This window comes from Pontixanthobacter sp. (genome assembly GCF_049682855.1).
Taxonomy (GTDB): Bacteria; Pseudomonadota; Alphaproteobacteria; order Sphingomonadales; family Sphingomonadaceae; genus Pontixanthobacter.
The window spans coordinates 342,016-389,175 of record NZ_JBAUIK010000008.1; the positions used below are offsets into that span (position 1 = coordinate 342,016).

Sequence of the window (47,160 nt, forward strand, 5' to 3'; positions counted from 1 at the left end):
GGCCTTCACCGTGGCGCGCAGGGCTGGTTCGTATTTGGTCAGTGCCTGACTGATGCCGTGGCGTACCGCGCCGGCCTGGCCCGACAGCCCGCCACCGCGAACGGTTGCGATGATGTCATACTGTCCTTCACGCTCGGTAATGGTGAACGGCTGGTCAATTACCAGACGCAATGTCGGGCGTGCGAAATACACTTCCTGATCGCGGCCGTTCACGGTGATCTTGCCGGTACCCGGCTTCAGCCACACGCGGGCGGTCGCATCCTTACGGCGGCCAGTCGCATAGGCGCGGCCATATTGATCAAGCTCTTGCTCACGCAGCGGCATGGAGGGCGTTGCAGGCGCCGCAGCCACCTCGCCATTCTCGGCAGCAACAGCGGCATCAGCGGCCGGTGCATTACCGGCAATATCTTTCAGATCCGCGAGATCGGAAACGGTGTTATTCTCATCAGCCATTATGCAGACGCCTTGTTCTTACGGTTCATCGCAGCAACATCGAGCACTTCAGGCTGCTGGCCTTCATGCGGGTGCTCGGTGCCATTATACAGGTGCAGTGATCGCATCTGCGCACGGCCCAATGGACCACGCGGGATCATCCGCTGAATTGCTTTTTCCATCACGCGCTCAGGAAAACGGCCTTCGAGTATTTTTGCAGGGGATGTTTCCTTGATGCCGCCGGGATGACCGGTATGCTTGTAATAGACTTTGCCGGTCATCTTGTTGCCGGTGAATTTCACCTTGTCGGCATTGATGATAATGACATGGTCGCCGCAATCGACATGCGGGGTGTAGCTGGGCTTGTGCTTGCCGCGCAGAATATTCGCAACAATAGCAGCCAGGCGTCCAACAACGAGCCCGTCGGCATCGATAATATGCCATTTCTTTTCGACCTCAGCCGGTTTGGCCGACTGTGTCATTTTGCTGAGAGCCTTCATGGGCTGTGTCCATTCCTGTGATTTGCCAAACCTGCCAGACTGGCGGGAAATGATTTTCAAATATGAAATATGTTGCGAATCGTGATTTCACGTTTCGCAGATGCGGCGCGTTTGTTCGTTAAGTACATGCAAGTCAAGTAATTCTGCGGTTTAGACAGGAGGTAAAATAATACCTCCTCTATCTGGCCAGGGCATGGGCCGTTATAGCGGGTTTTGCATTTTGGCGGTGAGAGCTGTTAGGAGTATTGCCGCACTCGGCTGATAAAGGCCTGATTTTCCAATTCAAAATTCTTCCACGCCGCCAAAATGTGAGGGCTAACTTGCCTCACCATATTCCGGGGTATTCCGGCAAGCACGGGTATTGAGTGCGGCAACTTTGCGGCAACATGTATTAGGTGGATTGGGCAAGAATCTCATCGAAGGACTGTTTTTGCATCCACTCCTTCAGCTTGTTCAAAAACGCTTCTTCTTTGATATAGCCTGCTGCGATTTCCATATAAGGGAGGCCTGTCCTCAAAAACTCGCTTTCAATATTGTGCTCAATTGCACGGATCAGTGCAAAATGCCCGTATGCAAGACACGTAGTCACCACCCAACGCTTTTCGTTAGCAGCGGGGCCGGTGAGGCCTGAAATCCAATATTCCGCCAAACGATAGGCTACCATTCGACTTGCCACATGAAGTAGCGATTCATTTACTCGCTCCGCTATTATCTGCTCAAATTTTAGGAGTGTCGACTTGGGGACTGCGCCCCGTTTGCGCCATGTCGAAACGTTAGATTGAGTGGTGCCTAGCGCCGATGCCAATTCAGTATCAGTTGCGACTAAAGCGCGCAGCTTCATTTCGTTGATGACATCCTCAACTTCTCCAACAAAATCTATCATCGCTTGCATAATGCGATTATTTGCGATATCGCAAATTATCAACCGAGTTGAAGTTAGGCATATGGCATTAAGTTCCAACATTGTGCGGAGCATCCGCACGGGCTTCATTTTACAGGGCACAACCTTCAAGGCTTGGTGCCGTTCTAATAGGATTGATCCGGGATATGCATATCACGTTGCCGCTGGTCACACAAATGGTCCAAAGGCGAAATTATTGAAAATCAGAATAATTACAGCCGCCAAAAGCGATGTGCAAAAATGAGCAAAGCCAGTCCAGAATGGTTAACGGTGGAGCAACTCGCCGAACTGTCGGGCCGTTCTGCTCGGACAATACGCTATCATCTAAAAAAGATTGCAGATGGAGGATGCTCAACAATCTTCCCTTCCGCTGCAATTCGAATAGCGCCCAGCCCAGGCGGGAATTCTGGCTCACAATATCAAATTGCGCTGGCCAGTCTACCCCCAACACTCAAGCTGCAATCAAGCTCTGTGCCCAAAGCACTACCTATAAGCCCATCGGAAAGGGCTGCAATCGACCATCATCCGAAAATCGCCACAAGCGCAGAAACAGCGCGAGCTCTAGCGCTCTATGAGCTAATCAAAACTGCTATTGGTAACGAGCTTAGCCCTGCTCAGCGCGGTGTGGCGACGCGGCAAATTGTCAAAAATACCGGCAAGCCTCTGCGAACGATCCAAAGACACATCAAGAATTACAACCTCCACGGCATAGAAGGACTTATGCGCAAACTCCCTTCAACGGCTGGGGAGCCTAGATGTGCGATCTCAATGCGCTTCGACAAAGCATTCATTGAGGCCGGACATTCTGCGCAATTGCTTCCCGAGCTAGGGTCGTTCGTTGACCAAACAATCAAAGGCCTGTGGAAGTCGCGTGCGGCAGACGCCGGGGAAAATGACATAGGCTCATTAGCAAATTTCCTCCTGTTTGAGCACTGCGAAGAATTGAACACACCAATGCCGCTTACTCTATGTAAAGTGGGTAGGAGGCGCATTCGCAAGTGGAAAAGCTATAAGATAGTCAACACGCGAAACAACGACGCCAAAGCCTTTCGAAATGCATTGCCGCACATCCATCGCGATTGGACTGCGCTTGCGCCAATGGATATGGTAGTTGCAGACGTAAAGCACCTTGATGTCATGGTTACGCGAGATGATGGCCGCAAAGCCTATCCTAAGCTCATTGGATTTATGGACGGCGGGACCGGTCGTATTTTTCCCTATCTGGTATTGTGCCCACAGCGCCGGAGCATAAATCAAAAACTGGTGATCGAAGCATTTATCGCAATGTGTAATGATCCGCAGTGGGGCTTGCCGCGCCAACTCTATCTCGACAATGGTTCCGAGTTTGGCGGGCTTGACAAGATCATTCCCGCCATTGCCTTGTTCAACGGTGTCCAAGGGCGCGAAATCGTGCGGGCACAGCCTTACAATGCACAGGCAAAGCCTATTGAGCCGCTATTTGCGAGACTGGACCGGTACTGCTTTTCATCTCTACGAGGCTACACCGGCGGTGATCGGACCAACAAAAAAACGCAAAATGATGGCCGAGAGCCGGACGCATTCGAAGGAAGCTGGGAACAGTTCGAGCAGACCGTTGGCGGATTGATCGCATATTATCACCAGCGAGCTGTGGGTGGTCAATGGGCAGGCCAATCACCCAACAGAGTCCTTCAAAACAAAATTGCTGCCGGTTGGCGGCCAACGCTACCGCAGCCACTCGCGCTTGAAATAGCTTTTTGCGAACGAAAATACTTGAAGCTCAACAAATCAGGGATAGGGCTTAATGGTATCAAATACTGGCACCCTCAATTCACCGACTTACCCGGTCGATCCGAAATTGAAGTATTGTTACCTTGGCGGGAGGGCGTCGATCCAATAGCAATCTTGCCAGAACACGGTCCAGTGCGCCTAACCGAAGACTTTCCCTATCCCGCCAACGATATTTCAGGCGCTCAGGACGCCGGACGCCGCAAGCAAGCATATAAGCGTAGCGTGGCAAAGCTTGATCAAGATGCTGACACAATAGACCCTGTTGACGTTAAGCTCCGCATGGCCCGCCGTGCAGAGCGCATCGATATTCCGGGAAATCCTCGCTTTTTAGATCAGGGCGCGAGTGTCAGCGATCTTGGCCTCAAACGTCATTTTGCGCAGAAACCCACCATCAAAGAAAATGACCAAGACGATCACAAACGTGAGCTCGACAAACGCCGAACCGAACGGCTCGAAAAGGTGCTTCAACATGGCAGATAGTAAAACCTCTAGACTACATGAAATAAACGAAACTTGGGGCAATGCTAACGGCGGCGATTCAAGCGCCTTTAGATATCTTGAAACCAGCGTCTTGAGGCGACTGGTAGCGAGAATGCAAATTAATCACGAACGTCGCCGAGCATCGTTTTTTGTCGGCCCTCCCGGTATCGGTAAATCTACCGCCACCGAGGCGTTTCGCTCTGCCAATGCTGAAAATGTCTTTTTGACCCGCATCACAAAACGAGGTGCCAGCGGCCCGCAGGCGCTGCAACAACTGCTTCTAGCCTTACGGTCAAGATCGCCGCATTCGTCTCGCTATGTAGCGAGCGGTATTTGCGAATTGCAGCGTTGTATCGAAGTCGAAATAGAGCGAATAGGTGGCGGGTTACCGCGATCTGAAAGTGCAGAAAGCTTTCCGCTCTTAACAATCGTGTTTGATGAGGCACAGCGACTGACAAATGGTGCGATTGATGCCCTCAGAGACTATAACGAACCGCACTATCATTGCCGAGGGACATTCCCAATCGGCATGATCTTTGTCGGCAACAATGAGCTCTCACTTCAGGCCTCAAAACAAGGGGAAAGTATTCTTGATGAGGGTATGCAGGATCGCCTGCTCTACCGTGAGCGCCTTTCTTACGAAGATGTCGAAATGGCAGATGTTGAGCAATTTGTGAAATCCAAAGGTGTCAACGACCCGCGCGCAATTGATGCCGTAGTAAAATTCTTCTTTGCTAAAAATGGGCAACAGCGCAGTTTTCGTCGGATTGCGGACCTTGTTGATGAACTAAAAGATGAAGCGCTTGGTCAACCCATATCCAAAGATATGGTGCGAGCCGTCATTGGTGCGTGTTAGCCTCCAAAACTCACGAAAAATAGACATGGGAGATGTACGAATGCAAATGAAAGCCACGGGGAAATCTTTGGTCCTACCGCGTCATGTATATGCGCATGCCGCACGCTTCGCGCTCAAAGAAAACGCAAGTTTTCTTAGTGAAAATGGTCACGACATTGTACACTTATTGGTCACAGACAACAGTATGGCACCTACGTTGCAATGCGGCGATTGTGCCACAGTAATAAAAAGTGAAACTGTTCACAGAATGCAGGACCGTATTTGGGCGGTGCAGATTGCAGGAAGACTCTTAATCCGGCGTATCCATTATACATGCAAATTCGGACACGAAGTAACCCTGACGGCCGATAATGTACAGTTTGACAATTACTCTGTGAGAGACGGTGAGGCGGTCTTGATTGGACGTGTGGCATCAGTGGCAAGGCCTGTTTAATGTTGCGTAACCGATGCCCGCGCGAATTTGCGCAACGGCACAACCGCGAAATACGGCTTTTGCAGCGCTCATTTAGGCCGATACGTACATTTTTCCCAGAAGTCGCATCGACCACCCTCTTAGAGCCTCTTAAATCGATTTTTGAGGCTGTTTTACTGCATATCCTCGCTAGGGTGGCACATGCCTTCTAGGATTAGCCGGAAAAAGCAGCTGGCGAGAATTCAGAATGTTCGGCGGCGCTACCGTAATTGCGTAGCTGCAGGCGATCTAACGAAAGGCGCGGGCAAGGCCCTGGATGCTGCGCTGGGGCAGGCCGAAAGATACGCCCATCGTTTGAAGCTCGAGGAACAACTAATTAAATTGAGCGCAGAAGGCTCTTCAGTCTCGGCTATCGCTAAGAAGTTAAAACTGTCAGAGGGGTATGTTGTTCAGCTACGGGCGAAGCTGGGTCTCGGAAACTCGTCAGCTAAAAAGACGGTCAAGGATATCCGAATGCTCAATGCAATGGGTTTACGAGATCAGGCCATTGCCCAGAAGCTTGGCATGTCCCGCGCACACGTTTGTGTCTTGCGAAATCGCCATGGCATCCTTCCGGTTCGTTAAAAATGATGGCGCATGTAACCCCTAGTGAGCGCGCGATAGCTGAACTGGCCAACGAGGTAGGACTGGAAGTGGCTACCGCACTCGCCCAGAAATTTGGGGGCACAAGACTATATGTCCCGCGCAACATTGGGGAGCATCACCCTATTTATGCTGCTTTGGGAAAAGAAACCGCGTCACTGATATCCGATCTGGTAGGAGGTGGTTCAATCGATATTCCGAAAATGGCTGCTAACCGGGCTCGCGTATACGAACTGCGTTCGCAAGGGGCGTTGACAATCCGGCAAATTGCGTTGGATACGGATTTTTCAGAACGTCACGTTTATCGATTACTTCGGGAAAAGTTGGACGAGGCGCAGGGGTCATTTTTTGATTAACCCCATCACGGGCAAGTTTTTGACCGAAGGTATTGGCTGACATATGTCAGCTTAAATAAGCCATTAGTTTCTCACATAATTGCCGCAGTGCTTCGAGGTATATCTTGATGGATATCTCGAGCACAAAAAACAGTGCTGCACCTGATATCCATCGCACCTTGGAAACTCAGGTGCAGCACTCACAACCTAAGGCGTACTGAATATGGCACTCAAGGAACTAGTCGATGGGTTGGCGGGCGCGATTTCAAAGGCCCGCGCACGCCTGGACGAAGTGAACCAGCGGATTTCGGAGCTGGAAACCGATCAGCACAATATACTACTGACCCCTCCGCACACAGATGATATCGTTGCCGCGTTTAAAAGGGGATTAACCGACGCGGGCCAAGATTTTGAGCGCCGCCTCGCGTGGTACTTAAATGATGAGAATGCTACTGGCGTAAATGCCAGTAACGCGCTTAATGATAAAACCGCCCACCTTCTCTCGGTAGCAAAGCTTAAACCATCTTGGAAAAGCCTGATCCCGCCGTCTAAACTAGGTATCGACGCACCCAATCTCGACTTTGCCGCTATTACCTACTTTTTACGCGATCAAATCGCGGCGGAGATACCGTCGTTGGTTGCCAAACTTTGTCCGGCTGCTGATGGTGGCCTGAAGAGCGATGAGCGTGAGAAGCTGTTGTCAGAGTTGTCTGAAAAGCTGAAAGCCATGCATGCTGAGAGGGATGAACTTACCCGGACCTTAGATGCGGCCCGCATTGCGACTGGCGGCTCCAGTGAGTGACGAAATTGCCTTTTGCCAAGCTATAGCTTTAACTGAAGTCAGTGAGGAAAATCCTAATTGGTTGCACTTGCTGCCTAAAGGCGAAATCCAAACGAAAGATGGGCGCGGGCCTTATCGTTACGCCAGTGCTCAGGCAATAATCTCGGCGTCATTATCGAGCGCTGGCGATAAATTAGTGCTTTGCGAAAACCACGCCAGCGATCTGGCTGCACCCAAAGGAAACCCTTCGCCTGCACGTGGATGGATTGTTGAATTGCAACAACGCGCGAACGGTATTTGGGGGCGGGTGGAATGGACGCCGACAGGGTTACTCTTAATGCAAAAGAGAGAATATCGCGGTGTTTCTCCGGTAATAAAATGCAAAAAGAGCGGAGAAATCGTGGCCATATTGCGCGCTACATTGACCAATACTCCGAATTTAGAGGGACTTATCACAATGCATTCACAAGATACCGACACGCAATTTCGAGCGTTAATAATTCAGGCGCTTGGACTTAGCCCGAGCGCTTCCGATGAAAGAATTTTGAGCTTCATTGAACAACTTCGGAGCACTGACCCGTCAATAAACTCAAATCAATCTGCGCAAATGGAAGCTGTGTTGCTGTCTCAGAAAGCCGCTGCATATCAAAAAAAGCTAGCAGGGTTTGGCCACAGTATCGATTTTGCGTCCGCCGTTTATGAAGTGCAAGCGGGCAAAGTTTAATGTCGGATTTATCGGAAAGCGATAGCCTTTCTGGCCAACTATTTTCACTATTAGGGGAGGAGGCATTTGTACGTCTCTGCCAGGCAGTTGGTGGAACACGGCTGTATGTTCCGACCAAAATCCCAGAAGGTCACGAAATCGTTGCTTCGATCGGTACTCATGCAGCCGAACTGTTAGCCCGTGAGTTTTCGCCTGACACAATCCGCATTCCTCTGGCACGAGAGCAGAGAGTACGGTTTTATCGTAAGCAAGGTCACTCTATCGTCGCCATAGCCCGAAAACTTGGAATAACCGAAAACGGTGTTGGGAGAATTATCGCGCGAATTAGCAAGCGCGAAGCGCCCCCGAGCATTACGTCCTAGACGGTTTTCCCCGAAAGAAAATGCCCGATGTACACACTTCGCTCACAGCGCCCCCATCTGAAACGTCCGAAACGTATCCGGTTATGGGCCGGATGACCAATGCATCGCCATGATAACGTAAATATAATTGCCTTTTAAGCGACCGTAAAGACCCGTCTTAGAGGTTATTTAGAGGCTTTTTATCTCGCGCTTTGTCGGTGCGGCGCACCAATCTGCATGAACTTTTCCAACCGCAAAACCGCGAAAAACCATCCAAAACCGGCTAAACCCGTAATTTGGCGCAATGCCAAACCCTATGTCCCTACGTACCGTAACAGGCGCCAGCATTAATCCGCAGTGCGTCCGATCAGATGCATACCCCACGCAGCGGCTGCGACCAGCAATGCGCCAACGCCCTGATGCGCGGTGGCAATCCACAGATTGACCCCGGTCCACACGGTTGCAATGCCCAGAATGATCTGAATACCAAAGGCAGTATGGATTGCCGCAGATGCACGGCGATCAAAGGGTCTGGTCTTGCGCGCCAGCACGATCAGCGCCCCCACGGCAATCCAGGCCCACCACCGATGCAGGAAATGCAGTAGAAACGGGTCATGCGTGACCGCCCATAACCACCCCTGCGACAGGCTGAATTCGGGGACGAACCGGTCCTGCATCAATGGCCATGTGTCCGATGCAAGGCCTGCATTGAGCCCTGCCACCCACGCGCCGAGCAGCAACTGGATGAACAAGATGATGCTCACCCACCATGCGGCAGCGGTAAAGCGGGCGGGCCGCGCATTTGCAATGGCGGATAATCGCCTGAGATCAAGCGCAGTCCATACCAGCCCTGCCAATGTAAAGAGCGCAGTCAGCAAATGGACCGACAGCCAGAAATGGCTGACATCGGTCATTTCGGCCGAGAGGCCGGAGCGAACCATATACCACCCAAACATGCCCTGCAGTCCGCCCAGTGCCAGCAAAGCGGCCAGCCGCCATCTATACCCGGTCGGGATGTAATCCTTCATCCAGAACCACGCCAGCGGCAGGGCATAAACCAGCCCGATAAAGCGCCCCAGCAGACGGTGGAACCATTCCCAGAAATAGATGAATTTGTAATCCGCCAGCGTCATCCCGGCAGGACCTGCTACGCGCTGATATTCGCCGATCTGCTGATAGGCTTCGAATTCCGTCTGCCATTGCGCCTCATTCAGCGGCGGTATGGCGCCGGTCACGGGTTTCCACTCGGTTATAGATAAGCCCGATTCGGTCAGGCGCGTGATCCCGCCGACTATCACCATAATCACAATCACGCCTGCGACCGCAAACAGCCACTTGGCCAGCAGGTCTGGGCGTCCAGCGATTCTGAGTGCCGCTGGTGAAGTTGCGGCAGAGGGCACGGCTGCGTTCATAGCACTCCCAATGATGATCCGCCGCGCGATAGGCAAGACCAATATGCGCAACAACACTTGCACCTTACAACACTTGCATCTTGCGAAATGATATAAGGTCACATAGATAGCCAGCACGATGAACAGTGCATTGCAATCGATTCGGTCGCGCTTCGACCGCGCAGGACTGGTCCTTTCCGGGCTGTGTGCGGCGCATTGTTTATTGAGCATTCTGATCGTGTCCGCGCTTGGCATTGGCGGCGATTTCCTGCTCGCGCCGGAAATCCATCGCTACGGATTGGTCATAGCCCTGATCATCGCGGCGGTTGCAATCGGGTGGGGTGCAATCCAGCATCGCCGCGCGGTCCCGTTTGTGGTCGCTATGATGGGTCTTACTTTCATGGGCGGGGCACTGGCTGTCCCGCACGGCATGTATGAGGTGGTGTTGACCGTGATTGGCGTCAGTCTCGTATCGGTTGGTCATATTCTTAACCTGCGCGCGCCCTTGCCTGATACGCATTGAACGCTATTTGGCGGGTATGACCCAGCGCAAAACATCAGACCGATCCATTACCGTAAACGGCGATATGCGCCGAACTGCTGCGGCCACTATTGCCGCGCTTGTGACAGAGCTGGCGCTTGATCCGGCAAAAGTCGCGGTGGAGCGCAATGGCGATATCGTGCCGCGCTCCACTCTGGCTGATGCACCTTTGTCCGATGGAGATACGCTGGAGATCGTGCATTTCGTCGGCGGCGGCGACCACGCGGCTGATGCCGCCGAACCCAGCGATACCGGGCCCGATGATAGCTGGCCCGATGATAGCTGGTCAGTGGCCGGGCACCGTTTCCATTCGCGGCTGATTGTCGGGACGGGCAAATATACGGATTTCGCCCAGAATGCGGCCGCATTGGAGGCATCGGGTGCGCAGATCGTGACGGTCGCGGTTCGGCGCGTCAATGTCACCGATCCAAACGCGCCGATGCTCACCGATTATATCGATCCCAAAAAAGTTACCTATCTGCCCAACACGGCGGGCTGTTTCACAGCCGATGATGCGATCAGGACTTTGCGCCTTGCGCGCGAAGCGGGCGGTTGGGATCTGGTCAAGCTGGAAGTTCTGGGCGAGGCGCGCACTTTATACCCGGATATGCGCGAGACTCTGAAAGCGACTGAAGTGCTCGCCAAGGAAGGCTTCCACCCGATGGTCTACTGCGTCGATGATCCGATTGCGGCGAAGCAATTGGAAGAGGCGGGCGCGGTCGCGATCATGCCGCTGGGTGCGCCGATCGGTTCGGGCCTTGGCATTCAAAACCGCGTGACCATCCGCCTGATTGTGGAAGGTGCAAGCGTCCCGGTACTGGTCGATGCCGGTGTCGGCACGGCATCGGATGCCGCGGTCGCGATGGAATTGGGTGTGGACGGCGTCTTGATGAACACCGCCATCGCAGAGGCGGCAGACCCGGTTCGCATGGCGCGTGCGATGAGGCTGGCAGTACAGGCTGGGCGGGATGCCTATCTCGCAGGTAGGATGGCCACCCGCAAATATGCCGATCCAAGCAGCCCCCTGGCCGGCTTGATTTAAAACGGCACGCTAACCTAAAATTAACCATGATCGGCCACTGTTTCCAGGTCACAAAGGAAACATCGATATGGCCGCTACCAGCACTGCATCACTGACAATCGCGGAAATGCGCGAATTTGCGAGTTTTGAAGCGGCCGAACAACGTTACATCCGGCGCAGCCTCGACATCGGTTTGGGCCGTCAGGATGCGTTTAAGGTGTGGGCCCGCAATGCGGCGGAAAATGCCGCCATTCGCAGCCAATATGTCGCCTATCAGGAACTCAAGACACTGCGCGAGAGCACGCCTGTGGGTACAGGCTTTGACGCGATCGAGGGTTTCATTGGCAAGCTTACCCGGGTCGCCGCCTTTGATCTGGCGCAGGAGCGGCTCGAGTGTTTTTCCTCGTTTCGATTTCTATATGAAAGGCTGCTGGGTGCCGATGCCCGTCCGTGGCTTCCCAGCGCATTTTGCGCCGCCGCTGCCTTGCCGCAGATCCGCCCTGACCGCCGCAAGATGTTGCTCCAAAGCCTCAGTGAAGCCGCCGCAACCGCGCCCGGCTGGTCCGATGCAAAACCCAGCTTCTTTCCTGAATTTATCGAGAAAGAGGCGGCTTAGGTCAGCCGGGAAAATGGCATGACAATCGGCCCATCCATCATTCGGCCAGCCTCGTCTGTTGATCCGAAACCGATATCTACCGATCCGCTCGTGTGGCTTGCTTCGGTACTGACCAGTTTCGCCGATGCGGAACAGGCATTGGGACGGCTATCGGTCGCCTTGGGGTACAGAATCGAACATGGGTCTTTGGGAAATTTGCAGAGCGTGCGCGATATTCTTTCGTCAAGCGACGATAGACGGCTCCGCAACTTTGAACGCCGCATTGCCCGCTGGCTGGGAAACCGCCCCATTCGCAATCTATTGGCGCATGCCACGGTCAAGCAGGTGTTCGATACCAGCGGCCAGCCATTTATAGTAACGCGGCATTTGCCCAGAGATTCCGCAGACGTTACTCCCGACCGGGTTTGGTCGGAAAATGAATGCGAGGCGTTCCTGCGCGATGTCAGGAAGGACAGCCAATCAATACGGCACCATGTCAGCAATCTCTTTGCGAATCCGGCTCGCTTGTCTGCTCTGAAAGCAAAATAACCCGCTGGCTTCACTTCTTATACAGAGCGTCCAGCCGCTCCTGATATCGCTCGCGGATTTTGTGGCGGCGGATTTTCAGGCTTGGGGTCATTTCCTCGTTTTCGATCGCGAAGGGTTCGTCTGCGAATTCAAACCGGCGGACTTTTTCGGTTATCGACAGCTCCTTATTTACGCGGGAAACCGCATCGCTGACCGCGCTTCGGAATGCAGGCAAATCTTGCAATGCGGCCATATCGAATCTTTCATCATTGGCGCGCGCCCAGGCCAGCGCCCATTCGGCATCGGGAACGATCAGACCAACCACATAGGGGCGCTTGTCCCCCGCCACCATTGCCTGTGCAATTTCAGGCTGTAATGTCAGCATGCCTTCAATTTTCTGCGGCGCGACATTATCGCCCTTGTCATTGACGATCATATCTTTCTTGCGATCGGTGATCTTGATCCGCCCCTGCGCGTCGATATGGCCGATATCCCCTGTGTGCAGCCAGCCGTCAATCAGTGTGCGCCGCGTCTCGGCCTCATTCTGCCAATAGCCATGCATAACCAGCTCGCCGCGGCAGAGAATTTCCCCATCCTCTGCTATTTTGATCTCGACACCTTTCATCGGCGGGCCAACCGTATCCATTGCGATACCTGCAGCCGGGCGGTTGCAGCTGATGACCGGCCCGGCTTCGGTCTGGCCGTACCCCTGTAACATCGTCAGGCCCATCGCGTCGAAAAAAATCCCGACATCGGGGTTGAGCGGTGCGCCTCCGGATACCATCGCCTTGATCCGGCCCCCGAATTTCTGCCGGATCTTGGGGCGCAGCAGCTTCTCGACCATCATATTCACCGGCTTGTCGCGAAGGCGGTTGCGCCCTTCGGCTTTGTGCTCCCCGATAGCCAGCGCGCGGTCCATCAGGTAATTTGCAACTTTGCCCTGCTGCGAAACCTGCTTCATGATACGTGTGCGCAGCACTTCGAACAGGCGCGGCACCACGACCATGATCGTCGGGCGGACTTCCTCAATATTGCTGGCGAGTTTCTCCAGCCCTTCGGAATAGAATATCTGCGCGCCCGCGCCGATGGGCAAATATTGCCCGCCAGAATGCTCATAGGCATGGCTGAGCGGCAGGAAACTGAGAAAGCGTTCCTCCTCGCCCAGACCGAAATCGGCTTCAAGAATTTCGGCGGCTCCGGCCACATTGCACAGGATGGCACCGTGATGCTGCATTACGCCGCGCGGGGCACCGCCGGTTCCGCTGGTATAGATGATACAGGCCGTCTCATTGCGGCCTATGGCGGCCATGCGCTCGTTAACGGCGGCGCGTGCCGCGCGCGGATCACCGATGACCATCGATGCCCAGCTGCGGCAGGTGAGGTCGCCCGACTGGAATGGCGGCAGATCGTCAATTGTGATCAAATGTTCCGCGATCCCTGTACGCATGATCGCCGGCAGTAACGGCGTTGCCAGTTTCGCGTTAGACACGAACACGGCTCTGGCGCCGGAATTATCGAGAATGTGCACGTGATCGCGTTCTGTATTGGTAATATAGGCGGGAACGGAAATGCATCCGGCTGCCATGATGGCCAGATCGGCAATGCACCATTCAGGGCGATTTTCTGAAACGATCATGACCCGGTCGCCGCGTTCAAGCCCGATCTTGCGCAGGTTTTCTGCCAGCAGACAGACCTTATCGGCCACGTCCTGCCATGTTTGTGTCTGCCAAGATCCGTCGCGTTTCGCGCCAAGAAAAGCCTCGGCGCCTTTCTCGTCCGCGCGCTTGAGAAAAAGTTCGACCAGATTTCTGGCGGTATCAACGTCGGATAGCTGCAAAATGCGCTCCTGCTCCCAGATTAGTTCCGCTGTAACGGCTGGTGCTGATTTAGAGTTCCTGTTTGCGGGCGGCAAGCGGCGATATCAGGCCCGAATTTAACGGCTGGCTTGAGGGCTGGCCTCTGCCGCGGGCGCGGGCGATATTTCCAGCTTACCATCCAGGCGCGGATCGCGCGCGCTGTCCCAGCCGCTCCCGCTCCAAGTGATCGCTCCGGCCTTCAAAGGCGGGCTGCGTACGATGATGTCACCATGCCCCAAAGCCGTAAATGCCGCCTTGCGTGTCTCCATCCAGGTCCCTTCTTCGATCATCACACGGTTTCCGAAGCCCATAATCAGCGGCAGGCCGAGTGATTCTCTGGCAGACATGCCGAAATCGACAATGCCGATAATGCTTCGCGCGGTCTGTACCGGGATGGTGGTGCCGCCCGCTGCACCAATCGCGGCCAGCGGGCTGCCATCGGGCGCATAAAGCACGGTCGGGGCCATCGAGCTGCGCGGCCGCTTGCCCCCTTCCACCCTGTTGGCAACCGGCCTGCCATCGCTTTCGGGTGACCGGCTGAAGTCAGTCAGCTCGTTGTTCAGATAAAACCCGCGATGCATCAGGCCGGAGCCGAACGGGCCCTCGACTGTCGAGGTATAGCTGACCATTGTCCCGCTGCTGTCGATCACCGCCAGATGCGCGGTGCCGTTTTCAGGCGGTTCATCGCCATCGGCCAACGCTGCATTTGCGCCGTCGGGGTTTCCCGGCCGGACGGAGATTTGTGCTCTTGCCGGATCAATCAGCCTGCTGCGCGCATCAAGATAGCTCCGGCTGACCAGACCCTCGACCGGAACGCCGACAAAATCGCTATCGGCCAGATAGAGCTCGCGGTCAGCATATGCGAGGCGCTGCGATTCGAGTACCAAATGCCACGTAACCGGGTTGTCAGCGCCCAGTGCTGTGATGTCGAACCGTTCAATCTGCCCCAGTATCTGCAACACCGCGACTGCGCCGGAAGATGGCGGACCCATGCCGCAAATCCGGTGCGCGCGGTAGGTTCCGCAAAGCGCGCCGCGCTCTTTCGCTTCATATCCGGCCACGTCCTGCGCGGTCATGCCATCGGCCTTCGGAGTGGCCTCTCGCACCGCTGCGGCCATGCTTTCAGCCGACGCAGAGCGGTAAAACGCATCGGGTCCGGCAGCGGCAATTTCGGTGAAAACCTGTGCCAGTTCAGGGTTTTTGATGAGAGTTCCCACGGGTTTGGGGGTATCTTTGCCAGCATAATATAAATCGCGGCCCAATGCGGTCAGTCCGGCGCGGTCATATTGACCCGACAAGGATTCATGGAGCCGGATATTCATGGCAAAACCGTCTCGCGCCAAGGCGATGGCGGGGGCGAACAGATCAGCCCAGGCGAGCGTACCGTGGTCTGCATGGGCTTTGGCGGCCAGCGCAATATTGCCCGGCACGCCAACGCTCAACCCGCTGCGCACACTGCTGCTGTAATCGCGCAGTTCGCCATCCTCGCCAAAAAACCATTCGGGCCCAGCGGCCGCAGGCGCAGTTTCGCGCCCGTCATAGCTGGTAACATCGCCCGCTGCCGTACCGCGGATCATAAACCCGCCTCCGCCAATTCCGGAGCTCTGCGGCTCTACGACGGTCAGAGCGAGCATGACCGCTATGGCTGCATCGGTTGCTGTGCCGCCTTGTGCCAGCATGGCTTCACCTGCGGCCTGGGCGCGCGGATCAGGCGCGCTGACGGCCCCTGACATGGTGCTTGCGCTGTCCGGTGTCGCGGCTGGCAAACTGGCCGAAGGGGCATCATAGGCAGATTGACAGGCAGCCAGGGCCATGCAGCTGGCCGCGACAATCACACTACGCTTTGCGATCTTTGCGATATCCATAGGGCTGCGTGCTATTCCGTTCCGACAGCCTCGGCAATGGTGGAAAATCCATCACGCGCCATAAGCCGCAATAATCCGCGCGAAATTTTGTTGGCGAGGCCGGGCCCCTCATAGACCAGAGCACTATAAAGCTGAACCAAGCTGGCGCCGGCACGGATTCGCTCCCACGCATCATCTGCGCTGCCAATTCCGCCCACACCGATCAACGGCAAGGCGCCGCCGGTCGCGGTGCGAAAGTCGCGTATCCGCTGAAGGGCCAGCGGGCGTAGCGGCGCGCCCGACAGGCCGCCTGATTGCGCGACGTGATGTGATTGTAAGGACGGCCTGCTGATGGTCGTATTCGAGACGATTAATCCGCCAAGCCCCTTCTCCATTGCAATGCGGGTAATGGCATCGATATCCCTGGGCATCAGATCGGGCGCGACTTTCAAGAAAATCGGCGGCTTTTCGGGTGTCACTGCGGCAGCACGCGCGCCGACCACCGCATCCAGCAAAGCGACCAGCGCGCTTTCATCTTGCAGCGCGCGCAGACCCGGCGTGTTGGGACTGGAAATATTGACCGCCAGATAGGTGGCGAGCGGCGCCATCAATGTGGTCATCTGCGCATAATCGGCAATCCGGTCCGGTGAATCTTTGTTTGCCCCAATATTAATTCCCACAACTCCGCCGCGCGATCGGCGCTGCGCGAGCCGCTGTGCCGCTGCTTCGCCGCCGCCATTGTTAAAGCCCATCCGGTTGATCACCGCCCGGTCCTGTGCCAGGCGAAACAGCCGCGGCTTGGGATTTCCTGCTTGCGGCAAAGGCGTGATTGACCCGACTTCGGCAAAACCAAATCCGAGGCCGAGCAACGCATCTGGCACCTCGGCGTTTTTATCAAACCCGGCGGCAATCCCTACCGGATTGGGAAAATCTATACCGGCAATGTTGATGGCCAGTTTGCCCCGCGCCGGCGGGTTGCGCGGCGGCAACGCTTTCAGGCCCGCAATGGTAAGCGAATGGGCGCGCTCCGGTTCCAGAGTGAAAAGCGCAGGTTTAATGAGGCGGAACAACATAGCTGCCCCTTATGCCGGGCAGGTTCCCCGGTGTCGATATGGATTGATCAGCAGACGGCGATTTACAGGCCAGATTCACAGGCCAGATTCACCCGGGCATTGATCACAATGAGAGATAAACATGGGTTAAACCTGTCATTTCCATTCAATAGGTTTCCTGGATCTGGCCCTATGGCGTAGCCCGCGCGCCGCAGGGATCTTGCGCTTATGCGAAGAGTTTCCGGGCGTTAAGGGCAATCCGGGCTACGGCGCTGCCCCCCCTTTTTTTTTGCCAAAACTTGCGCAGTGCATCTGGCCATGCATACCCTTTCCTGATTAGACGCTACCAATGGAATGCACGTTTTTTTCAGGAGAATGATGATGGTTCGCAAATATATGATGCTTGGCTGCGCTTCGGCAAGTTTGGCCGCCTGTTCGGGATCATATGGCGGCGATGCGGTCAGTTCCGCGCCCGCCCCTGTTGCGGCAACCAGTTCAATGGAGCAAGAAGTGGCCGAAGTCGCAGCGGCGGATATGGACATTTTTTTCGCCGATTATGACGCTGCCCAGCTCGAATTATCGCCGGTGTCAAAATCCTATCGCGGCATTCGTGACGAGGATTACAGCCGTTGGGGCGACTTCTCCGATGCGGCAGATGTTGCGAGCAATGATTTGCTGCAGACGGCCGCCCAGACAATGCGCGATAACTATGATCTCACCGAATTGTCAGAAGCTGATGCTTTATCCTATCGTCTGTTTGATGCGATGGCCAAACGCCAGGCATCGCTATTTCCGTTTCGTAAATATGATCTGATTTTCGATCAAATGCGCGGTTCGCAAAGCCAGCTTCCGGCGTTTTTGATCAACATTCATCGGGTTACCGATGTGGATGATGCGAAGGCCTATATCAGCCGGATCGAAGGGATTGGCCCCGGATTGGACACATTGACAGCCAAAGCGAAAGCACGTGCTGATGCAGGGGTGATGCCGCCGGACTGGGTGTATCCTTATGTCATCAAAGATGTGGAGAATTTGCTGGCTGCCGACAAAGAAAATGCCATTTTAAAGGACATTTATGAGAAAATTGATGGTCTGAAATTGTCTACGGGCCAATCGGCAGATTTGTTTGCTCAGGCCGAGGCGGCGTGGACGTCATCTGCTAAACCCGCTTACGAACGTCTGCTCGCTGAAATGAAGCGCCAGCAAGCCACTGCGCCAACCGATGACGGCGTATGGCGCTTTCCCGAAGGTGAAGCCTATTACAAGGCGCTGCTCGCCAATTACACCACCACCGATTTAACCGCCGATGAAATTCACACTATCGGACTGCGCGAGGTTGACCGCATTCACGGCGAAATGCGGGAAATTATGCAGACGGTTGGCTTTGAAGGCAGTCTGCAAGACTTCTTCCAGTTCACCCGCACAGATGATCGGTTTTTCTACACCAGCCGCGAAGAATACATCGCTGATGCAACGGCCAAGATTGACGCGCTCGGCGAAAAAATGCCTGAGTTTTTCGGCGTTCTGCCAACCGATCCGCTGGTGATCAAACCCGTCGAAGCATTCCGCGAACAAAGCGCGGGCAAAGCGTTTTATCAGCGCCCTGCGCCCGATGGTTCGCGGCCCGGCACCTATTATGTGAACCTGTATAATCTGCGCGATATGTCAAAAAACGAGCTGGAAGCGCTCGCCTATCATGAAGGGTTGCCCGGCCACCATTTACAGCTTTCGATCCAGACTCAATTGGGCGATGTCCCAGCGTTCCGGCGCTTTGGCGGCGTGACCGCCTATTCGGAAGGATGGGGCCTGTATTCGGAAGAATTGGGCAAGGATATGGGTTTTTATCAAGATCCCTATTCGGACTTTGGCCGGCTCGGCATGGAATTGTGGCGCGCCTGCCGCCTGGTGGTGGATACGGGCATTCACGATAAACGGTGGAGCCGGGAAAAGGCGATCCAGTACCTGACCGATAATACGCCCAACCCGGAAGGCGATATTCGCAAGGCGATTGAGCGGTACGCCGTCTATCCCGGCCAAGCGACTGCTTACATGATTGGCAAGCTCAAGATTATGGAATTGCGCAGCCGCGCGCGGTCCGAATTGGGTGAAGATTTTGACATTCGCGAATTTCACGATGTGATTTTGAAAAACGGCCCTGTGCCGCTGTCGATTATGGAAGAAAATGTCGATGCATGGATTGCGAGCGAGAAAGGCGCAGAATAGTCTGTTGTCCGCTGGATCTTGGTTGCGGTAGCCAGAACACGACTGCGTGATGCGGCTTATGCCGCGCAGCCAAGCGAACCGGATGGTTCGCGCCCGGCGTTTGAGGGCCAGACAGAGACGCTAACGACTCGCAACAAGGGCTTGGCGGTTGAAAGCCGGGGACAGCGCGCTTAGGTAAATTGGAACGAATCAATCCAATTTAAGCGGATGACTATGCGCCTATCCAACTTAGCCGATTATGCTGTGGTCACGATGACCGCCGCCGCCGGCCGTTGCGGTGGCGGACGCGTGTCTGCAGCCGATCTGGCGCAGGAAACCGGTTTGCCGGGGCCAACGGTACAAAAGATCGTCAGCAAGCTGACTGCGGCCAGCCTGCTGCGCTCTGTACGCGGGGCTGGCGGCGGGTTGCAATTGGCGCGTCCGGCAGCAGCGATCACGTTGGCCGATATTGTCGAGGCAATCGAAGGCCCGATCGCTCTGGCCGCCTGTGTCGATGGCAGCGCCCAGGAATGCGGTTTGGAACATAGCTGCGCCGTCCGCCCGCATTGGCCGATCATCAATAATGCATTGCGCGGTGCGTTGGCGGATATTTCGCTGACCCAACTGTCGCGCCTTGCCCCGGAAAAGAACCAGCAAAAACATCAGCAGGAACTAGCATGACCGACCCCACTATTATTGCTGAACACGGTACCGCCGGTGAAGACATACAGGATAAGGCTGCGCGCGACGCCGCCCGTAAGCTGGAAACCTATGAACACGGCTTCTCGTCTGACATTGAACAGGAATTTGCGCCCAAGGGTCTGAATGAAGACACCGTGCGCTTCATCAGCGAGAAAAAGGGCGAGCCGCAGTGGATGCTCGACTGGAGGCTGAAAGCCTTCGCCATGTGGAAGACGATGGACGAGCCCGACTGGGCAAAGCTCGGCTATCCGAAAATCGATTATCAGGATGCATATTATTACGCTGCGCCAACCAAGAAGCCGGTGCTGGAATCGCTCGATGATCTCGATCCTGAGATCAAGCGGGTCTATGACAAGCTGGGCATTCCAATTGCGGAGCAGGAAGTGCTGGCCGGTGTAGAGGGTGCGCGCAAGATCGCGGTTGATGCGGTGTTCGACAGTGTCTCTGTCGCGACGACATTCCGCGCCGAACTGGAAAAGGCAGGCGTAATTTTCCGCAGCATTTCGGAAGCGATCAAGGAATATCCTGACCTGGTCCGCAAGTGGCTCGGCAAAGTGGTGCCGATGCAGGATAATTATTTCGCAACGCTCAATTGCGCGGTGTTTTCGGACGGGACGTTTGTGTACATCCCGGAGGGCGTCCGTTGCCCGATGGAGCTCAGCACATATTTCCGGATCAACGCTGAAAACACCGGCCAGTTTGAACGCACGCTGATTGTCGCGGAGAAAGGCAGCTATGTGTCCTATCTTGAAGGCTGCACCGCGCCAATGCGCGATGAAAACCAGCTGCACGCCGCGGTTGTCGAGCTGGTCGCGATGGAAGATGCGGAGATTAAATACTCAACCGTCCAAAACTGGTATCCGGGAGACGCGGCAGGCAAAGGCGGGATCTATAATTTCGTCACCAAGCGCGGCCTGTGTCAGGGCGCGCGGTCCAAAGTCAGCTGGACGCAGGTGGAAACCGGCAGCGCGGTGACGTGGAAATATCCCTCCTGCGTTTTGAACGGTGAAGACAGCGTGGGCGAATTTTACTCGGTTGCGGTGACCAATAATTACCAGCAGGCCGATACCGGCACCAAGATGATCCATAATGGCAAGGGCACCCGCTCAACGATTATCTCTAAAGGCATCAGCGCGGGCAAGAGCAACAACACCTATCGCGGCCTCGTACGGATGGGCGCAAATGCCGACAATGCCCGCAATTTCACGCAGTGTGACAGTCTGCTGCTCGGCGATACATGCGGGGCGCATACCGTCCCCTATATCGAGGTGAAAAACCCCACCGCGCAGATCGAGCATGAGGCAACCACCAGCAAGATCAGCGACGATCAGTTGTTCTACGCCATGCAGCGCGGATTGGGCGAGGAAGAAGCGGTGGCACTGATCGTCAACGGTTTTGCCAAGGAAGTGATGAAGCAGCTGCCGATGGAGTTTGCGGTCGAAGCGCAGAAGCTGCTTGCGATCAGCCTGGAGGGTTCGGTCGGATAATGACAGAACGCAAAACTCTTTCCTTGGGCTCCGGCGAGGGGGCCAAATCGGACAAAACCGCTGGCTGGAATATTTCCGAAGCGCGCAAGGACAAGTTGCACGATCGTGCGCGCTTTAACCGGCGGCATCCATCGGAGGCGCATAAGCGCCTGTGGGGTTTGCTCGACAAGAAAGGCATCGGCAATTTCGCGTTCAACCGCGAGGTTGTCATGGGATCATCGCTCGTTGATTTTGCCTGCAAAACCCGCTGGCTGGTCGTAGAAATCAGCGGCGAGACTGAGGCCGACCGGACGATTGAAGAATTGTCTGACCGCAAGCTGACCGAGGTTGGCGTGCGTGTGTTGCGGTTTACCCAGGAACAGGTGATGGGCGATCTGGGGCCGATCAAAGACACCATTTTCGAAGCGTTGAACGCGCCGTTTGACAAGCCTGCCAAGGCAAAACCATCTCGCGCGCTTTCCCGCGACGACGGTGATTTTCATCGGAGCCGGTTTTGATCCGCTCGCTGGCCTGTATAGCTGCGTTTTGCATCGCAATGCCTGCGAGCGCCGCAGGCGAAGCGGCAGAACCGGCTGCGGCGCGGCTGAATGGCTGTCTGCTCGCCGGGTCCAGTGGTGCGCCGCGGACCAACTTGCGCGAGGCGGTCATTTCAGTCCGCTCCTTCTGCGCCCCGCAGATCAAACGGGTAAGAACCCAGCGGGTCGAGGCCGCCACCAAGGGGCTCTCCGAAGAGGCCGGGAAGGCGGCCGAAGACCAAGCAATCCGCGCATTGAATGACGAAATCGCTTTAGCAATTGCCAATTTTACTGGACTGACACTTTGACCATGCTCAAAATCACTAATCTTCATGCCACTATCGGCGAAACTGAAATCCTCAAAGGGCTGACGCTGGAAGTTGGCGCGGGTCAGGTGCACGCCATTATGGGCCCGAACGGTGCCGGCAAAAGCACGCTGTCCTATGTCCTGGGTGGCCGCCCGGGTTACGAAGTGACGGCTGGATCGGTGACCTTTAACGGTGCGGATTTGCTTGACATCGATCCGCATGAACGCGCGGCGGCTGGCCTGTTTCTCGGCTTCCAATATCCGGTTGAGATTCCCGGTGTCTCCAATGTGCAATTCCTGCGCGAGGCCCTGAACGCACAGCGCGGCGCGCGCGGCGAAGAACCGTTATCGGGCGGTGATTTCCTGAAACTGGCGCGCGACAAAGCCGGGCTGCTCAAACTCGACATGGAGATGCTCAAGCGGCAGGTCAATGTCGGCTTTTCGGGCGGCGAGAAAAAGCGGTCCGAAATGGTCCAGATGGGTATTCTTGACCCGAAATTTGCCGTGCTGGATGAAACCGATAGCGGCCTTGATATCGATGCGCTGCGCGTTGTGGGTGACGGCATTAACGCGATCATGCGCGCCGAGGATAAGGGCGTGCTTCTGATCACGCACTATCAACGGCTGCTCGATTATGTGAAGCCGGACAAAGTGCATGTTCTGGCGGATGGCCGGATCGTCAAGACCGGCGGGCCGGACCTGGCGCTGCGGCTTGAAAGCGAAGGCTATGACGGTGTAATGGCCGAAGCGCAGGCGGCTGCATGATGGATACCGCAACCCTACCGACGACGCGTGAAGAGGATTGGCGCTATAGCGACGCCGAGTTCCTCAGGCAGGCGGATATCGCGGTCATCAACCATTGGCGCGAAATAACCGTGCCTGCCGGAGAGACGGTGCGCGACGTCCAACATTACCGAGCGGCAGATAACCCGGAGGGCGTTATCGACCGGGTCCGTGTGCTGGTTGGCGCAGGTGGGCGGTTTGAAAGTTTTGCGGTACTGGCCGGCAATCACTATGGCCGTGTCGAGGTTGAAGTGACGCTGGAAGAAAATGCGCATTTTGAATTTGGCGGCGTGACGTTGGGCGGCGGTGACAGCGTGCAGGAATTTGTCACACGCACCAGACACGCGCATCCCGCTGCCACATCCAACCAGGTGGTCCGCGCCGTTCAATGGGGCAAGTCGGTCGGTAATTTCCTGGGCCGGATCGAAGTGGCGCGCGATGCGCAGAAAACCGATGCGGGGCAAAACTTCCGCGCGATTCTGCTCGAAAAAGGCGCCGCCGCCAATACCAAGCCGGAACTGGAAATATTCGCCGATGATGTACTGTGCGCGCACGGCGCCGCGATTGGCCAGTTGGACGAGCAGGCCAGCTATTACATGGCCGCGCGCGGCATCCCGCCACATATTGCGCGCAAGCTGTTGATCCAGGCATTCATCGGCGATGCGTTTGCTGAATTGCCTGACGCTGCGCAGCGCGAAGCGATGCTGGATCACGCGCTTAATCAGCTTGAGACGGGGGCATGGTGACGACCGCCGATACCCTTTCGCGCAAAGCGCAGTTTCCCGGCCTGGTCACGCCGGCCGGCGATGTCTGGCATTATCTGGATACCGCCGCCACCGCGCAAAAGCCGCAGGCAGTGATTGATGCAATGACCGATGCGATGGGCCGCGATTATGCGACCGTCCATCGCGGCGTATATTCACGCTCTGCCGATATGACGCTCGCTTATGAGGCTGCGCGCCGCCGCGCTGCGTCCTTTATTGGTGCCCGATCGGAAAACGAGATTGTGTTCGTACGCGGCGCGACCGAAGCGATCAATCTGGTCGCGCAAAGCTGGGGCGGGCTTACCCTGAAGGCTGGCGACCGGATTATGCTCAGCCAGCTGGAGCATCATTCCAACATCGTGCCGTGGCAGATGATTGCGCAGCAAACCGGCGCCGAAATTGATGTCTGCCCGCTGACACAGGATCACCGGATCGATCTTGATGCGCTGGAAAACATGTTGACCGAGCGGCACAGGATTGTCGCTTTGGCGCATGTTTCCAACGTGCTGGGGTCTATTCTGGGGGCGAAACGTGCTGCAAAACTGGCCCATGCAGTTGGCGCAAAACTGCTCCTGGATGGCTGCCAGGCGGCCCCGCGAATGCGGCTCGACATGGCCGAGCTTGATTGCGATTTCTATGTCCTGTCGGCGCACAAGCTGTATGGCCCGACCGGTGTCGGGGTGTTGTGGGCACGCGAAGAGCTGCTTGACGCCATGCCGCCTTACCAGGGGGGCGGCGCGATGATTGATACCGTCACTTTCGAAAAATCAACCTATGCCCCGCCGCCGCAGAGGTTTGAAGCGGGCACGCCGATGATTACCGAAGTGATCGCTCTGCATGCGGCAATCGATTATACCGAGGCGCATGATATGGAACGGCTGTTTGCGCATGAAAGCGCGCTTGCAGCCACTTTGCGCGACGAATTGCGCGCGATGAATTCGGTCCGTCTGTTCGGGCCGGATACATCCGCCGGCATCGTCTCGTTCGAAATGGACGGGGTACATCCACATGATCTGGGCACCATATTGGATGAAGAAAATGTCGCGATCCGCGCCGGCCACCACTGCGCGCAGCCGTTGATGGCCCATCTGGGTGTACCTGCCACCGCGCGCGCCAGCTTTGGCCTGTATAGTGACGAAACCGATATTGATGCGCTATTGCGCGGTATTGAACGAACCAGAAGGATTTTCGGATGAGCGAGAATCAGAAAATTGCTGTCGAGGAAGTGGCCGCAGTCAGCCCGCCCAAACGCGCGCGGGTTGAAGATGCCTCCGAAGCTGTAACAGAAACAGCATCCGAACGCATGGGTGACAAGCTGGAGCGTAAACGCGATTACCTCGAGGGATTTCTCAACAAAACACCTGAACATGTTGCCCCCGGCGATCCCGGCGGGGAAATCCATGATGCCGTAATCGCTGCGCTGAAAGAGATTTACGACCCTGAAATCCCGGTCAATATCTATGATCTTGGTCTGATTTACGGTGTCGAGGTGGACACTGACAGCGATGTCACCGTCAGCATGACGCTGACCACGCCCAATTGTCCGGTGGCCGAATCCATGCCGGCCGAGGTTGAGCTGCGCGCTGGCTCTGTACCCGGTGTGCGCGATGCCGAGGTTGTGCTCGTGTGGGATCCACCGTGGGACCCGGGCAAGATGTCCGATGAAGCCCGTCTTGAACTGGGAATGCTATAATGGCTGATGTAAAGACCCGCCAGATTCCGGCGGCAGTGACTTTGACCAAAAGCGCAGAGGCGCGGATTGCGCATTTGATGTCACGCGCGCCCGATGATGCCATCGGCGTGAAACTGTCCACCCCGCGCCGGGGGTGCTCCGGCCTCGCCTATTCGGTCGATTATGTGACCAAAGAGATTCCAATGGACGAGAAAATCACGACGCCGGGCGGTATATTCTATATTGACGGTGCAAGCGTGCTCTATCTGATCGGTTCGGTCATGGATTGGGTGGAGGATGATTTTACTGCCGGCTTCACCTTTGAAAATCCCAATGCCAAGGGTGCGTGTGGGTGCGGCGAAAGCTTTATGGTTTGAACTCTCTCGCCGCCGATCGGGTGACATTTGCTGTGACGGCGATTTTTTACCGCTTGAGCGCGGTCACGCAGGACGCACGGTCAACATCCAGTCCGTCGCTGGCGCGGCGGGCATCGACATAGGTGGCCGTTGGCTGTGCACCTTCGCGCAGCGGATAGAGATATATGTCAAGGACGCATGCCTCCCCGCTGAACTGCAATTTGCGCGCATCCCCTTCGGCCACATTTAGCCTCGGAGTGCCAAACATCTGCTGCAAAGCGTTGCTGTCGGCACCGATAACCCCCTCCAGGCCCGGCACATTCATGATACGCGGCGCGCGGAAATCACCCGATGATGGTGCGGGCATAGTCGGCGGCGGTGTGGCCGAGCGCGGCAGGGACGGACGATTGGCCGAGCCGGAGGATGCTCCCGGCTGGGTTGATTGAGGCGGCACCGCCGTGGCAGCACACGCACCGAGCAAAGGCAGCAGAGCAAGGACAAATATACGCGCCATCATAAGGGTCCGTTTCGCCGGTGAACAAGATGCGTTGCACTAGCCGCCCCGATAATTGGCGCAAGCAAGTTTACAAACGGCACGACCAGCAGTGCCGCAATTGCGCCGCCTAGCAAGAATCGCTCCGGGCCTGACACAGGCGGTTGTGCGTCCGCCGGGCCATCAGGATGCCGGTGCCGCAGCCACACCATATCCTGCAATTCGCGCCCCAGCAGCCAGGCGTTGACAGTCCAGAATACCACCGCTGGACCGATTGCGGTAAAGATCAGCGGTATTGCGATCACGAGCGCGAGCAGATTGGCACCAACCGCGCGGCCCGCGCCTTTGGCAGCGTTCCTGATCTCTTCGCCCAGCGGAATCAGTCGCGCTTTATCTGCCCGGTCCGGATAATGGGCCTGTTCCACTGCGGCCACAATTGTATCGGCAAAAAACTGAATCACAGCCAATGCGACCACGCGAAACAGCAACCAGCCGCCAATGACTGTGGCAAACACAGCGATGACCGCGCCAATCTCCTCGCTATAAGATGCGGCCCAATCGGCCAGAACGTAATCGAGCGCCAGAAACAGCGCCGAGCCGAGCGCGGCAAAAATCGCCAGGGTTGCCGCAATGCTTTTCAGCAGCACCAACACGATGCGCCGGTCGCCCAGTTGCCCGACGGCTTTGCCAATGGCTATGATTACGCGGGTCATGCCGCGTCTTTTGCCCGTGATCATGCAGACAGGTCAATCTCCCGCTTGGCGCGGGCGTGTTGACAGGCTAGGCGCGCTGCACCGTTCATACCGCTAAGGATCATCATGCCCAATTCCGACAATTCCCCCCGTTATGACGTTATCGCGATTGGCAATGCGATTGTCGATGTGATGGCGCCCTGCGGTGATGATCTGATCGAGGAATTGCAATTGGCAAAGGGCGGAATGTCGCTGATTGATGCCGATGGTGCGCGCGATTTGTATAAAGCAATGGGACCGGCGAAGGAAATTTCCGGCGGTTCGGCGGCCAATACGCTGGCGGGCCTTGCCAATCTGGGCGCGCAATGCGCCTTTATCGGCCAGGTGGCGAGCGATCAGCTGGGCGATGTGTTCAGCCATGATATCCGCGCCGCCGGGATCGATTTTGATACGCCCCCTCGCGAAGGCGAGCCGCCCACCGCGCGCTGCCTGATTTTTGTCACGCCCGATGGCGAGCGGACGATGAACACGTTTCTGGGCGCGAGCCAGTTCCTGCCGCCAGCTGCGTTGAGCGAGAGCGCGATTGCCGATGCAAAAATCCTCTATCTCGAAGGGTATCTGTGGGATCCCGAAGAACCCCGCAGCGCGATGCGCCGCGCCATTGAAGTGGCCCGAACTGCAGGCCGCAAAGTGGCCTTCACTGCGTCGGAAAGCTTCGTGATTGACCGCCACGGCGATGATTTCCGCGCGCTGATTGCAGAGGGTTTGATCGATATTCTGTTTGTCAATGAAAGCGAGCTGGCCACGCTGACGGGAGAGGATGATTTCGAGGCGGGTCTGGCCAAACTCTCGCCCGATGTGCCCGTATTGGTCGCAACCAAAGGCGCAAATGGCGCTGTCGCCATCGCCAATGGCACACGCGGCGAAGTGAGCGCCGAGGCAGTCGATACCGTGGTCGATACCACCGGCGCAGGCGATCTGTTCGCGGCGGGCTTCTTGTCTGGTCATGTCAGGGAAGAAAGCCTCGAAAACTGCCTCACCCGGGGCGCGATTTGCGCAGCCGAAGTAATCTCCCACTACGGCGCCCGCCCAGAGGCGGATTTGCAAGCACTGGTCGCCAAACGCTTGGGCTAATCCGCCTTTCCTGAATGTAGGAAAGGGACACATGGGACAGTGTTCAAAGAGAAAAATTCACGTAGGTTCAAAGCGCGTGAATTCGGGGGTCTGACGATGAGAAAGAGCGGTCTTGGCGGTAGCTCTTGTACGCGGTGTAGGATAGTAGCTTCGGCTGACTTGTTTGGTTTTTTTCACTACCTATCGGCTGGCGGTTGCTTTTTCCCGCGCAACCTCGCGCCAGCCGATGTCGCGGCGGCAGAAGCCGGTTTCGAACGTGACTCTATCGACTGCACTATAGGCGGCGCTCTGGGCGGCGGTCACATTGCCGCCAGTGCCGGTGACATTCAGCACGCGGCCTCCGGCAGCGGTTAGGTTTCCGGCATCATCCTGCTTGGTCCCCGCATGGAATACTTTTGCGCCATTCGTCTCCGCATCGCCCAAGTGAATTGCGCCGCCTTTTTCAGGGCTGCCGGGATAGCCTGTCGCGGCCATCACTACCGTTAAGGCAGTCTCATCGGCAAACTCTGCGGCTGACTGTTCCGCCAGCTCGCCCTTGGCGCAGGCGAGCATTAATTCGCCGAGATCGCTGTGCAACCGGGTCATCAGCACCTGGCATTCGGGGTCGCCAAAGCGGCAATTATATTCGATCAGTTTTGGCCCCTCATCGGTCAGCATCAGCCCGGCGAACAATACGCCGGAATATGCCGTCCCCTCGGCCCGCAAAGTATCGACAGTTGGCTGGATGATCTGCGCCAACACCTGCGCTTCCAGTTCCGCCGACAGCACTGGCGCGGGGCTATATGCGCCCATCCCGCCCGTATTGGGGCCGGTATCGCCTTCGCCCACACGCTTGTGATCTTGCGCGCTGCCGAAGGGCATGATCGCGCTGCCATCGGTCAGGGCAAAGAAGCTCGCTTCCTCCCCGCGCATAAACTCTTCAATCACCACCTCTGCGCCCGCCCCAAGCGAATCAGCGCCGAACCGCCCGCTGAACATATCGGTGAGCGCGCCAGCTGCTTCGGCGCGGGTTGCGGCAATGACCACGCCTTTGCCAGCCGCCAGCCCGTCTGCCTTCACAACATAGGGCGGGGTAAATCTGTCCAGCGCGCTGACGGCCTCGTCCAACGATCGGGTACGGACATAGCCTGCGGTGGGGATATTGGCGCGCCGGCACAGATCTTTGGTGAAGCCTTTGCTGCCTTCCAGTTGCGCGGCGGCCTGTGACGGGCCGAATACGGGAATATCCTGATTGCGCAGGCTATCGCCCAAACCGTCCACCAGCGGGGCTTCCGGGCCGATGACGACCATGCCGACATCATGTTTGACGCAGAATGTGATCACCGCCGCATGGTCGCCAGCATCCAGCGCAACACACCGGGCATGATCTGCAATACCGGGGTTGCCCGGCGCGGCGTAGAGAGTATCGTTGGGGCCGCTTAGCAGTGATGACTGCGCCAGTTTCCACGCCACGGCGTGCTCCCGTCCGCCCGATCCCAATAATAGGATATTCATGCCGCCTGCTTCCTCTTACGATCCCGATGAAGGCGGCTTGGTAGCGCGAAGCCGCACGGGCGACAACGCAGAGCCGCTCAGCATCACCGAAATTTCCGCCAGGTTGAAGCGCGCGGTGGAGGACCAGTTCGGGTATATCAGGCTGCGCGGTGAACTGTCGGGGGTAAAGCGGGCGGCATCGGGACATCTCTATTGCAGCCTGAAAGACGAAAAGGCCGTGATTGACGGCGTGATGTGGCGCGGCAATGCGGGGCGGCTGGGCTTTGTGCCCGAAGACGGGATTGAAGTGGTCGCAACCGGCAAGCTGACGACCTATGCGGGCCGGTCCAAATATCAGATCGTGATGGAAACTATGGACATTGCGGGCGAGGGGGCGCTGCTCGCTTTGCTGGAGAAAACACGGATCAGGCTGGAGGCAGAGGGGCTGTTCGCCGCTGAACGCAAGCAGCCGTTGCCGTTCCTGCCGAAAACCATCGCGGTCGTCACATCGCCAACCGGCGCGGTTATTCGCGATATCTTGCACCGGCTGGCGGACCGTTTTCCCAGCCATGTACTGGTCTGGCCGGTGCTGGTGCAGGGCAAGGGCTCGGCGGAACAGGTCGCATCGGCCATTCGCGGCTTTTCCGCTTTGCCAGACACTCTGCCTAAACCAGATGTCCTGATCGCGGCGCGCGGCGGCGGTTCGATTGAGGATCTGTGGGGTTTCAACGAGGAGGTTGTCGTCCGCGCAATTGCCGATTGTCCCATTCCTGTCATTTCCGCTGTCGGCCATGAAACCGACACGACACTGGCGGATTTCGCCGCCGATCGGCGCGCGCCAACACCCACAGCCGCTGCTGAAATGGCGGTGCCGGTGCGGGCAGAGCTGGCGGCTGCGGTGGAGGATTATGCGCACCGGCAAAAGCGCGCGATCACGCGGCCGATCACTCTGGGAAAGGAACGGCTGGAGGCACGCGCGCAGCGGTTGCCCCGGCTGGAGGCACTGCTCCAACCCCCGACACAGCGGCTCGATGATCTATCGGACCGGTTGCAACGGGGCCTGAAAGACCGCGCGGGCAAAGCGCGCGAGGCGCTGCAGGCCGACGCGGCGCGGCTGTCTGCGCCGCTTCTACTATCCAAAATCGGCCGCGCGCGGGACCGGCTCGATACGGTTCGGCTGGCTCCGGCCTTGGCCACCAACCGTTTGGCGCGCGATGCGGAGCGTCTGTCCTCGCTCAGCCGCGTATTTAGATCGTTAGACCCAGAAGCACTGCTTGATCGGGGCTTTGTTCTGGTGAGAGATAAAGCAGGCAACATCCTGAAAACAAGAGACGCAGCAGCGAAAGAAGCGGCATTAGCGATCAAGTTTGCCGATGGCATATTGGATGTGATGCCCGCTGGCGCAGCGGTTCCTTCTCCAGAGAAAGCCAAACCGGTGCGCAAATCCCGCCCAGATGCGGGACAGACGCGGCAAGATGATTTGTTTGACTAACGAGTTCTTGTTAAGGGGGCGCGCATGTTGATGTCCCCCGGCGATAAAGCCGCCAAACTCGTCTTTGGCCCCAATGGCTTTCAGGTGTTGAAGCCTGGGCCTTATGTTGTTTGCGCAGTCACGGCGGAGCACGTTCCGCTGGAGGAACTGCGTTACTGGAGCGTCGATCTGCAGGAGGCCTATGCCAGCGCAGAAATCGCCACGCAGCGGCTGACAGATACGCGATGAGGCGCGTGTTTTCATTGGCCGTATTGGCATTGCTGACGGCCTGCGGCAGCGCCTTGGGCGGTGATGCAACGGCCAACGCTTCTGGTGCGGTCACAGCGGAGCAAACCAGCCCGCCAACTCTCCGGACACAGCCGGTGGCGCCTGCTTCTGCACCGCTTTCTGGACCGCCAAAACCCGAACCGGCCGGTCCGGTGAATTTTACCTATGCGGGTGAATTGACTCAAGGCGGCTGGATTCGCGGCATCGTACCGCGCGGCACAGTGAAGGCGTTTCTGGATGATACACCGCTCGAAATCGGCAGCGATAATAGGTATTTCGCGGCGTTTGACCGTGACGCGGGCAGCACCGCGACTTTGCGCGCGGAACTGGCAAGCGGCGGCACTCAGACTGCGCGGCTTACCATAACGCCGCGCCAATGGAATATCGAACGGGTCAATGTCGCGCGCCGGTCTGGCGGGGCCAGCGCATCATTCATGCAGCGGCGGCAACCCGAATTGGACGCGATCTGGGATGCACGGCTGAAATTCACTGGCGCGACCGGATATCGGCAGGATTTCATCTGGCCGGTAAAGGGCCGGATATCGGGCACCTTCGGCTCGCAGCGCATCTATCGCGGAGAACCGGGCAGCTATCATTCGGGCATTGACATTGCGCCGGGCGACGGCGTGCCCTTCGTGTCCCCTGCTGACGGCGTGGTTGTGCTGGCGCGGACCAATTTTTCGCTTGAGGGGCAGTTGCTGATTATCGATCACGGCGCGGGCCTTAACAGCGCCTTCCTCCACGCATCGAAGCTGGCGGTGGCAGAGGGCGACGTGGTGCGCCAGGGCCAGTATCTTGGCAATATTGGATCATCGGGCCGGGCCACCGGGCCGCATTTGCACTGGAGCCTGAAATGGCGCAATTCGCGGCTTGATCCGCTGCTGTTTACCGGGCCGATGAACTGAGCGGTTTCGGGTGATTTGGACCCGCGACAATACCCGGCGCACACTCCGCTGGCTTGTCCTGATTGGCGTGATCGCTGGCCTTGCGCCGACTGTCTGGCTGCGCTCACCTACACCCGCACCCAATCATGACCAGGCGCTGACCATTACCCCGCTTGATATCGAGCCGCAAAGCGTGGGCGCGGCGGCGCTGACCGGCGCGTGGGTTCTGACCAGCCCGAACAGCATTTTCGGCAGTTATTCGGCGTTGCTGATCGAGCCGGATAACCGCTTTCTGGCGGCGAGCGATGCGGGCCAGCTGCTCCGTTTTCCCAAGCCGGGTGCCGAGGGTATAATCCGCATGGAAACCCTCGCCGGGCGCACCGAGCGCAGGAAAAAGTTCATCGATATAGAATCGCTTACGCGCAACGCCAAAACCGGCGCGACTTGGGTCGGGTTCGAAGGCACCAATGCGATTGAGCGTTTTAATGCCGCGCTTACGCAGAGCACGCGCGCGCAGCCCCCGCAAATGCAGACATGGTCTGCCAATTCCGGCCCTGAATCTATGGTCCGACTGGAAGATGGCCGGTTCGTGGTGCTGTCAGAGGGATTTACCGAATGGGGCGCGGCCGGTTTTCCCGGTCTGTTATTCCCATCTGATCCGGTGGAGGGAGCGGCGGCGCTGGAGTTCACTTTTGCAGCGCCCACAGGGTATCGCCCCGTCGATATGGTCCAGATACCCGATGGCCGCGCGCTGGTGCTGGTGCGCGCGGTGCATTTCGGGCTACCGCCATATTTCACCTCCAAAATCCTGCTCGCCGATCCAGCCGATATTGCCGCGGGCCAGGTCTGGTCGGGTGAGGTCATCGCCGAGTTCGCTCCGCCGCTCCCCAGTGACAATATGGAAGGGCTGGCGGTCGAAGAAGGCGCGGACGGCGCGCTGACACTATGGGTTATTTCCGATGATAATGGCGCGACATTGCAGCGTACCTTGCTGCTGCGGCTGGAATGGACGCCCGATGCCGAAGTCCCCGCAGCCGCGCCATCCGCCCCAATAGAAAAGGCGCGCAGCAACGCCGCACGCCCTTCTTAGCGATCGATTTTTCTCAGCATCCTTGCGGATGCAGCCCGGTGATTAAGCCGCTGCTTTCGTGGCTTTTTTCAGTTCACGCTTTACCTTGAGCGCACCTTTGGACAATTTCTCGTCCTTGGTTTTCAGCAGCCAATTGTCGAGGCCTCCATTATGCTCGACCGAACGCAGACCATTGGTCGACACGCGGAACTTGAAACTGCGCTCCAGCGTCTCGCTCAGCAAAGTGACATTCTGCAAATTTGGCAAAAACACACGCTTGGTTTTGTTGTTGGCGTGGCTGACATTGTTGCCGGTTAAGCGGCCTTTGCCGGTCAATTCGCAAATGCGCGACATGGTTTCTCTCGTTCGGTTGGGGGCCGCCAGATCGTTCTGGCTGCCGTAAAGCTGTTGGGTATCATCCCGGAAAGGCGCGCACCTAGCTTTCCGATGCCGAATCGTCAAGCAAAACCCCCCGATGCTGCCAGTGCGCCATGCATGCGAGTTGCGACCGCGTGCCGCGCAGGGTAGCGCATCACTATGACCCGTTGGCCGATCCCCGCCCCGATGCAGCGCGCTCTTGCTCTGGCGCGCCAGGCGGCGGAGCGCGGCGAAGTGCCGGTGGGCGCAGTAATTATGCGCGGCGGCAAAGTGATTGCACAGGGGCATAATGCCCCCCGCACAGACCATGACCCCACCGCCCATGCAGAGATTGTCGCGATTCGCGAAGCGGCGCGTATTCTGGGGCAGGACCGGCTGAGCGATTGCGAATTATGGGTCACTCTGGAGCCCTGCGCGATGTGCGCCGGGGCGATAGCGCATGCCCGGATCGGATCACTCTATTACGCGGCAGACGACCCGAAGGGCGGCGCAGTGCAGCACGGCGCGCGGGTGTTTGAGCAGGAGCAATGCCTGCACAAGCCGGATGTCTATTCGGGCATAGGTGCAAGCGAGGCAGCGGAATTGCTCAAGGAGTTTTTCAGGGCGCGGCGGAGGTAATGGTCGCTGGTCAACGATCGCTCAACGCATTCCGCGAGCATTATCACATCCCGCGCCATATCTTCATCGAGGCGCTATCCGCTGGCCCATAGCGGCGCTTCTCGCACGCTTTGGGCATAAAGTCCTTGCCGTAACACAGCCGCACTTCTTCCAGCCAGCCGCGGCGGTTTAGGTCCAGACCAATTGCAGAATGCGGCCAGTCGGGATTGGCCGCGACAAACGCCGCGCGGAAATCTCCGGCGGTCAGATTATCACTGCGCGACAGGCTATCCATGCCGGGCATCCGCAGACTGTCGTGCAATATCCGCGTCACTTTGAAATAGGTTGCCGGGGTCCGTGTCATGCAGCTGCCATGTTTGGCCCATTGGCGCGCGATCAGGCGGGTGGAGGGCATCATGCACATATTGCGCCGTGCCTCTGCCGGGTTCACCTGGCGCGGGTTGGCGCACCATTGCGGCCATGTGCTGCGCCCGTCCGGCCACAGGCCGTGAACGATAAAGCCGAACCGCCCGTTGCGGCCCGAACATTGCGTGCGCTGGCCAGATTGCATTTCGCGCCCTTTGCAAAATTCGGGCGACCAGCTGAGCGCAAGAGTATAGCCGGTAATCGGGACCGAACGCGGCGCGGCATCACGAGTGATTGCCGGGACAGAGACCGCCGCCGGCATCCGGCATTGATAGGCTTGCGCCAGCGCCGGGGTGCCCTGAACATCAATAAACGCCAGCGCCGCCGCGCACCCTGCTATAGCAGCGATGCCAGCCAGCCATTTCATGCGTTTTCTCATTCCGGCGTAAAATCCAGCCCGATATCGGCGGCGGGTGCGCTTTGTGTCAGCCGCCCGACCGATACGTAATTGACGCCCGTTGCCGCTTTGGCCCGGATGGTCTGCAAATTGATCCCGCCCGATGCTTCTGTCGGTACGCGGCCCGCAACCCGCGCCACCGCCTCGCGCAGAGTGTCAGGCGCCATATTATCGAGCAGCAACCGCGTCGCGCCCGCTGTCAGTGCCGGTTCGATTTGGTCAATCCGGTCCACTTCGCAGATGATGGTTTTCACACCGGCATCGCGCGCGCGGCGGACCGCTGCGCCCACACCGCCCGCCACCAATACGTGATTGTCCTTGATCATGGCGGCATCCCACAATCCCATCCGGTGATTATTGCCGCCGCCCATCCGGACCGCATATTTCTCCAGATGGCGAAGGCCGGGAATGGTCTTGCGCGTATCGAGCAAAGTGCAGTCGGGATTGTCCATCACGGTGACATATTCGCGCACCAGCGTGGCGATGCCCGACATATGCTGGACGGTGTTAAGCGCAGCGCGTTCCGCAGTCAGCATGGCGCGGGCATTGCCTGACAGACGCATCAGATCGGTACCGGCGGGTACGCACGCGCCGTCTTCTACCAGCAGGTCAATCTGCATATCGGGATCAAGCGCGCGGAAGAATGCTGCGGCGATGGGCAGGCCGGCCACCGCAATCGGGTCGCGGCTGTCCATCACACCGGAAAAGCGCGCTGCGGCAGGGATCACGCTTTCGCTGGTAACATCGCGGCCCCCGCCTGGCAGACCTTCGCCCAGATCCTCGGCCAAGGTTTCCGCAACAAATCGATCGAGATCAAATCCTTCCAGCACAAAAGCGGTCAATGTCCGTTCTCCCATGTGTCCGGCATGCTCAACTTAATGCACAAAACGCGCAACGACGTCGCGGTAAGATCGGCTGACTTTCACTTCAGCGCCCGAATCGAGCACCAGAAAGCACTCGCCATTCGTGTGCGGCTTTACCTGCCGGACCTGATCCAGATTGACGATTTTGGACCGGTGGACGCGCTGGAATTTGCGCGGGTCGAGCCGCCGTTCCAGATCCTTCATCGTTTCGCGCAGGATCAGCGAATTATCGCCGGTATAGATGCACATATAGTCGCCAGCGGCTTCAATATGCTCGATCGAATCGACCTCAACACGGAATATCTGGCCGCGGTCCTTGATATTGATCAGCTTTTCAAACCGCTCCGCGCTTTCGCTTTCATCATCGCCAAATTCCATCGCGGCATCGGGATCGGCTTCGGCCAAGGCGATGAGGAGCTTTTCCGCATCCTCTGAAGATTTCTTTTCCGACAATCGCACGCGGACCCGCTCGATCGTATCGGCAAGCTTGTCCTCATCCACCGGCTTCATCAGGTAATTGACCGCATTGGCCTCAAACGCGCGCACCGCATGTTCTTGATATGCGGTGACAAATACAACCAAGGGCGGCTCGATCCCCATCACGCCCTTGACCACGCTGAACCCGTCAAAACCGGGCATCTGGATATCCAGAAACACGACATCGGGTTTCAGGGTTTTGATTTTGCGAATCGCTTCACGGCCATTGGCACAGGTGTCGATCACCTCGACATCCTCAAATGGCTGCAAGCGCAATTGCAAGCCCTGTATGGCGAGCTTTTCATCATCCACAATGATGGCACGAATGGTCATGATGCGGTTCCTATCTGTCCTGGTAAGGGGGCGGACGCCGTTGCTGCAGAGGCCTGAGGCAGGGCCGCTGGCAGAGGGTTTGGTGCGGGATCGCGCGCGGCGGCAAGGTCGGCTGCTTGCTGCGCGGTTTCTTCGGCAGTTTCGTAAGGTATTTCGATGATTACGGTAAAACCGCCGGTAGAGGGGGTGCGAATTTCGAACAGATGCTCTTCACCATATGCCTGTGCCAGCCGGTCGCGAATGTTGGGCAGGCCAACGCCTGTCGATACGGTCTGGTCATTATCCGTCATGGTTTTGGGCAAAGCGGTTTGCCCCTGCTGTCGTTGCAGACCCGGCCCGGTATCCGATACGGTAATGCGCAGCCGCCGGCCGATCACTTGTGCAGAAAGGCTGATTTGCGCGCCTTCCTCTTGCGGGGAGACGGCATATTTGATCGCGTTTTCAACCAGCGGCTGCAGCAGCATGGATGGCAGACATCCCTCTGCTGCTTCGGGTTCAATGCGGAATTCCGTACGCAGCCTGTCCTCGAACCGCATCCGTTCAATGCCGAGATAGAGTTTCAGAGTTTCCACTTCCTGTTCGAGCGTCACTTTGCCGCTCGCCTGCGTCAGCAGGGTATGTCGCAGAAACGACGATAGCCGTGTCAGCATCGCATTGGCGGGCTCTGTTTGCTGTAGCAAAACCAGAGTGCTGATGGAATTCAGCGTATTGAACAGGAAGTGCGGGTTCAGCTGGTAACGCAGCATGGCGAGCTGCGCCCCGGTGGCCTGCATTTCGAGCCGTTCCAGCCGGTCGGCCTGTTCCTCCACCTGCAGGAAGAAATTGATCGCATAATACAGCGCCGACCAGGCGCCGAGCAATGTCATAGGCAGATAAAACAGCCCCAGCACCAATTGCGTGAAGGATGTATCTGCATTGGGGCGCGTCAGTTGCAGCACCCAGGCATCAACGAAAGTATACAGTCCTACCGATATAGCCAGCACGATGGCGGTGATACCCCATGTCACCATCGGCTTGCGGTTGATTAGTTCGCGATAGATCACCGAAAGTACCAGCGTGATCGAGAAGCCGGTGATCGCGCTGATCAGCAATTGCAGCAAGACCGAAGGGGGAAACTGGTTGGCAATTGCGGCCATCGCGCGCAGCAGAAACGCACCGCCCCAACCGGCCACCTGCATGGTCCAGAACGCCCGGTTCTTATTCGCGAAGAACGGCGTAGGTTGAAAGGGTAGGACAGCCATATTGATGCTTTAGCCGATTTTTGCGGAAAAATGCATGGCCGATTTGCCGATTGCACGACTTATTGTATCATATACACGATAACTCGCACGCAATCATGGGAGATGGCCGAGATGGATATCAAAACCGGACAGATGGGCTCGGACGCGAAGCATGCGATGTTCCGCGAGATGAAAGAGGGTACGCAGGAAGACTGGGCCCTTATCAGCAAGCATTATTTTGAATTTGCCGCCGATCTGCCCGACCGGGTGCTGGCCCATCTAAAATTGCTGGAGGGTGATTTTGGCGGGTTTCCTGTCTGCCGCATGGAACATTCTTTGCAAACCGCAACCCGCGCCCACCGTGACGGGCGCGGCGAGCGGTATGTGGTGATGGCGCTATTGCATGATATTGGCGATACTCTGGGTTCCTATAACCATCCGGATGTGGCGGCTGCGATCCTCAAGCCCTTTGTGACCGAGCAAGAGCATTGGATTTGCCAGCATCACGGCGCGTTTCAGGGACATTACTTCTTCCATTTTCTCGGTATGGACAGGAACGTGCGAGAGGCGTTTCGCGACAGTCCGCATTTCGATGCCTGCGCCGAATTTTGCGAGAAATATGATCAGGCGGCATTTGATCCTGATTATGACAGCGAGCCTCTGGAATTTTTCGAACCGATGGTCCGCCGCGTTTTCGCAAAACCGCTCAGTTCGATGTATGTAAGCAGCGAATAACGCCGCTTACCGTGTAAATTGGGGAATAAAGTTGCCGCGCCAGTCGGCCTGTCCCTGGTGGTTCAACGATGCGGCGATGCGCGGCAATTCGGCAGCGATCATCGCGCGGCGCTTTTCCCACGCATCATGCGTGCGGCGGCGAAAAAACCCGCCATCATGCTGTGGCCCCCACCGTTCCATAAAGCGGACGGAAGCGGCGGAATCATAGCCTGCATTGTGCAGCAGCCACGGCATCAGCCGGTCCGCTTCGCGCTCTGTCTGACGGATATTGGAACGCTTGCGGCCATTTTTATCCAGCCAATCGGGATGGGCGAGTACATTATGCGCCAGTTCGTGGGCCAACGCTGCGGCCAGTTCCTCCTGCGCATAGGCAAAGCCGACAAATTGCCGCCCGATAGCAATGCGCGTGCCGTTTGCGCTCGCAGTATCGCTGCCGGAGATAACCTCGAAAAAACTGTCGCAAATTGCCGTCCCGGCAACCGTCAGCATGTGCTGCGCGCCGCGCTGCGTTACCTGAAATCGGGCCGTGCCATCATCGGCCAGTGACCGCGCGATAACAGCGTTGAAAGTCGTCAGTCTCTGCCACGGCGTGTCAGGCGGCAGCGCGATCCCCGATAGCGGCGTCCTATCCACCGCATGCACTTCAGCGCCCGCTTCCATCCCCGCCTGATCGGCGCCGCTACCCGGTATCACGGCCTGAACAAAGGCATCGCCGCGTAGTGACAATAGCTGGCGAATGGCGGCCGGGTGGCCATAAGCGCCCGCATCCTGGACCAGCATTCCAGAGGCCAGGCGGGTTTCGTCGCAAAAGGCGGCATTTCCTGTGAGCAGCCGCCACCCGATCCGCTGGATATAGGCATCCTGCTGCTGAAGCTTGGCAAAATCTGCCGCAAATGCCGCATTATCAGCAGGCTGCGCCGCGGCGGCGTGCGCGGATACTGGTATTGCGGGCCCGATAAGCGCCAGCCAGACCGTCCAAAGCCGCCACCGCATTAGAGTGCGCGCGCGGCGTCGATGGCGTCCTGCAATGCGGCCTGCCCAACCGCACCTTCGAGCACTGCGCCGCCGATGATCCAGCTTGGCGTACCCGAAAAGCCCAATTGCTGGGCAAAGGCCATATTCTTGGACAGTTCAAACCCGGCATCCGGCGCCTCGATAAAACGTCGCGCCTGGTCCATATCGATTTTTGCTGTGTTTGCGGCGGCTGAGATATTGGCGCGGGTTGGATTGCCTTGAGCGAACATGGCGTCATGAAAGGCACGAAATTTGCCCTGCTTTGCCGCTGCGAGCGCCATTTTTGCGGCGTGATCGCTGCCTTCGAAAATCGGCCATTCGCGGACCACTACGCGCAGATCGGGATTGCTGCTGATCAGCTTCGCCACATGGTCCGCGCTTTTCCGGCAATAGCCGCAGCCATAATCGGTGAACTCCACCAGCGTCACCGTGCCTTCCGGATTGCCCAGCACGGCACCCGGAAACGGTTCGGTCACGTCTCCAGCCACTTGGGCCAGACGTTTGCCGGCCTCTTCTTTTTCGTAACTCGCGACCATGTCGGGCAAGATGCCCGGATTATCGAGCAGATAGGCTTTGGTCTGGGAGTGGCCCAGTCCGCTCCATGTCCAGAGCGCCGCTCCGCCAAATCCGCAGATAAGGGCAACCGCCGCCACCGGCGCAAGCGATCGAAATGACACTGATGACATGAGGACCTGCTAGCGTCTGTCGCGAAGCTGCTCAAGCTCCGCCCGTGCTTGCAGGCCAATATCCTGCGCGCGCAGCCAGTCGGGGGAGCCGGTCGGCAATCCGGCTTCGGCGATCTGGGCGCTGCGGATGGCGAGCGTATATTGCCGGCTCATCACCTGTTGTTCCGCGCTCGCCAGCCGCGCTCGCGGAATATCACCAGTGGCGGCATAGACCACGCCCAGTTGATACCAGGCAAAGGGGTTGAACCGGTCGCGCCCGACGGCATTGCGCAGGACTGCTTCGGCCTCCTCGAAATGGGTTTCATCCTCGGTCGCGATCAAAGCATGCCCGAACATTGACGCGATCAAAGGTTCGTTGCGGCTCAATTCCGTCGCTCTGCGGAGCGGAACGATCGCGTCTTCAGGACGACCGGATTCGAGCAGGACCTGCCCTTTCAGCTCCAGAAAATAGGGGTCGTCGGGATATTGGAAGACCAGCGCATCCGCCTCGGATAACGCCTTATCTACCAAGGCGCTTTTATGGTGGGCATAGGCGCGGGCGTAGCGCGCGGGGATATCCATGCGTGTTTCGGGATAACGCTGAAATGTGCGGGCTGGTTCGGATTGATAGCCGTACAGCTTGGCCTTTACCCGCTCGAACCGCTGTTGCAGCAGCGGATCTTCGGGTGCATGCCAGGCAGGATCGACACGGTATGTCTCCCGCAGGATGGCAATCCTGTCACCTGAAAGCGGGTGAGTGCGGCTGAAAGTCGCGCTGTCTGACTGATCGCGTGCATAGCGGAATTCCAGATTTTGCAGCTTGCCGAAAAATGCCAGCGACCCGCGTCCTGATATGCCCGCTTTGGACAGATATTCTGCGCCCGCTGCATCCGCGCTCGATTCCTGCGCGCGCGAGAAAGCCAGAAACTTCCCCAGAGCGGCCTGTTGTCCGGCGGCGATGACGCCAAGACCCGCCTCGCCTGCCCCGGCCAATACAGCGGCGGCACCGAGCAGCATCGACAGAATTGAGATATTGCCAGCTTGGCCAATCCCGTCCTGAATGCGGATGACATGGCCCCCGGTAATATGGCCAAGCTCATGCGCGATTACGCCCTGCACTTCATTGGCCGTATCGGCCGCATCAATCAGCCCGCTGTGGATATAGACGACTTGCCCTCCCGCGACAAAGGCGTTGATCGATGGGTCGTTGATCAGGACAATATCGACATTGTTCGGCTCCAGCCCGGCCGCCTCCACCAATGGTGCGGCCATATCGCGCAGCAATGCCTCGGTTTCTGCGTCGCGCAAAATGGATTGCGCCTGCACAGGCTGGATCGCCATCGCAAAGACAGCGGTCAGAGCAAACAAACGGGCCGCGAATTGATAGGGGAGGGAGTGCACGATCGACATAGGGGAAGAGTTAAGGCGCTACTGTCTGAACGGGCCCTGAAATCTCGGCAGCCATCTGCGCGGCGCGCGTGTTTTCGGTTTGCCGGACGAAATTGCTGATCGCAGCGACGATCGCTGGATCCCGGCGCCACGGGCTGGCGATGGCGGTCAGAATGGAGATATGGTCCATGTCCGGGAAAAACCGTGTTTGAACGGATGCGCCGACCCCGGCGAGTTTCTGCGCCAGTATCCGGGTATTGCGCGGGCGCACGGTTGTGTCTTTCTCGCCAGTCATCAGCAGCATCGGCGGGGCGTCCCTGCGGACGTGGGCAACCGGCTGTGTGACTGTTGCAGCATCAGCAGTGCTCCCGAATGTGCGCTGCGTGGAATCGCTGTCGAAGGGAAAGAAATCATACGGGCCCGACAATCCGATCACCCCTTTGACCGCATTGTCACCCAACCTGGCGCGGTCCAGCCATTGGCGGTCAAGTGCGGTCATGACAACATTATAGGCCCCAGCCGAATGGCCAGAGAGGTATATTGCATCGGGATTGCCGCCATATCGTTCAATATTGGCAGCGGTCCATGCAGTCACGCTGGCGGTGTCCTGGACGATGGCGGGAAAAATACTGTCATCGCCCAGCCTGTATCCAGCCAGGACCACCACAAAGCCTTCCGGGACCAGCGCGCGGGCGATGAAGCCGTAATCTTCGGGATCACCGCTGCGCCAGCTGCCGCCATGCGCGAAGATGATAACCGGTTTGGGCGGGCCATCACTGCGGCTGGATGCATAGACGAGCAGCTTCTGCGCTGCGTGGCTGCCAAATTGATGGATGTTCACCAATGCGGTACCGCGCGTGCCGCCGGTTAGCCGGTCAACCGCGCTCAAAACGGCGGGCCCGTTGCGGCCAATGGCATATTGCAGCGCGAGCAGCGCCAGCACTGCGGCAAGTGCGAGCGCCCCGACGATCCAGATCATGCGTTTTTTGCCCTTTGCCGTCATGTTTGTCCCGCCATCAAAATGCGCCGGGACGATCTGCGGCGGGAGGGCGCCAGATGCAAGGACTGATTGATGCTGACGCGTCCTGGCGCCGCGCCCTAAATAAGTTTACGCGCAGCTTTTTCGACGAGCGGGATATCGTCGGACACTTCGCCCAAAATTACGATTTCACCCGTGGTCAGGCGGCGTATCATCACCAGACCAAATTCGGCGCCCTGCGGATCAAGCGTGTCGAGCGGCTGCCCGTCCAATGCGCGCAATTTTCTGGCGATTGAGGCGCGGGGTCGATCGGTCGGCTCGACCGTTTTTCCGCTTTCTTCCTTGCGGATGCGGCGCTCTGCCGACACCACGCCTTTCAGGCCGCCTTCGGCATTGGACAGGAAGTCTTTCAATCCGCCTTGTTCGATACCGGCACGCTGTGCATGGGAAAGCACCGATGCATATTCAGTCAGGCGGGTCTTGTCGTAATCGGACCCGAACACCAGCTTGACGATGGGAGTCATGGGCGCGCGGTCCTGTACGGTCAGGCCGTTATCGCGCATCAGCTCGTCAAAATCCTCCGGCGCATTTTGCGCGGCGAGTGACACATCATATGCCCGGCTAACCGCCGCATACAGGGTCGCCCGGGTACGGTCTTCGGACGCGCTGGCCGCATGGGCCAATTCGCGCGCGTCTGCGAGGCAATCATGCAGGCTGGACTGGCCATCGGCGGTGTCTTCAATATCGTTATCGCCGGGGCCCTGAGCGATATGTGCGCTCGGCCCATGTTCGGCATCTGCTGAACGCTGAGGCTCAGGCTTCTCAAAGCGGTCTTCCAATTCTGCAGTGGCAAACCCGCTGGACAGGGTGGAAAAATCAAGATCAGGATGATCGTTTTCGTCCTCGTCCTCGTCCGCATCCTCGGTGCCAAACTCGTCCTTGGTGTCAAACAGGGCCGATACGGTGCTTTTGCGCGGCTGAATAAGCGATGCCATGCGCGAGACGACCGGATCATCGTCCATCGTGTTGTCATCATCGGCGAGTGCCGCTGAGTCTAGGCCGTCAAATTCGGAGATGTAATTGTCGCCCGCATGATCATAATCTGACGCGGGTTCACAGAATACGGGTTCGGACGGTTCCGGTCCTTCGCTTGCCGGACCGTCGGCCCAGTCCGTGACCGGCTCTCCGACAGGTTCGATCATCGCGTCCTGGATCGGTTCCTGCGATGCGTCGCTTTCCAGCGCCTGGTCAATTTCAAGCAGCAATTCATCGCTTGTGATCTGGTCAGCCATTTCCTTCCAGTTGATGACGCCATAGATGAAATCGATAGTCTCCCCATCGCTCGAATAAGGCAGCAAGATCCCGCGATACAAAATTGTTACATCGCGCTGGTTGATGAACTCGGCTTCAAAGCCGATCGGTGCCTGGTTCGCGAGAATCTGCATATAATGGTCGGTGATCCGGCTCAGCAACGAACGGCTGGGTATATCGTCCAGCATTTCAATCTGAGAATGGGCGCCGCATTCCTCGCCCAGTTCGCTACCCAAGAACTGGATAGCGGGATTGTCCATGCCCGCGGTGAAATCAAGCAATACGCTGAACGGCCCAAAATCGGGCAAGGCGTCGGGGTCCAGGTCTTCTATCGAAGGAAAGGCACGATCATCGAGCTGGCTTGCCCAGTGATTATAGGCGCGCACCTGCATCCGGCGTTCGTCGGTTCCGATTGCGGCTGGTGGCGGCTCGTGGCCGGCATCATCATCGCCGTAGTCAAAATCGCGCTCATCATCGCCAAAGCTGGCTGAATCAAAGTTTCCGCGCAAATTATCCATGGCCCTAAAAGCCCCCTTGGTGGTGTTTCAGGGGACCTTGTGCCGCTGTGTGGTAAACATTGCGTTAAGAACGCGGAGGCTGGCGATAAAGCGCGCCGCAAAAAATTGCCTCCGCCGCGCCCTTATCTCATAACATGTATCGCATCTCTATTGTCTGGGACTGGTTGGCGGTGCCAACCTCAAAAGCTGCAGCATCAAATTTGGGCGGACCCATGCGAACCTTGGCATCGCGTGAAAACCCGTAACCTTCCGTTGGCATCATCATCAATGCGCGGTCGGCTTTGCCATTGTCATTCTCGTCATGCAGCAATGCGATGGCATACCGGCCAGGCTTCACATTGGTAAAGTTGAAGGTGACAGTTTTCCCAGCCGGAACCACCACCGAATACGCTGCCGCATCGCCGCGACATTTGGGAAAGCGCGCGGGGTTGGTGGTCATGCAGGCGCGTACCACGCCTTCGGCTGATCGCAGATTGCTGGCTGTGACGGTCACCGTGCTGCCCGCTGCGCTGTTGCCAGCCAGCAATGCGGCGCCAGCGGCTAGCGACCCGGCGGCGAAAATGCGTCGGACAATCCGCGATCTGTTTTGCAGATTCGGTCCCAAAACCGGAAATATAGCCCGTAATTGCATGAATACGCCTCGTGATGCCGCTGATGATGGCTGGCTGTTATCAGCCAATTTCCCAACCGGGAATGAACAATGGCGCGGGGGAACATCTCCCAGCCCATATGATTGGTCACGCCCATCACGGTCATGATCGCAAGAACCAGCCCTAGCACCGCCACATGAATCGGGATGACAAACACCAGCAGCGGGATTACGACCGCACCGGTCAGTGCTTCAATCGGGTGGAAACTCATGGCAGCCCAGGCGGTTGGCGGCCTGCTGGCGTGGTGGACGGCATGCGCGATTTTGAACACGCGCGGCTGATGCATCCAGCGATGCGTCCAGTAAAACCACGTATCATGGGCAAATAGCAGCAGCAGCAGCGATATGGGCAGGTACCACAGCGGATAGGCTGCCAGATCGGTGTAGATCAAAGTCCATTCGTGATTGTTCCAGCCCCATGCGACGATGCCTGCAGGAATACCGTAAATGGCTGCTGATACGAGAGACCAAGCTACCTCGCGGCGAATCTGCCCGCCCAGCTTGCCGTAAAGGCCGGGCCGGACATGGGACGTCGCCCATGCGAATAACCCGCTCGTGAGAAGATAGCGGATGCCAACGATCAGCGTCATTGCAATTGCGGAAAAGGCTATGCCAGTGATCATGCGTTTGCCTATGGCGCAGCGGACGCCAAAACGACAGCGGCTTTTCCGGCCATTATTCAAAACCTCTGTTCTGACAATGCAGCATCACACTGCCCAGGCCGAACATTCAGGATCAGCGGCTATCACTTGCCTTCGTATAGAGGCGCGTGCGAGCCGTTCCATTTCTGTTTTGCGCCGGGCCGCGGCCAGCGTGTGTGACCGGGCGGGGCGAAGGATTTCCGCGTCATAGCCATCGGCGACAATTATCCCGCATCGTTCCGGCATGAACGCCTCTTGATCCAGCGGGGCGCGATCCAAACCGGCTGGCAGGCCCCAGTAAAACCGGTCACAAAAATCAAGGTAATCAGGCCATTTATTGTCGCCGAGCAGATCGCTGCGGCTGATCTTGATCTCGATAATAACAATCCGGCCTTTGCCGTCGACACCCATCAAATCGGCCCGCCGCCCGTTACGCAAAGGCATTTCGGGCAGACACCAGATGTCATTGCGCCCGAACAGCCGGGCAATGCCGCGCGCAACGCTTTTCGCATCAGGCTGGTTAAGAGACATATGACCGTCTCTGGTTGGAAGAGTGAATGCAGGTTCAGACATCCTCCGGGATTGGAACATAAAAAGAACACGGTCAAGAGCGGAGTTTGGCCGCGCAGACCATTTCGCCGCGCCAGGTCAGGCCGCGCGGCGCGGCCCCATCGCGCCAGTCTCCGGTACCAGCAACAAAACCGCCTCGCGCGCGGCGTGGTATTCGCGCCACAATGTCAGCGCAGCTGCCGTCGCATCCTGTCCGCGGGCATTGACCGCGAGCAGGGCAGCAAGGCCAGGCTGCATCATGGCTGTCATGTCCGCGACCTGGTTTGTCGCCAGTTCCTGCCGCCATCGGTCGGTGTCTTTGATCAATACCGGGAATTGGCGCACTTTCTGCGATAGATGCTCCGGTGCCAACCCGGCCATTGCTGCCACCGCACCGCCAGCATCCTGCAAAGCCGCCCACTGACGCATCAGCAACGCGCCGCTGCCATGCATATGCTCCGCATTGGCGGGCTGGGAGAATCGGGGCGATGTATGGTCCATCGCGTTCAGGCCATAAGGCGAAGCACTTGCCAAATCGCTAATGCGCGAGAGATTGAAACGGCGGTGCAGCATATACGTACCGCGCGTTTAACACTGGCAAGACCCGTACCGCTTTGCTAAGCGGCCACCGCCTGACCCCGGTTTGGCATCCGCACCCGTAGCTCAGCTGGATAGAGCGCTGCCCTCCGAAGGCAGAGGTCACAGGTTCGAATCCTGTCGGGTGC

Annotated in this window: 52 protein-coding genes and 1 tRNA gene (1 of these 53 only partly in view); 29 read left to right on the forward strand and 24 right to left on the reverse strand. The window is 57.5% G+C overall.

The features are described 5' to 3' along the window. The 3 genes from rpsI to WA922_RS05475 all read right to left on the reverse strand — a co-directional run. A protein-coding gene (gene rpsI, locus WA922_RS05465; RefSeq protein WP_424770660.1) for a 30S ribosomal protein S9 crosses the window boundary here: on the reverse strand, positions 1-453 show its 5' portion. The gene continues 93 nt to the left of window position 1, outside the view; only the first 453 of its 546 coding nucleotides appear in the window; it begins with the start codon at positions 451-453; its stop codon lies beyond the left edge, outside the window. Next, positions 453-932, reverse strand: a complete 480-nt coding sequence (gene rplM / locus WA922_RS05470) for a 50S ribosomal protein L13 (RefSeq protein ID WP_424770661.1) — start codon at positions 930-932, stop codon at positions 453-455. Before rplM ends, rpsI begins: the two co-directional genes overlap by 1 nt. A 391-nt stretch (positions 933-1,323) precedes the next feature. Next, positions 1,324-1,815, reverse strand: coding sequence for a hypothetical protein (locus tag WA922_RS05475; protein ID WP_424770662.1), 492 nt, complete (start codon positions 1,813-1,815; stop codon positions 1,324-1,326). Between the two features lie 258 nt (positions 1,816-2,073). On the opposite strand from WA922_RS05475, the gene WA922_RS05480 reads away from it, so the two are divergent. From WA922_RS05480 to WA922_RS05510, 7 genes are all read left to right on the forward strand, one after another. After that, entirely contained in the window at positions 2,074-4,083 is a 2,010-nt protein-coding gene (locus tag WA922_RS05480; protein WP_424770663.1) for a hypothetical protein, read from the forward strand. Beyond that, complete coding sequence (locus tag WA922_RS05485; RefSeq protein WP_424770664.1) at positions 4,073-4,939, forward strand: AAA family ATPase; 867 nt, start codon at positions 4,073-4,075, stop codon at positions 4,937-4,939. Before WA922_RS05480 ends, WA922_RS05485 begins: the two co-directional genes overlap by 11 nt. A gap of 46 nt (positions 4,940-4,985) precedes the next feature. Next, positions 4,986-5,372, forward strand: a complete 387-nt coding sequence (locus WA922_RS05490; RefSeq protein WP_424770725.1) for a S24 family peptidase — start codon at positions 4,986-4,988, stop codon at positions 5,370-5,372. A 180-nt stretch (positions 5,373-5,552) separates the two neighbouring features. Beyond that, positions 5,553-5,975: a hypothetical protein gene (locus tag WA922_RS05495; RefSeq protein WP_424770665.1), complete on the forward strand. Its 423-nt coding sequence runs from the start codon at positions 5,553-5,555 to the stop codon at positions 5,973-5,975. Between the two features lie 2 nt (positions 5,976-5,977). Then, positions 5,978-6,349, forward strand: coding sequence for a hypothetical protein (locus WA922_RS05500; RefSeq protein ID WP_424770666.1), 372 nt, complete (start codon positions 5,978-5,980; stop codon positions 6,347-6,349). Positions 6,350-6,551: 202 nt separating this feature from the next. After that, complete coding sequence (locus WA922_RS05505; protein WP_424770667.1) at positions 6,552-7,130, forward strand: hypothetical protein; 579 nt, start codon at positions 6,552-6,554, stop codon at positions 7,128-7,130. Further along, positions 7,123-7,833, forward strand: coding sequence for a phage protease (locus WA922_RS05510; protein ID WP_424770668.1), 711 nt, complete (start codon positions 7,123-7,125; stop codon positions 7,831-7,833). The genes WA922_RS05505 and WA922_RS05510 overlap by 8 nt, the downstream gene beginning before the upstream one ends. A 688-nt stretch (positions 7,834-8,521) precedes the next feature. Here the strand turns inward: WA922_RS05510 and WA922_RS05515 are convergent. Further along, complete coding sequence (locus WA922_RS05515; RefSeq protein ID WP_424770669.1) at positions 8,522-9,586, reverse strand: COX15/CtaA family protein; 1,065 nt, start codon at positions 9,584-9,586, stop codon at positions 8,522-8,524. 118 nt (positions 9,587-9,704) lie between these two features. Here WA922_RS05515 and WA922_RS05520 point away from each other — a divergent pair, with 118 nt between their 5' ends. The 4 genes from WA922_RS05520 (at position 9,705) to WA922_RS05535 (ending at position 12,271) form a co-directional block, all read left to right on the forward strand. Further along, positions 9,705-10,088, forward strand: a complete 384-nt coding sequence (locus WA922_RS05520; RefSeq protein WP_424770670.1) for a MerC domain-containing protein — start codon at positions 9,705-9,707, stop codon at positions 10,086-10,088. Between the two features lie 16 nt (positions 10,089-10,104). Next, entirely contained in the window at positions 10,105-11,148 is a 1,044-nt protein-coding gene (gene thiS / locus WA922_RS05525; protein ID WP_424770671.1) for a sulfur carrier protein ThiS, read from the forward strand. Between the two features lie 67 nt (positions 11,149-11,215). Further along, positions 11,216-11,743 (forward strand): hypothetical protein, encoded by a 528-nt coding sequence (locus tag WA922_RS05530; protein WP_424770672.1) that lies wholly within the window; start codon positions 11,216-11,218, stop codon positions 11,741-11,743. A gap of 18 nt (positions 11,744-11,761) precedes the next feature. Further along, positions 11,762-12,271 (forward strand): hypothetical protein, encoded by a 510-nt coding sequence (locus WA922_RS05535; RefSeq protein WP_424770673.1) that lies wholly within the window; start codon positions 11,762-11,764, stop codon positions 12,269-12,271. Between the two features lie 10 nt (positions 12,272-12,281). Here the strand turns inward: WA922_RS05535 and WA922_RS05540 are convergent, their stop codons facing one another. The 3 genes from WA922_RS05540 to WA922_RS05550 all read right to left on the reverse strand — a co-directional run bounded on the left by WA922_RS05540 (position 12,282) and on the right by WA922_RS05550 (position 17,023). Beyond that, positions 12,282-14,087, reverse strand: a complete 1,806-nt coding sequence (locus WA922_RS05540; protein ID WP_424770674.1) for an AMP-dependent synthetase/ligase — start codon at positions 14,085-14,087, stop codon at positions 12,282-12,284. Between the two features lie 96 nt (positions 14,088-14,183). Continuing rightward, positions 14,184-15,971, reverse strand: a complete 1,788-nt coding sequence (locus WA922_RS05545; protein ID WP_424770675.1) for a gamma-glutamyltransferase family protein — start codon at positions 15,969-15,971, stop codon at positions 14,184-14,186. 11 nt (positions 15,972-15,982) lie between these two features. Beyond that, complete coding sequence (locus WA922_RS05550; RefSeq protein WP_424770676.1) at positions 15,983-17,023, reverse strand: quinone-dependent dihydroorotate dehydrogenase; 1,041 nt, start codon at positions 17,021-17,023, stop codon at positions 15,983-15,985. A gap of 360 nt (positions 17,024-17,383) precedes the next feature. On the opposite strand from WA922_RS05550, the gene WA922_RS05555 reads away from it, so the two are divergent. From WA922_RS05555 to WA922_RS05600, 10 genes are all read left to right on the forward strand, one after another. Further along, positions 17,384-19,225, forward strand: coding sequence for a DUF885 domain-containing protein (locus WA922_RS05555; protein WP_424770726.1), 1,842 nt, complete (start codon positions 17,384-17,386; stop codon positions 19,223-19,225). Between the two features lie 213 nt (positions 19,226-19,438). Further along, positions 19,439-19,885: an SUF system Fe-S cluster assembly regulator gene (locus WA922_RS05560; RefSeq protein ID WP_424770727.1), complete on the forward strand. Its 447-nt coding sequence runs from the start codon at positions 19,439-19,441 to the stop codon at positions 19,883-19,885. Beyond that, complete coding sequence (gene sufB, locus WA922_RS05565) at positions 19,882-21,393, forward strand: Fe-S cluster assembly protein SufB (protein WP_424770677.1); 1,512 nt, start codon at positions 19,882-19,884, stop codon at positions 21,391-21,393. The genes WA922_RS05560 and sufB overlap by 4 nt, the downstream gene beginning before the upstream one ends. Next, the gene (locus WA922_RS05570) at positions 21,393-21,890 is read left to right on the forward strand and encodes an endonuclease domain-containing protein (RefSeq protein ID WP_424770678.1); all 498 of its coding nucleotides are present in this window, start codon (positions 21,393-21,395) and stop codon (positions 21,888-21,890) included. The genes sufB and WA922_RS05570 overlap by 1 nt, the downstream gene beginning before the upstream one ends. Continuing rightward, entirely contained in the window at positions 21,887-22,216 is a 330-nt protein-coding gene (locus WA922_RS05575; RefSeq protein WP_424770679.1) for a hypothetical protein, read from the forward strand. Before WA922_RS05570 ends, WA922_RS05575 begins: the two co-directional genes overlap by 4 nt. A gap of 2 nt (positions 22,217-22,218) precedes the next feature. Continuing rightward, positions 22,219-22,980 (forward strand): Fe-S cluster assembly ATPase SufC, encoded by a 762-nt coding sequence (sufC, locus tag WA922_RS05580; protein ID WP_424770680.1) that lies wholly within the window; start codon positions 22,219-22,221, stop codon positions 22,978-22,980. After that, on the forward strand, positions 22,977-23,744 hold the full coding sequence (locus tag WA922_RS05585) for a SufD family Fe-S cluster assembly protein (protein WP_424770681.1): 768 nt from the start codon (positions 22,977-22,979) through the stop codon (positions 23,742-23,744). Before sufC ends, WA922_RS05585 begins: the two co-directional genes overlap by 4 nt. Beyond that, a complete protein-coding gene (locus tag WA922_RS05590; protein WP_424770682.1) occupies positions 23,738-24,958 on the forward strand; it encodes a cysteine desulfurase in 1,221 nt (406 codons plus the stop codon). The genes WA922_RS05585 and WA922_RS05590 overlap by 7 nt, the downstream gene beginning before the upstream one ends. Beyond that, entirely contained in the window at positions 24,955-25,455 is a 501-nt protein-coding gene (locus WA922_RS05595) for an SUF system Fe-S cluster assembly protein (protein WP_424770683.1), read from the forward strand. Before WA922_RS05590 ends, WA922_RS05595 begins: the two co-directional genes overlap by 4 nt. Beyond that, positions 25,455-25,811 (forward strand): HesB/IscA family protein, encoded by a 357-nt coding sequence (locus WA922_RS05600; protein ID WP_424770684.1) that lies wholly within the window; start codon positions 25,455-25,457, stop codon positions 25,809-25,811. Before WA922_RS05595 ends, WA922_RS05600 begins: the two co-directional genes overlap by 1 nt. Before the next feature lie 46 nt (positions 25,812-25,857). On the opposite strand, the gene WA922_RS05605 is transcribed toward WA922_RS05600, so the two are convergent. Together WA922_RS05605 and WA922_RS05610 are read right to left on the reverse strand one after the other, a co-directional pair. Next, the gene (locus WA922_RS05605) at positions 25,858-26,307 is read right to left on the reverse strand and encodes a hypothetical protein (RefSeq protein WP_424770685.1); all 450 of its coding nucleotides are present in this window, start codon (positions 26,305-26,307) and stop codon (positions 25,858-25,860) included. Further along, positions 26,304-26,996: an EI24 domain-containing protein gene (locus tag WA922_RS05610; RefSeq protein ID WP_424770686.1), complete on the reverse strand. Its 693-nt coding sequence runs from the start codon at positions 26,994-26,996 to the stop codon at positions 26,304-26,306. The genes WA922_RS05605 and WA922_RS05610 overlap by 4 nt, the downstream gene beginning before the upstream one ends. 105 nt (positions 26,997-27,101) lie before the next feature. On the opposite strand from WA922_RS05610, the gene WA922_RS05615 reads away from it, so the two are divergent. Then, positions 27,102-28,109: an adenosine kinase gene (locus WA922_RS05615; protein WP_424770687.1), complete on the forward strand. Its 1,008-nt coding sequence runs from the start codon at positions 27,102-27,104 to the stop codon at positions 28,107-28,109. Between the two features lie 180 nt (positions 28,110-28,289). Here the strand turns inward: WA922_RS05615 and purD are convergent, their stop codons facing one another. Next, the gene (gene purD, locus WA922_RS05620; RefSeq protein ID WP_424770688.1) at positions 28,290-29,603 is read right to left on the reverse strand and encodes a phosphoribosylamine--glycine ligase; all 1,314 of its coding nucleotides are present in this window, start codon (positions 29,601-29,603) and stop codon (positions 28,290-28,292) included. Between purD and xseA the strand changes: the two genes are divergently transcribed. Genes xseA through WA922_RS05640 form a run of 4 tightly spaced genes read left to right on the forward strand, consistent with a single transcriptional unit; the run spans position 29,602 to position 33,315 of the window. Further along, the gene (gene xseA, locus WA922_RS05625; protein ID WP_424770689.1) at positions 29,602-31,074 is read left to right on the forward strand and encodes an exodeoxyribonuclease VII large subunit; all 1,473 of its coding nucleotides are present in this window, start codon (positions 29,602-29,604) and stop codon (positions 31,072-31,074) included. The two genes, purD and xseA, sit on opposite strands and share 2 nt — an antisense overlap. 24 nt (positions 31,075-31,098) lie before the next feature. Continuing rightward, on the forward strand, positions 31,099-31,302 hold the full coding sequence (locus WA922_RS05630) for a DUF2093 domain-containing protein (protein ID WP_424770690.1): 204 nt from the start codon (positions 31,099-31,101) through the stop codon (positions 31,300-31,302). Next, positions 31,299-32,246 carry a M23 family metallopeptidase gene (locus WA922_RS05635; protein ID WP_424770691.1) on the forward strand — a complete coding sequence of 316 codons (948 nt, stop codon included), beginning with the start codon at positions 31,299-31,301 and terminating at the stop codon, positions 32,244-32,246. Before WA922_RS05630 ends, WA922_RS05635 begins: the two co-directional genes overlap by 4 nt. Positions 32,247-32,256: 10 nt before the next feature. After that, positions 32,257-33,315 carry an esterase-like activity of phytase family protein gene (locus tag WA922_RS05640; protein ID WP_424770692.1) on the forward strand — a complete coding sequence of 353 codons (1,059 nt, stop codon included), beginning with the start codon at positions 32,257-32,259 and terminating at the stop codon, positions 33,313-33,315. Between the two features lie 42 nt (positions 33,316-33,357). On the opposite strand, the gene rpmB is transcribed toward WA922_RS05640, so the two are convergent. Next, positions 33,358-33,648 carry a 50S ribosomal protein L28 gene (rpmB, locus tag WA922_RS05645; protein WP_424770693.1) on the reverse strand — a complete coding sequence of 97 codons (291 nt, stop codon included), beginning with the start codon at positions 33,646-33,648 and terminating at the stop codon, positions 33,358-33,360. 183 nt (positions 33,649-33,831) lie between these two features. Here rpmB and WA922_RS05650 point away from each other — a divergent pair, with 183 nt between their 5' ends. Further along, positions 33,832-34,290, forward strand: coding sequence for a nucleoside deaminase (locus WA922_RS05650; RefSeq protein WP_424770694.1), 459 nt, complete (start codon positions 33,832-33,834; stop codon positions 34,288-34,290). A gap of 43 nt (positions 34,291-34,333) precedes the next feature. Here the strand turns inward: WA922_RS05650 and WA922_RS05655 are convergent, their stop codons facing one another. From WA922_RS05655 to WA922_RS05670, 4 genes are read right to left on the reverse strand one after another with little or no spacing between them, the layout of a single operon-like run. Continuing rightward, positions 34,334-35,062, reverse strand: coding sequence for a ribonuclease T2 family protein (locus WA922_RS05655; RefSeq protein ID WP_424770695.1), 729 nt, complete (start codon positions 35,060-35,062; stop codon positions 34,334-34,336). An 8-nt stretch (positions 35,063-35,070) separates the two neighbouring features. Further along, positions 35,071-35,934 (reverse strand): carboxylating nicotinate-nucleotide diphosphorylase, encoded by an 864-nt coding sequence (nadC, locus tag WA922_RS05660; RefSeq protein WP_424770696.1) that lies wholly within the window; start codon positions 35,932-35,934, stop codon positions 35,071-35,073. Between the two features lie 33 nt (positions 35,935-35,967). Continuing rightward, entirely contained in the window at positions 35,968-36,765 is a 798-nt protein-coding gene (locus WA922_RS05665) for a LytR/AlgR family response regulator transcription factor (RefSeq protein WP_424770697.1), read from the reverse strand. Then, complete coding sequence (locus WA922_RS05670) at positions 36,762-38,006, reverse strand: sensor histidine kinase (RefSeq protein WP_424770698.1); 1,245 nt, start codon at positions 38,004-38,006, stop codon at positions 36,762-36,764. The genes WA922_RS05665 and WA922_RS05670 overlap by 4 nt, the downstream gene beginning before the upstream one ends. A gap of 111 nt (positions 38,007-38,117) precedes the next feature. Here WA922_RS05670 and WA922_RS05675 point away from each other — a divergent pair, with 111 nt between their 5' ends. Next, positions 38,118-38,720 (forward strand): HD domain-containing protein, encoded by a 603-nt coding sequence (locus WA922_RS05675; protein ID WP_424770699.1) that lies wholly within the window; start codon positions 38,118-38,120, stop codon positions 38,718-38,720. Between the two features lie 6 nt (positions 38,721-38,726). On the opposite strand, the gene WA922_RS05680 is transcribed toward WA922_RS05675, so the two are convergent. The 9 genes from WA922_RS05680 to WA922_RS05720 form a co-directional block, all read right to left on the reverse strand. Beyond that, a complete protein-coding gene (locus WA922_RS05680) occupies positions 38,727-39,713 on the reverse strand; it encodes a hypothetical protein (RefSeq protein WP_424770700.1) in 987 nt (328 codons plus the stop codon). Next, on the reverse strand, positions 39,713-40,420 hold the full coding sequence (locus WA922_RS05685) for a DsbA family protein (RefSeq protein ID WP_424770701.1): 708 nt from the start codon (positions 40,418-40,420) through the stop codon (positions 39,713-39,715). The genes WA922_RS05680 and WA922_RS05685 overlap by 1 nt, the downstream gene beginning before the upstream one ends. Before the next feature lie 9 nt (positions 40,421-40,429). Continuing rightward, positions 40,430-41,809, reverse strand: coding sequence for a M48 family metalloprotease (locus WA922_RS05690; RefSeq protein ID WP_424770702.1), 1,380 nt, complete (start codon positions 41,807-41,809; stop codon positions 40,430-40,432). Between the two features lie 10 nt (positions 41,810-41,819). After that, the gene (locus WA922_RS05695) at positions 41,820-42,767 is read right to left on the reverse strand and encodes an alpha/beta hydrolase (protein WP_424770703.1); all 948 of its coding nucleotides are present in this window, start codon (positions 42,765-42,767) and stop codon (positions 41,820-41,822) included. Between the two features lie 119 nt (positions 42,768-42,886). Beyond that, a complete protein-coding gene (locus WA922_RS05700; RefSeq protein WP_424770704.1) occupies positions 42,887-44,596 on the reverse strand; it encodes a PAS domain-containing protein in 1,710 nt (569 codons plus the stop codon). Between the two features lie 127 nt (positions 44,597-44,723). Beyond that, positions 44,724-45,122 carry a DUF2141 domain-containing protein gene (locus WA922_RS05705; RefSeq protein ID WP_424770705.1) on the reverse strand — a complete coding sequence of 133 codons (399 nt, stop codon included), beginning with the start codon at positions 45,120-45,122 and terminating at the stop codon, positions 44,724-44,726. 14 nt (positions 45,123-45,136) lie between these two features. Beyond that, positions 45,137-45,868, reverse strand: coding sequence for a sterol desaturase family protein (locus WA922_RS05710; protein ID WP_424770706.1), 732 nt, complete (start codon positions 45,866-45,868; stop codon positions 45,137-45,139). An 84-nt stretch (positions 45,869-45,952) separates the two neighbouring features. Then, entirely contained in the window at positions 45,953-46,459 is a 507-nt protein-coding gene (locus WA922_RS05715; protein WP_424770707.1) for an MmcB family DNA repair protein, read from the reverse strand. 75 nt (positions 46,460-46,534) lie between these two features. Further along, the gene (locus WA922_RS05720) at positions 46,535-47,008 is read right to left on the reverse strand and encodes a hypothetical protein (protein WP_424770708.1); all 474 of its coding nucleotides are present in this window, start codon (positions 47,006-47,008) and stop codon (positions 46,535-46,537) included. Between the two features lie 79 nt (positions 47,009-47,087). Between WA922_RS05720 and WA922_RS05725 the strand changes: the two genes are divergently transcribed. Then, positions 47,088-47,160, forward strand: a tRNA-Arg gene (locus WA922_RS05725).

Coding starts and splice junctions, on each gene's coding strand:
- rplM (WP_424770661.1), bottom strand. CDS start 932: ATGAAGGCTCTCAGCAAAATGACACAGTCGGCCAAACCGGCTGAGGTC.
- WA922_RS05475 (WP_424770662.1), bottom strand. CDS start 1,815: ATGATAGATTTTGTTGGAGAAGTTGAGGATGTCATCAACGAAATGAAG.
- WA922_RS05480 (WP_424770663.1), top strand. CDS start 2,074: ATGAGCAAAGCCAGTCCAGAATGGTTAACGGTGGAGCAACTCGCCGAA.
- WA922_RS05485 (WP_424770664.1), top strand. CDS start 4,073: ATGGCAGATAGTAAAACCTCTAGACTACATGAAATAAACGAAACTTGG.
- WA922_RS05490 (WP_424770725.1), top strand. CDS start 4,986: ATGAAAGCCACGGGGAAATCTTTGGTCCTACCGCGTCATGTATATGCG.
- WA922_RS05495 (WP_424770665.1), top strand. CDS start 5,553: ATGCCTTCTAGGATTAGCCGGAAAAAGCAGCTGGCGAGAATTCAGAAT.
- WA922_RS05500 (WP_424770666.1), top strand. CDS start 5,978: ATGATGGCGCATGTAACCCCTAGTGAGCGCGCGATAGCTGAACTGGCC.
- WA922_RS05505 (WP_424770667.1), top strand. CDS start 6,552: ATGGCACTCAAGGAACTAGTCGATGGGTTGGCGGGCGCGATTTCAAAG.
- WA922_RS05515 (WP_424770669.1), bottom strand. CDS start 9,586: ATGAACGCAGCCGTGCCCTCTGCCGCAACTTCACCAGCGGCACTCAGA.
- WA922_RS05520 (WP_424770670.1), top strand. CDS start 9,705: ATGAACAGTGCATTGCAATCGATTCGGTCGCGCTTCGACCGCGCAGGA.
- thiS (WP_424770671.1), top strand. CDS start 10,105: ATGACCCAGCGCAAAACATCAGACCGATCCATTACCGTAAACGGCGAT.
- WA922_RS05530 (WP_424770672.1), top strand. CDS start 11,216: ATGGCCGCTACCAGCACTGCATCACTGACAATCGCGGAAATGCGCGAA.
- WA922_RS05535 (WP_424770673.1), top strand. CDS start 11,762: ATGACAATCGGCCCATCCATCATTCGGCCAGCCTCGTCTGTTGATCCG.
- WA922_RS05545 (WP_424770675.1), bottom strand. CDS start 15,971: ATGGATATCGCAAAGATCGCAAAGCGTAGTGTGATTGTCGCGGCCAGC.
- WA922_RS05550 (WP_424770676.1), bottom strand. CDS start 17,023: ATGTTGTTCCGCCTCATTAAACCTGCGCTTTTCACTCTGGAACCGGAG.
- WA922_RS05555 (WP_424770726.1), top strand. CDS start 17,384: ATGGTTCGCAAATATATGATGCTTGGCTGCGCTTCGGCAAGTTTGGCC.
- WA922_RS05560 (WP_424770727.1), top strand. CDS start 19,439: ATGCGCCTATCCAACTTAGCCGATTATGCTGTGGTCACGATGACCGCC.
- sufB (WP_424770677.1), top strand. CDS start 19,882: ATGACCGACCCCACTATTATTGCTGAACACGGTACCGCCGGTGAAGAC.
- WA922_RS05570 (WP_424770678.1), top strand. CDS start 21,393: ATGACAGAACGCAAAACTCTTTCCTTGGGCTCCGGCGAGGGGGCCAAA.
- sufC (WP_424770680.1), top strand. CDS start 22,219: ATGCTCAAAATCACTAATCTTCATGCCACTATCGGCGAAACTGAAATC.
- WA922_RS05585 (WP_424770681.1), top strand. CDS start 22,977: ATGATGGATACCGCAACCCTACCGACGACGCGTGAAGAGGATTGGCGC.
- WA922_RS05590 (WP_424770682.1), top strand. CDS start 23,738: ATGGTGACGACCGCCGATACCCTTTCGCGCAAAGCGCAGTTTCCCGGC.
- WA922_RS05595 (WP_424770683.1), top strand. CDS start 24,955: ATGAGCGAGAATCAGAAAATTGCTGTCGAGGAAGTGGCCGCAGTCAGC.
- WA922_RS05600 (WP_424770684.1), top strand. CDS start 25,455: ATGGCTGATGTAAAGACCCGCCAGATTCCGGCGGCAGTGACTTTGACC.
- WA922_RS05605 (WP_424770685.1), bottom strand. CDS start 26,307: ATGATGGCGCGTATATTTGTCCTTGCTCTGCTGCCTTTGCTCGGTGCG.
- WA922_RS05610 (WP_424770686.1), bottom strand. CDS start 26,996: ATGACCCGCGTAATCATAGCCATTGGCAAAGCCGTCGGGCAACTGGGC.
- WA922_RS05615 (WP_424770687.1), top strand. CDS start 27,102: ATGCCCAATTCCGACAATTCCCCCCGTTATGACGTTATCGCGATTGGC.
- xseA (WP_424770689.1), top strand. CDS start 29,602: ATGCCGCCTGCTTCCTCTTACGATCCCGATGAAGGCGGCTTGGTAGCG.
- purD (WP_424770688.1), bottom strand. CDS start 29,603: ATGAATATCCTATTATTGGGATCGGGCGGACGGGAGCACGCCGTGGCG.
- WA922_RS05630 (WP_424770690.1), top strand. CDS start 31,099: ATGTTGATGTCCCCCGGCGATAAAGCCGCCAAACTCGTCTTTGGCCCC.
- WA922_RS05635 (WP_424770691.1), top strand. CDS start 31,299: ATGAGGCGCGTGTTTTCATTGGCCGTATTGGCATTGCTGACGGCCTGC.
- rpmB (WP_424770693.1), bottom strand. CDS start 33,648: ATGTCGCGCATTTGCGAATTGACCGGCAAAGGCCGCTTAACCGGCAAC.
- WA922_RS05650 (WP_424770694.1), top strand. CDS start 33,832: ATGACCCGTTGGCCGATCCCCGCCCCGATGCAGCGCGCTCTTGCTCTG.
- WA922_RS05655 (WP_424770695.1), bottom strand. CDS start 35,062: ATGAAATGGCTGGCTGGCATCGCTGCTATAGCAGGGTGCGCGGCGGCG.
- WA922_RS05665 (WP_424770697.1), bottom strand. CDS start 36,765: ATGACCATTCGTGCCATCATTGTGGATGATGAAAAGCTCGCCATACAG.
- WA922_RS05670 (WP_424770698.1), bottom strand. CDS start 38,006: ATGGCTGTCCTACCCTTTCAACCTACGCCGTTCTTCGCGAATAAGAAC.
- WA922_RS05675 (WP_424770699.1), top strand. CDS start 38,118: ATGGATATCAAAACCGGACAGATGGGCTCGGACGCGAAGCATGCGATG.
- WA922_RS05680 (WP_424770700.1), bottom strand. CDS start 39,713: ATGCGGTGGCGGCTTTGGACGGTCTGGCTGGCGCTTATCGGGCCCGCA.
- WA922_RS05685 (WP_424770701.1), bottom strand. CDS start 40,420: ATGTCATCAGTGTCATTTCGATCGCTTGCGCCGGTGGCGGCGGTTGCC.
- WA922_RS05690 (WP_424770702.1), bottom strand. CDS start 41,809: ATGTCGATCGTGCACTCCCTCCCCTATCAATTCGCGGCCCGTTTGTTT.
- WA922_RS05695 (WP_424770703.1), bottom strand. CDS start 42,767: ATGATCTGGATCGTCGGGGCGCTCGCACTTGCCGCAGTGCTGGCGCTG.
- WA922_RS05700 (WP_424770704.1), bottom strand. CDS start 44,596: ATGGATAATTTGCGCGGAAACTTTGATTCAGCCAGCTTTGGCGATGAT.
- WA922_RS05710 (WP_424770706.1), bottom strand. CDS start 45,868: ATGATCACTGGCATAGCCTTTTCCGCAATTGCAATGACGCTGATCGTT.
- WA922_RS05715 (WP_424770707.1), bottom strand. CDS start 46,459: ATGTCTGAACCTGCATTCACTCTTCCAACCAGAGACGGTCATATGTCT.
- WA922_RS05720 (WP_424770708.1), bottom strand. CDS start 47,008: ATGCTGCACCGCCGTTTCAATCTCTCGCGCATTAGCGATTTGGCAAGT.